We start from the raw sequence: 56,518 nt of genomic DNA, 5'->3' as shown, positions 1-56,518 counted from the left end.
CACGGCCCGCGTCCTTCAGCCAAGCGTGCTCGGGACCGACGCCCGGATAGTCGAGACCGGCCGAAATGGAGTGCGTCTCGATGATCTGGCCGTTTTCGTCTTGCAGCAGATAGGTACGGTTGCCGTGCAGCACGCCCGGGCTTCCACCCATCAACGACGCCGCATGACGTCCCGTGTCGATGCCGTCTCCGGCCGCTTCCACACCGATCAAACGCACGGCTTTGTCGTCGATATAGGGGTAAAAGATGCCCATCGCATTCGATCCGCCGCCAACGCACGCGATCACCGCGTCCGGTTGACGCCCGGTCATTTCGGGCATCTGCACGCGGCATTCGTCGCCGATGACGCGCTGGAAGTCGCGCACCATCATCGGATAGGGATGCGGACCCGCCACCGTGCCGATGATGTAAAACGTGTTCTCGACGTTGGTTACCCAATCGCGCATGGCTTCGTTGAGTGCGTCTTTCAGCGTCTTCGAACCCGATTCGACCGGCACAACGGTCGCGCCGAGCAGTTTCATCCGATAGACGTTCGCGGCTTGCCGGCGCACGTCCTCGGAACCCATGTAGACGACGCATTCCATACCAAAACGCGCGGCGATCGTCGCGGTGGCAACGCCGTGCTGCCCCGCGCCCGTCTCGGCGATCACGCGCGGCTTGCCCATCTTGCGCGCGAGCAGCGCCTGGCCGATCACGTTGTTCACCTTGTGCGCGCCGGTGTGGTTCAAGTCTTCGCGCTTGAGATAAAGCTGCGCGCCGCCGAGCATCTGGCTCCAGCGTTTCGCATGATAAATCGGCGACGGACGGCCGACGTAGTGCTTCAGTTCGTATTCGTATTCGGCGATGAATTCAGCGTCGTTGCGTGCGACGTCATAGGCGTCGCGCAGTTCGTCGAGGGCGTGGATCAGCGTTTCGGAGACGAACACGCCGCCATATTGGCCGAAATGGCCTCTTTCGTCGGGTAAGTTGTACATTGCGTCACTCTCTCGGTGTACGTGGCGAACATTGCGCCGCCACGTTCGATTCACCCGGCGTCTGCGGCGCGCACTGCGCGCACGAACGCCGCCATTCGGGCGTGATCCTTCACGCCCTTGGCGCCCGGCACTTCGATGCCGCTGGAGACATCGACTGCGTACGGGCGCACTCGCTGGATTGCGTCAAGGACGTTTTGAGCGTTCAACCCACCACTCAAAACGGCCCGATGCCCGAGATCTGTTGGGATAAGTGACCAATCGAATACCTTTCCACCGCCGCCATAGCCGTCGACGAGCGCGTCGAGCAGGAGACCATCGGCTGCTGAATAGTTGAGAGACGATTCTACCAAATCGGCCGCCGTCGTATCAGGGGCGACACGCACCGCGCGCCACCAGGGCAAACCCGTACTGGCGGCGAGTTCAGCGCATTCCTCGGGCGTTTCGTCGCCGTGGAACTGGAGCAGCGAAAGCCGTACGTGCGACGTCACTTCGCGTATCCAGTCGGGGCTCGCATTCACGAACAAGCCAACCGACGACACCAGCGGCGGCACATGACGGGTGAGTTCGACCGCTTGCGTCACGCTCACCGATCGCGGGCTCTTGTCATAGAACACGAAGCCGACCGCGTCCGCACCGAGCGCGACGGCATGCTGCACGTCCTCTACCTTCGAGAGTCCGCAAAGCTTGATGCGCGTGCGATGAAGTTTCTGATCGATCATGGCGAGTTCGCCCAGACGGCGCTCCACGGCATGCTGCCAAGGTGCGGCGCGGGCACGGCAAAGTTTTCAGGATAACCGACCTCGGCCAGATACAAGCCATCGGGCATGAAAGTCGGCGCGGCGACGCGGCGGTCACGGGCAACGAGCACTTCCGACATCCACGAAGCCGGATGCCGTCCGCGCCCGATCGCGACGAAGCAGCCCATCAGGTTGCGCACCATGTGATGCAGGAACGCGTTGGCGCGAAAGCGGAAGTGGATGAAGTCGCCCTGCTCGCGGATATCGATCTGATGGAGGTGCTTGACCGGCGTCTTCGACTGGCAATCGGCGGCGCGAAACGACGAAAAATCGTGCTCGCCGACGAGGCACGCGACCGCCTCGCGCATCGCGTGCGCGTCGAGCGGCGTGTGGACCCAGCCCGTGCGGCCGGAGAGCATCGGCGAGCGCACCGGGTTCACGTACAGCACGTAGTAATAGGTACGCTCGAAGGCGGCGAAGCGCGCGTGAAAATCGTCGGGCATCGGCTTCGCCCATCGCACCGCGACGGTCGGCGGCAGGAACGCGTTCGTGCCGCGCACCCACGAGAAATCGGTGCGATCGAGTTCGGTATCGAAATGCACGACCTGGCCGAGTCCGTGGACGCCCGTGTCCGTCCTGCCCGCGACGACGGTCTGCACACGCGTCTGCGCGAATTCGGCGAGCGCGCGTTCGAGTTCGTCCTGCACCGTCTTGCCGTGTGGCTGCGACTGCCAGCCGCAAAACGCCGATCCGTCGTACTGGATGCCTAACGCGACGCGCATGTCAGGAATGCGGCGCGAGCGTCGACAGGAGCGCAGCCGCCTGGTGGTACGTCGCGGGATCGTTGGAGTCGAGCACTTCCTGCAACAGCGTGCGAGCGCCGGACAAATCGCCCAGGTCGATGTATTCGGCTGCGAGTTCGAGCTTGTTGTGCGCGATCGTCGCGATCTGCTCGGCCGTGAAGGCGGGTAGCGGGTCGGTGTGGTTCGACGGCAGGTCGAGGCTGAATTCGAGGCTCATCGGGCCGAAACTCGGCGCGCCCAAGCCCGCCACGGAAGCTGGTCCAGATGTGCCCGCTTCGATTTCCGTTGCTGCGGAAGGCAGTTGAGCGGGCTCGGCGACCGATTCCGACTGGCGCCGAAGGACGCCGGGTTCCGCGACGGGCTGCGGCTTGACCGGTTCCGGGGTGATTGGCGGCTGGGTGTCGGCGTCGCGCGCGTGCGACGGGGTTGTGGGTTCGACCAGCGGCTGAGGCGTGACCGGGCTCGGCGCGCTCGATGCAGCCGGCATCCCCCGGCGCGGCGGCAAACCGAGGCCGAGGGAATCGAGCGCCTCGATCGCCTCGCGCGGGAACCTGGGCTTCGGCAAGCGGGAAGCGGGCGTCGGTTCGTCGTCGGTGTCGAAGGTGGGGGCGGCGGCGGGTTCGCGGGGCGCGGGCGATTGCGACGGGTGATCGAGTGCTTGGGCCGTATGGGTTCTTTGGGCTTCCACTGCGCGGGCTGAGTCTTGGGCGGTGGTTTCGTGCGCGGAAGCTTCGTCTGCTTCTGGCGCTGCTTTCTGCGTTGGGGCTTCTTGTGCCGCTGCTTCGTGCGCCGCCGCTTCTTGTGCCGCTGCTTCTTGTGCCGCTGCTTCCTGCGTCGCTGCTTCGTGCGCTGTTGCTTCGCGTGCTGCTGCTTCGTACGCCGCTTCGCGTGCCGCTGCTTCGTGCCCCGCTGCTTCGTGCGCCGCTGCTTCGTGCGCCGCCGCTTCGTGCGCTGCTGCTTCACGTGCCGCTTCTTCGTGCGCCGCTGCCCCGTTTGCCGGTGTCTCAAAAGCCGTTGCTTTGTGCTCCGCTGCCTGGGGCGTTTCCGCGTCGCGTGCTTCGGCCGCACGCGTGTCTTGCGCACGCGCTTCTTCCCACGCTTCCGCCGCTCGCGCTTCTTCCCGACTCGCCGTTTCACGCGCTTCGCTCTCGCGGACGTCGGCCTCACGCGCCTCGGCTTTCCGCTTATCGGCTTCGCGAGCGTCCGCCTCCGCTTCCATCGCGCCGACCGTACGCAATGGCGGCACGAAATCGCGATGCCCCGTCGACGGCGCTTCCGGCACGAACGCCGCCGGTTGCGGCACCGTTTCACGAATCTGAGCATCCGTCACCCGCGCGACGGTCGGCGACGCGGCGTGTCGCGCATCGTCGGCGGGCAGTCGTTCGTCGTCAGTCGGGGTGTCGAAGGATTGAGCCGCGTCGTAGTCCTCCATGCTCGCGGCCACCGCGTTCAACTCTCCTTCTCCGCGCTGCACCGAAGCGGAATCGAGATTCGCGACGCCCGGAGCAAGGGCCGACGGCGGCGTAGTCTCACGCGCGACGGTATCGGACGCGGGCGCACGACGCCGCCGTGACCGCAAGAACAGCACAAGCGCCACGATAAGCACGCCGATGCCCGCGACGATCATCGTCGAATTGCTGGTAGACGCCGCCGCAGGCGTAGCGGTGGAAGTCGCGGCACTGCCCGGCAATCCCGCCGATGCCCCAAGTTCAGTGGAAGCTTCGGATGCAGCCGACGTTGCCGGCGCGGTCGAAGCCTGAATCGCCCCGCCAACGACATGCGGTTCGCTCGCGCCTGTTGCCGGTTCAGTGCTTTGTGCGCCGGAAGGAACGCTCGCGGTCTCGCCGGGCGCGGCAGCTTCGTTCGTCGCGGGAGCGGGAGCAAGAGCGGGCGCCGGCGCGGAACCGGCAGTCACAGCAGCAGCCGACGCAGACGCCGCGCCCGAAGCCACACCGCCCAGATCGACCGCAGGCACCGTCAGCACCGAGCCGAGCTTGAGCCGGCTCGGATCGTGTCCCATGAACGCGCCGGGATTCGCGTCGAACAATGCGCGCGCCATCTTTTCGCGTGTCGCGCGGTCTTTCGATCCGGTGAGTTCGCTCGCGATGTCCCCGAGCGACTGTCCCGGCTTGACGGCGTACTGCGCTCCACCAGCCGACGAACCCGCCGCTGTCGCCGAAGCAGCCGAAGCATCGCTCGCCTGCGCCCGCGCGTCGCCTGGATTCGCCCCGAAGATCACGCACGCGGCACCGAGCGCGGCAAGCGCGACGCGCGGAATGCGCACCGAAGGGGCGAAAGCCCGATGGGGACGAAAGGTCATTGAGGCTCCAGGCACATCGATCAAGAAAGAAGGGAAAAGCGGCCGCACAAAACAAAAAGCGCCGCGGAAAACGCGACGCTTTTCATGACTCCGCGCGTCGTAGGCGCGTAGTTTACTTTACTTGTCGAGGAGAATGCGCAGCATGCGGCGCAGGGGTTCGGCGGCGCCCCACAGCAACTGGTCGCCGACCGTGAACGCCGACAGATATTCCCCGCCCATCGCGAGCTTGCGGAGCCGCCCGACCGGCACCGTCAGCGTGCCCGTCACAACAGCCGGCGACAAATCACGCATCGACGCTTCGCGCTCGTTCGGCACGACCTTCACCCAGTCATTAGCCGATGCCAGAATGCCGTGCACTTCATCGAGCGGCACGTCCTTCGCGAGCTTGATGGTCAGCGCCTGCGAGTGGCAGCGCATCGCGCCGATACGCACGCACAAGCCGTCGACCGGCACCGATCCCGGCTCGCCCATCGCCGGCTTGCCGAGGATCTTGTTGGTTTCAGCGCCGCCCTTCCACTCTTCCTTCGACATCCCGTTGCCGAGATCCTTGTCGATCCACGGAATCAGCGAGCCGGCGAGCGGCACGCCGAAGTTGTCGGTCGGCATCGCGTCGCTGTTCATCAGGGCGGACACGCGGCGGTCGATGTCGAGAATCGCCGACGACGGATTCGCCAATTCGTCCTTCACCGCGCCGTGGAGCGCGCCCATCTGGCTGAGCAATTCGCGCATGTTCTGCGCGCCCGCGCCGGAAGCGGCCTGATAGGTCATGGCCGTCGTCCACTCGACGAGGTTTTCGCGGAACAGGCCGCCAAGCGCCATCAGCATCAGGCTGACCGTGCAGTTCCCGCCGATGAAGTCGCGCCCGCCCTTGACGAGCGAATCCTTGATGACGTTCAGGTTGACCGGATCGAGGATGATGACCGCGTCGTCCTTCATGCGGAGCGCCGACGCCGCGTCGATCCAGTAGCCCTTCCAGCCCGCCGCGCGCAGCTTCGGGTAGACCTCGTTCGTGTAGTCGCCGCCCTGGCACGTAATGATGGCGTCGCACTTCTTCAGGTCGTCGATGCTTGTCGCATCCTTCAGCTTCGTCTCGTTTTTAGCGAACGACGGCGCATTGCCGCCCGCATTGCTTGTGCTGAAAAACACCGGTTCGATCAGATCGAAATCGCCTTCCTGCTGCATGCGTTGCATCAGGACGCTGCCGACCATGCCGCGCCAACCAACGAGACCTACGTTCATGACTAACCCTTGAAGTGGACGCTTCCCCGCATCTTTACCCGCTGTGACCGCGCGGGGAAGATGGGCGGACACGACGGACGATCAGCGAATCGTGATCGTTTTGTGGGAGATTTTCGTAATGCGCGTGGCCGTGCCGGACGTGCTGAACGTGCCGATGCGCGTAATCATGGCGAGACGAATCGCGCGGGCCGTTTCGCCGCGTGAAATCGAGTCCAGAGAGAAGTGAGAGATCTTCGCCATAACGATGGAGTCTACACGATAACGCATTGTTTTCGCCGCACACGCAGCGCGCATCACGGAATTCGACGCGGATCGTGCGTGATAAGCGGTGAAAAGAGATGATTTCACGCGATTCAGCGGGTGCCTTTGAAAAACCCGCCAAATCGCGCGTGCACGCATTTAGAGCGCCGCGAGAACCGCGTCGCCCATTTCCTTCGTGCCGACGGTCTTGCCGTCTTGCGTCGCGATGTCGCCGGTGCGGTAGCCCTGCTCCAGCACCTTCTTCACCGCGCTTTCGATGCGGTCCGCCTGCTCCGTCTTGCCGAGCGAATAGCGCAGCATCATCGCGGCCGACAGGATGGTCGCGAGCGGGTTCGCCACGCCCTTGCCCGCGATGTCCGGCGCCGAGCCGTGCGACGGCTCGTACAAGCCCTTGTTGTTCTTGTCGAGCGAGGCCGACGGCAGCATGCCGATCGAACCGGTCAGCATCGCGGCTTCGTCGGAGAGAATGTCGCCGAACATGTTGCCCGTGACGACCACGTCGAACGCCTTCGGCGCCTTCACGAGCTGCATCGCGGCGTTGTCGACGTACATGTGCGACAGCTCGACGTCCGCGTATTCCTTCGCCACGTCGATCATCACGTCGCGCCACAGTTGCGACGTTTCCAGCACGTTCGCCTTGTCGACGCTCGTCAGCTTCTTCTGGCGCTTCTGCGCGGCCTGAAACGCAACGTGCGCGATGCGGCGCACTTCGGGCTCCGAATAACGCATTGTGTCGAAGCCTTCCTTCGCGCCTTCGAACAGCCCGTCCGGCGACGAACGCACGCCGCGCGGCTGGCCGAAGTAGATGTCGCCGTTCAGTTCGCGGATGATCAGGATGTCGAGCCCGGCCACGATCTCGGCCTTCAACGACGACGCCGCCGTCAATTGCGGATAGCAGATCGCCGGACGGAAGTTCGCGAACAGTTGCAGGTGCTTGCGCAGGCCCAGAATGGCCTGCTCGGGGCGCAGCGCGCGCTCGAGCGAATCGTATTTCCAGTCGCCGACGGCGCCGAACAGAATGGCGTCCGCTTCCTTCGCGAGCGCGAGCGTCGAATCCGGCAGCGGATGGCCTTTCGCCTCGTAACCCGCGCCACCGACCGGCGCCTCTTCGAGCTCGAACTTTTCGCCGAGCGCGTTCAGCACCTTGACGGCTTCCTTCATGATTTCCGGACCGATGCCATCGCCGGGCAGCACTGCAATCTTCATGTCATGTCCCAATGAGTAGTGAGTCTTACCCGACGAGCCGGTTGTTCAGCCACGGCTGCTTCGCGAGGCGCTCGGCTTCGAACTGGCGAATCTTGTCCGCGTGACGCAGCGTGAGGCCGATGTCGTCGAAACCGTTCAGCAGGCAGAATTTGCGGAAACCCGGCACTTCGAACGGGTACTCCGTACCGTCGCCGGTGCGCACGACCTGGCGCTCCAGATCGACCGTCAACGAGTAGCCGACGAACGCGTACGTCTCGTTGAACAGCTTGTCGACTTGCTGCTCCGTCAGCACGATCGGCAGCAGGCCGTTCTTGAAGCAGTTGTTGTAGAAGATGTCGGCGAAACTCGGGGCGATGATCGCGCGGAAACCGTATTGGTCGAGCGCCCACGGCGCGTGCTCGCGCGAACTGCCACAGCCGAAATTCTTGCGCGTGAGCAGGATCGACGCGCCTTTGTAGCGGTCCTGGTTCAGCACGAAATCCGGGTTCAGCGGACGCTTGGAGTTTTCCTGACCCGGCTCGCCGCGGTCGAGGTAACGCCATTCGTCGAACGCATTCGGCCCGAAGCCCGTGCGCTTGATCGACTTCAGGAACTGCTTCGGAATGATCGCGTCCGTATCGACGTTTTCGCGATCCAGCGGCGCCACGAGGCCGCTGTGAACAATGAATTTTTCCATGACGCTCTACCGGTTTGGTGTTGGAAGTAGCCGCGAAGTGCTTACTTCGACGCCTTGTTGCTGATCGAATTGCCGAGATGCTGCATGTCCTCGCCGAAGCCGTGGACCGTATTGCACCCCGCCAGAACGAAGAGCGATGCCAATAACAATGCGATGCGCTTCATCTCTCGCTGTCCCCGCCGCGACGTCATGCGAGCCTGCGGATATCGACGAAATGCCCTTCGATCGCCGCAGCCGCCGCCATCGCCGGGCTTACGAGGTGCGTGCGTCCGCCCGCGCCCTGACGCCCTTCGAAATTGCGATTCGAAGTAGACGCGCAACGCTCGCCGGGCTCCAGCCGGTCGGCGTTCATCGCGAGACACATCGAGCAGCCCGGCTCGCGCCATTCGAAGCCGGCGTCGGTGAAGACCTTGTCGAGACCTTCGCGCTCGGCTTGCGCCTTCACCAGCCCCGAGCCGGGCACGACCATCGCGAGCCGGATGTTCGGCGCGACGCGGCGCCCCAGCGTCTTCACGACGTAGGCGGCCGCGCGCAAATCTTCGATACGTGCATTCGTGCACGAGCCGATGAAGATCTTGTCCGGCCTGATCGATTCGATCGGCGTGTTCGGCTGCAACGCCATGTATCGCAGCGCGCGTTCCAAGGCATCGCGCTTGACCGGGTCTTTTTCGCGCTCGGGATCGGGCACGCGGCCGTCGATGGAGGTGACCATTTCCGGCGACGTGCCCCACGACACTTGCGGCACGATTTCGGCGGCGTTGAGTTCGACCACGCGATCGAACGTCGCATCCGGGTCGGACGTGAACGTGCGCCAGTATTCGGCGGCCTGCTGGAATTCAGCGCCCTGCGGCGAATACGGACGATCCTTCAGGTAATTGATCGTGGTGTCGTCGACGGCGACCATGCCGGCGCGCGCGCCCGCTTCGATCGCCATGTTGCACACCGTCATGCGGCCTTCCATCGACAGCGCGCGGATTGTCGAGCCGCCGAATTCGATCGCGTAGCCCGTGCCGCCGGCCGTGCCGATCTTGCCGATGATGGCGAGCACGATGTCCTTCGCGGTGCAGCCGCGCGGCAACTGGCCTTCCACCTTCACCAGCATGTTCTTGCTCTTCTTCTGCAGCAGCGTTTGCGTGGCGAGCACGTGCTCGACCTCGGACGTGCCGATGCCGTGCGCGAGCGCGCCGAACGCGCCGTGCGTGGACGTGTGCGAGTCGCCGCAGACGATCGTCATGCCCGGCAGCGTCGCGCCCTGCTCCGGCCCGATGATGTGCACGATGCCCTGGCGCAGGTCGTTCATCTTGAACTGCGTGATGCCGAAAGAATCGCAGTTCGCGTCGAGCGTATCGACCTGCAGCTTCGAGATCGGGTCTGCGATGCCGTGCGAGCGGTCGGTGGTCGGCACGTTGTGATCGGACACCGCCAGGTTCGCGCTGATGCGCCACACCGGGCGCTCGGCCAGCTTCAGCCCTTCGAACGCCTGCGGGCTCGTCACTTCATGCAGCAGGTGACGATCGATATAGAGGATGGAGGTGCCATCTTCCTCGGTGTGGATCACGTGCGAATTCCACAGTTTGTCGTAGAGAGTCTGTGACATGGTGAGCGCTTGAGTAGTGACTGCGGGGACTGTTCTAGGTGTCAGCCGATTATGCCACGCAGCAGGCGCGCGTGATCCGCCCGGGAGGGTAAAAACCGATAAAAAACAGGGAGTTGGCTGGTAGTTGCGCTACCTGTATCGACGCTACCCGGATGCGTACTGGCAGAGGCGAAAGCGCGCCGGTCGGGACGGCGAACGTGTCGGACGGAGTCGAGGCATGAAAAAACCCCGGCGAGCCGGGGTTTTTAAATGACGCATCGAACGAAGACGCTCAGCGCTTTTCGATCGGCTTGACCTTGCGCGCGACCTCGCCGATGAACAACTGGCGCGGACGGCCGATCTTCTGTTCCGGATCGGCGATCATCTCGTTCCACTGCGCGATCCAGCCGACTGTGCGCGCCATCGCGAAGATGCACGTGAACATCGACGTCGGAATGCCCAGCGCGCGCTGCACGATACCCGAGTAGAAGTCGACGTTCGGGTACAGCTTGCGCGACACGAAGTATTCGTCTTCCAGCGCGATCTTTTCCAGTTCCATCGCGAGCTTGAAGAGCGGGTCGTCGTGCAGGCCGAGTTCTTCCAGCACTTCGTGACACGTTTCGCGCATCAGCTTCGCGCGCGGATCGTAGTTCTTGTAGACGCGGTGACCGAAGCCCATCAGCTTCACGCCCGAATTCTTGTCCTTCACCTGCCTGATGAACTCGGGGATGTTCTCGACCGAGCCGATCTCTTCCAGCATGTCGAGTGCGGCTTCGTTCGCGCCGCCGTGCGCCGGGCCCCACAGGCAGGCGATACCGGCCGCGATGCACGCAAACGGATTCGCACCCGACGAACCCGCCAGACGCACTGTCGACGTCGACGCGTTCTGCTCGTGGTCCGCATGCAGGATCAGGATGCGGTCGAGCGCGCGGACCAGTACGTCGTTCACCTCGTACTCTTCGCACGGGTTCGAGAACATCATGCGCATGAAGTTCGCGCTGTACGACAGGTCGTTCTTCGGATAGACGAACGGCTGGCCGATGCTGTACTTGTACGCCATCGCAACCAGCGTCGGCAGTTTGGCGATCATGCGGATCGCCGACACTTCGCGGTGGCGCGGGTCGCTGATGTCGAGCGAGTCGTGATAGAACGCCGACAGCGCGCCGACCGCCGCCGTGAGCACCGCCATCGGGTGCGCGTCACGACGGAAGCCGCGGAAGAAGAAATGCATCTGCTCGTGCACCATCGTGTGGCGCGTGACGAGGTGCACGAATTCCTTGTTCTGCGCTTCGGTCGGCAATTCGCCGTTCAGCAGCAAGTAGCAGGTTTCGAGGAAGTCGGCGTTGGTCGCGAGTTCTTCGATCGGGTAGCCGCGATAAAGCAATTCGCCCTTGTCGCCATCGATATAGGTGATGGCGGAATCGCACGCCGCCGTCGACATGAAGCCCGGGTCATACGTGAACTTGCCGGTCTGACCGTATAACTTGCGGATGTCGATTACGTCCGGTCCCATCGTGCCCTTGTAGACGGGCATTTCGACGCTGGGTGAGTTGTCACTGAAAGAAAGCGTTGCTTTGATCGTTGACTGCTGCATGTTGGTGAGTTCCATAAGACTTGGTGATTTGCTCGATGGTTTCGCTAGTTCTCAATCCGGGTTGGCGTTGCAGCGCGTCTGCAAGCCTGGCGGGAATCTCGCGACGCGGCGCCGCTCGCGTTCAGATGCGGAATTCGGCCTGCGTAATGACGATCAGCCTGCCCGACGCATCCTTTGCGCGGCGCGCCACGACTTTCTTGATCGCGGGTTGTCCGAAGGCGAAGGCTTCACGCCGGGAAACGACGTGATCGATGCCGGCGGCAGCGCCTAACGCATGTTCCGTCAGGATGCAACTGACCGTGACGCCATCAACGATCGCATCGAAGCATATCGGGCCTTCGTCTACATAAATGCTCTCAATGTGTGGAAACAGAATGTTCACTTCAACCTCGATAGATGAAGCAGCGCCGACAGGCGCTGCCAAGACTGTCTTTTGTATCGCCGGCACACGCGCACGTCGAATCACCCATGCAGACTACATTGAGGTTTCGAACAAGACCCCTCCCTCGACGGGAGGGACAGGGAAAACGAGGGGGCCGGCCGGCAGTGGGGTGTCGAGCGCGTGATTGCAAAGGGAAATGATCTGCAACGGCCACGCGCTGCGGCTGCTTGAAGGGGCGGGACCGCCGTTCAATAGCATTGGCGCTTCGCCAGCGGCAGCTTTCTTTGCCATGGCTCAGTGCGTGCAACCGTCCACGAGGCGGCGTGACTATGGTGTATGCGCTGTGTGATCTTCGAATGCGGAGACGACGCTGTTGATCATCGCTGCGATGCGCGCGGTATGCCGAAGATCCTGATGCGTGACGAGCCAGATTTCGTAGACCGCCCCACGTGCGGGTTCCGGCCATATCTGCACGAGGCCGTCGTGTTCGGCCAGATGTATCGGAAGCTCACCGATGCCGATGCCGGCCTTTACCGCGGTACGCAGCATGAGGCTGGAATTGAAGGTCGATACGATGCGCCCCGCGTGTGTCGGTTCGCCAGCAAGAGTCGGCGATCGATTGCCGGTCCAGTTTCCCTGATAGACGACAAGATCGTGACCCGCGAATGCGGAGCCGGCGGCAGGCTTGCCGTGCAGTTCGAGATAAGCCTTCGATGCAAAGAGCGCCATGGGCCAGCGAGCCAGACGCCGCGCGACAAGATCGGGATTATCCGGCCTGACCGACCGGACCGCGATGTCCGCTTCACGCTTTGCCAGATTGAGCATGCGCGTCGACGTGTCCAGCAGGATGCGCACGTCCGGGTGCGCGGCATGCAGGCGCTCGATGGCCGGCAGCAGGAATTCAAGCGCCAGCGAGTCGGTGCTGGTGACTCTCACGTCTCCCGCAAGCCGTGTATCCGTACCTTGAGTTCGTCTGACGAGTTCGTGCGCGGACTGTTCCATTTTCTCCGCCGATCGCAGCGCAGCCTCGCCTGCGGCGGTCAACGCGTACCCCTCGGAGGTGCGCAGGAAGAGCGTTGCGCGCAGGGCGTGCTCCAGTGCCGCAATCCGTCTGCCGACCGTCGCCTGATCGAGATTCAGCGTTCTCGCCGCCCCACGGAGCGTTTTTTCGCGCTCCACCGCGAGAAACACTCGCGCGTCATCCCAGTTCATCGTGCCGTCCTCCTGATGCAAATTTGCATCCCAGGGTGGGAATAATGCTGCGTTTATTCATCAATGTCGATGCCTATACTGAGCGCAAGAGTTCCTCGTTCAACGGTCCGCCCGGATCAGTCGAGCCTCATCCATAGAAGGAGTGGTATCCATGTCTGCTTCAACTTTTCGTGTGCCGTCGTCCATGACGGCCATTGAGATCAAACAGCCCGGCGGTCCGGAAGTCCTGGTGCCGACTACGCGCCCGGTGCCGATGCCCGCCGCCGACCAGGTTCTGATTCGCATCCATGCGGCTGCTGTGAACGGCCCGGATGTTTTCCAGCGCAAAGGGCTATATGATCCGCCCCCCGGCGCTTCCGACATTCCAGGGCTGGAAGTGGCGGGTCAAGTGGTGGCCGTTGGCGCAGACGTGACCCAATTCCGGATCGGCGAACTGGTGTGTGCATTGATTCCTGGTGGTGGCTACGCGGAATACGCAGCCGCGCACGCCTGCAACACGATGCATATTCCCAAAGGCCTGACGTTGGTAGAAGCGGGGGCCATGCCCGAAACGTTCATGACGGTATGGCTGAACCTGTTCCAGCGCGGCAAGCTGATTGCCGGCGAATCGGTGTTGATCCATGGCGGCGCGTCAGGTATCGGTACCACGGCGACCATGCTGGCGAAGGCATTCGGCGCCGCGAAAATCATCACGACAGTTGGCTCGCAGGCGCATCGGGAGGCCAGCCTGGCGCTGGGCGCAGACGTCGCGATCGACTACCGCGAGAACGATTTCGTCGCCGAAACGAAGCGGTCTACCGATGGAAGAGGCGTCGACGTGATCCTCGACATCATTGCCGGCGACTACGTAGCCAGAAACTACGACGCCGCAGCCATGGACGGACGGATCCTCCAGGTCGGCGTGATCAAGGGGCCGGCGAAGGATCTCGACATCGTGCCGATGTTGACGAAGCGTCTGACGCACATGGGCTCGACATTGCGATCGCGCACATCCGCGGACAAGGCGACCATCCTCAATGAACTGGAGCGGCTGGTCTGGCCGCATATCGAGAGCGGCAAGATCAAGCCGGTCGTCTACAAGACCTTTGCGCTTGCCGACGCTCGCGGCGCTCACGAACTGATCGATTCCGGCACGCACTTTGGAAAGATTGTCCTTACGACAGGTGCCGATCTCATTGGCTGAAGCGCTGAAGGCTGGATTGCCGGCAAGTTGCAGGTGGAAGGCCGCTTGCCGGTATCGCGGTGGTCGTCATCAAAAGCGCTATTTCCCGCTGGGCTTCGAACGAGCCTCACGCGTTAAAAAAGCCGGCCATTCATGTGCGACGTAGGGCCATAACACGCTGACACACTGGACTACCGTTCGATATCGATGCGCGTTCCCTCGCGCCGCCCGCCAAAACACTGGTTCCAACTGACGAAAGCGCTTTTGGCCGACGGCTGGCGTCTATGCTTGATTGGCGCATTCGCACATTATGAGCAAGGAGGCGCGTCATGAAACCCGCGCTATGTGTCGCCGTCGCCAGCATGATTTTCGGGGTCCAGCTGGCGCACGCCACCTGCCCCAACGACGCTGTCTTTCTCACTCTCGGTGATCAGATTCGCGGTTACTCCTTGCGCGCCAACGGAGCGACCGAGCCCTGCCAGGTGCTGCAAGGGCCGCTCACCACCCTCATGACCGCTGGGGCGATGGTGTTCGACAAGAACGATTCCTTTCATGTTGCCCAGTTTCTATCCAACAGTACGGTCGACATCTTTCCGCAGAACGCCGAGGGCAATCAGGCGCCCAGTCGCTCGTTCATGTTGACGATGACAAATGATCTGCTCAGCATCGCGGTGGATTCCCACTTGAACGACTTCGTCATGACCGTTCGCCCCTCGGAGGCGGGGGTGCTGGTCGCTCGCGCCAACAGCTCTGGGCCTTTACCCAATCCGATTCGCATTGCTGATCCGAATATCAACCAGTACGTGAGCGTTGCCATTGATAAGGACGACAATCTGCTGATTGCGGGTTATGACATACGGGGCGCGGTGATCATCGACACGCTGGGCACGAGCCGGAGCATTACCTCCCCGCCGCTTCTGCGCAGCCTCACGGGTAGCAAAACCGGCCTGTTGCCGGGGGGCGTAGGCTTCGCAAGGAACGACATGACGATCGCTGTCGATCCTCGTACGGACGAATTGTTCGTCTACAACGCGACCACGGACCTGACGCAGATCCAGGTGAGCGTTTTCGCCGCCAACGCGAACGGCGACGCGCCGCCGGTACGGACAATCAGCGGTCCAGCCACGGGCATCACTGGCCCGAGCTTGCAGGGAGACAAGATCGCCATTTCCGCGGACGGGCGGCTCCTCGTTGCCGAGCCGAACCTGCACATTCTCGCGTTCGCGCCGGGAGCAAGGGGCAATGTGGCGCCGTCTCAAGTCATCGCTGATTCCACTGCCGGTCCAGCCACACAGGGAGGGATCGCGGTCCGGTCGGCAGAAGGCGGGCAACATGATGAAAACGAATGCGCAAGGAAACGGACGAAGGGTGGCGAATGGACGAAAGCGTGGACGAATTGATTCCGCAAGCGGTTAAGACGGCGCCTGCCATCGATGATCGCTTCGGCGGAAGCGCTTAAAGCAGCAGTCCCTGTTCGAGCGCATACCGCGTCAGTTCCGCGTTGCTCTTGAGTTGCAACTTCTGGCAAATGCGTGACCGGTACGTGGTTACCGTGTTGGGACTCAAGTGAAGCGTCTTTGCAATCGCAGCGAGGCTATCGCCGGACACGAGAAGCTTCAGGACTTCGAGCTCACGGTCAGACAGGGCTTCGTGCGACGTCGCGGGACTGCCGCCGACGTTGCACGCAAACTGCTCGGCAAGCGCGGGGCTGATGTACTTGCCGCCAGCCACCGCCTTGCGGATCGCGCCCACGAGCGTCCCGGTGGGGCTGTTCTTGGTCAGGTAGCCGGCTGCGCCGTGTTTGAGCGCACGCACGGCATAGATTTCTTCCGAATACATGCTGAGCATGAGCACCGGCAGATCGGGCTTCTTGGCGCGCATCAGTTTCAGCAGATCGAGTCCGCTGCGGTCCGGCAGCGCGATGTCGACCAGGGCGACGTTGAAGTCCTGTCGCTGAATGAGATCGAGCGCCTCTTGCGCCGTCTCCGCCTCGCCTGTGACCTCGATGTCGCTCGCCGTGCCGAGCATGAGTCGCACACCGTTGCGCACGACAGTGTGATCGTCCACCAGGAGGACGCTGATCGAGTCATTCGTCATTGACGTGTTCCAGAGGCAAGCGCAAAACGACGGCCGTACCGCACCCGGTGATACCCGTGATCTTGATCTCGCCGCCGACATGGCGTGCGCGCTCCTGCATGCCCGCGATGCCCCACGAGACGCCGTTGAAAACGTCCGCGGCTTCCAGACCCTTGCCGTCGTCGGCGACCTCGACGATGAGCGCCTCTTCGTCGAGCAGCACACGCACGGTGATCTGCGATGCCCCTGCGTGCCGGATCGCATTCGTCAACGCTTCCTGAACGATCCGGAACAACACGATGCTCGTTTCGCCTGGCAGCGTCATCGCGGCGACTGGCGGGTCGATCGTCACCAGGCAACTCAGGCCGGTTTGCTTTTCGATCTGCCCCGCGTACCACTCCAGCGCGATCCAGATGCCGAGTTCATCCAGCACGCTGGGACGCAGGTCCGTGATGACTCTGCGCACCGTCTCGATGGCGGTATCGGCGAGAACCGAGGCGTCCGCAAGTTGCGGGTCGACGGGGCGTCCTTCCGTGGTGGCGCGGTCGATGGCAACCGAGACGTATGCCTTGATGCCGGTGAGCACGCTTCCGAGTTCGTCGTGGATTTCGCGCGCGATGCGCTTGCGTTCATCCTCGCGAATCCGCTCCTGATGCGCGGCGAGCTTGCTGAGCGCAATCTCCGTCTGCTTGCGTCTTGCGACCTCGTATTCGAGCGCCTTCGCTTTTTGCTGCAACAGCGCGGTCGCGCGATGGAACGGGTCGGAGTCCGGCGCGACGTTTTCATAGGCTTCGGACGCGCATACATGCGAGTGAGCGGCGGAGATGCGATGAAATGCCCGCGATTCTTCCTCGCCCTGAAAGAGATCCATCGGATAGGCGCACAGCAGTGAGAAGTCGTGGTCCCGCGCCAGATCGTTCCAGAGTTCCTCGAGACGGACCGCGGCTTGCGCCTTGCCGGCCGCGCAGAGCAGCGCCACCATCTCGCCGAAGGCGCGAACGCGCAACGCGCCGTTGCGGGACGCCCGGCGGATCACCGATCCGATGACGTCGGCGAATCGTTCGGCATCGGGCCAGCCGTCGACCATGAAGCTGGCGAGCGTCTTTTCTGCGTCGAGCGAAATGAACCGGACCTCGGAGTCGGACACGACCGAGTCGGTGTTTACCCGACTCGCGATGGCCGCCCGATGGGCCTCGCTGGCGATCACGATCGCGCTTTCACCGGCGCTCAGCGCCGCGTTGACGAAGCGGGAGACCTTTTCGTAAAGAAACGACTCGCTTTCATAAAACTGGACAGCATGTTTGCACATCGGATGCTCCGCGCTGTTCGGTCGCCTTGATTCTAGCAAGGCTGAGGATACTTCTTTCGTGCGCCTTCGGGCGCCGCGCCCAACGTGGGTTAGCGGAGGGCAGCGGCCTCTCCGGCCTCATACGGGATGTTTCACGGGCGCTGCTTCAATCGCCGATGTATGGAATCCCCTACAAGATTCGTCTGCAATTCTTGATGGTGGTGCGCGTACGCTCTGTCAAGATAGACCGGGCGACGAGGATTTGCCTGCCCCGCGCCACAGCATTCTCACAGAGCAGTTTACTGATGCGAGCGTACCCCTATCCCGAGTGCGGCAAAAACCCATAACGACGAGACGAAATGCTGACTCCCCATGAATTCGCGACGTTGATGCTGGTCAGGGAAGGGCCGGATCAGATCGACCCCGGTCGGGCCGAACTCGACACGCTGATCGAGCGGCACTTCGTCGCGATGGCACGGCTCGAATCCGGCCGTCAACAACCACAGCTCACCGACGACGGCGAGACCGTACTCAGGGCGGTAGCGGGCGCCGACGGTGCATGCGCGCCGGGCGTCCGTTCGTTCGGCGCGAAACGCCGGGCTTGATCCTGCGACTGGCTCGCGGCGGAGTCGCCGGGTCGATACGCCACGTAGCGTCGCCTTACGGTCAACCGCTCATGCCGTCTTCGCGGCTCCGCGGATGCTGCAAGTTGTAGCCTTTCGGGCGCTCGCGGATCGATGCGTGCCAGCGTATCGATAACTCATCGATCCGATCTCGTGCATCTCGTCATCTCGTGCAGCAAGGCGCCGCAGGAGGTTGTTCCTGCGCCGGATCAAGTTTCCAGGAGTTCCATGATGAACACGTTACGCCCCGAACAAATTTCCGCCGCGCAGAAGGCCGGTGTCGACAGCTTTTTCAACCTGACGAACATGCTTTTCAAAGGGCTCGAAAAAGTGATCGAACTGAACTTGCAGACGGCAAGGGCGGCGCTCGCCGAGACTTCGGCGAACACCGCCAGGATCATGCTGGCAAAGGACCCCAACGAATGGTGCGCGGTTCAGGCCACTTTCGCCGGGCCCTACGCCGAGCAGGTCCAGTCATACGGCCGACACCTTCTGGAGATCGCATCGTCCGCTCAGGCGGAATTTCTGCAGCTCGCACAGGCCCGTTACGAAGAGCATAACCGGCGGGTACAGAAGCTCGTCGACGACGTGACCAAATCCGCACCAGCAGGCTCCGAGGCGATGATCGCTGCCTGGAAGTCGGCGATCACCTCTTCGGCCACCCTGTCCGAATCGCTGCAACGGACCGCGCAGCAGACCGCCGGAATCGCGGAAAGCAGCCTGAAGGTTTTGACTGAGGCGGGCTCGAAAGTCGCCGCGCCTCGAACGAACCGGCAAGTGCCCGGGGCAACGACGCACTAAGGCGCGAAGGAGCAAGCAGGCGGCGCGTGATGCGGCCAGCCCGACCAGGTCGCCGCGCTCGTCGTCTATCTCTGTTCGCCCGTGGCGGGCTTCGTCACCGGCGCGAACATTGCGATCAATGGTGGCCAGCACCTGCAGTGAGGGGGCGCGGGCCTGCATCGGGGAGACCTGGATGAACGAATCGCTGGTCGCAACGATTGTTGGATCTTCCGCGCTGCTGATTGCGGCGATGCTGGTCGCGAGCCACTACCGGCTCGAGCGTCGCCGGCAGCGCATGATGCGGCACCTCGACGAACCCCGTTGGTGGGACGGCAGCCGCTCCCGGCGTTAATGCAAAAGCGTAAACTGGTCTACGTCAGCTGCAACCCGAGCGAGTCGCTGTGCGCGCGACTCGAGGAGCGGGGCTGGCGGGTCGAAATCGCGTCCGGCGTGAGCGAGGTCCGCCGCTCGCTTCGCCAGGACCTGACGACGGGCGCCCTGCTCGATGTGTCGAGCGGCTTCGTCACCCGGGAACTCGCGGCGCTGGAAGCGTCGCTCATGCTTGCGCATGTCGGTTGGGTGGCAATGACCACCCAGGCCCATCACGAGAACGTCGCGGTGCGCCGGATCATCCGCGAGTACTGCTTCGACTACGTCACCGTTCCGACCAGCGACGCGCGGATCGTCGATTCAGTGGGTCACGCGTACGGCATGGCCGCACTGAACGGCCTGTCCGACGACGCGCGTGAAGGCTGGCCGGAAAGCGGAATGCTCGGCTCGTGCGATGCCATGCGCGCGCTTTTTCTCGCGATCCGCAAGGTCGCCATGAACGATGCGCCCGTTTTCATTGCCGGGGAATCGGGCACTGGCAAGGAACTCACTGCGTTCGCGATTCATTCCCGTTCCCGTCGCCGTGACAAGCCGTTCGTCGCGGTCAATTGCGCTGCGATTCCCGCGGAACTATTTCAGTCCGAGTTATTCGGTTATGAGAAGGGCGCGTTCACCGGCGCGAACCAACTCAAGATCGGCAAGATCGAATCCGCTGACGGCGGGACGCTCTTTCTCGATGAAATTGGCGACCTGCCGCTGGAAAGCCAGGCAAACCTGTTGCGCTTCTTGCAGGAAGGCCACATCGAGCGATTGGGCGGGCACAGGCCCACGAAGGTCGACGTGCGGATCATCTCCGCCACGCACGTCGACCTCAATGCGGCGATGCGAGAGGGACGGTTCCGGCCGGATCTCTACTATCGGCTATGCGTCCTGCAACTCGACGAGCCACCGCTCAGAGCCCGAGGCAAGGACATCGAGGTCCTGTCGAAGTGCATGTTCGATCGATTCAGGAGCGAAGCCGAGCGAAGACTGCGCGGCTTTTCGCCCGACGCGGTCGCTGCAATGTACAACTATGGCTGGCCGGGAAACGTACGCGAACTCATGAATCGCATTCGACGTGCGATCGTGCTGTCGGAGGGCGTCGAGATCACAGCGGATGATCTTGAAATCGGCGGCTTTGCGGAACTTGCACCGATGACGATGGCGCAAGCGCGGGCGATCGCGGAGCGCCATGCGATCGAGCTAGCCATGCTGCGCAATCGAGAGAGGTTGAACGAAGCGGCCAACGACCTGGGTATTTCACGCGGGACGTTGTCGCGCCTGCTACGAGTGCACGGCATGCTGCATGCGGACATCGGCGTGGGGGTCGAGGAGCCGTCAGAGCAGGTATCGAACGTCTCCGCCGCTCGTTGAATCATGCCGGCAGTGCACCTCAAGGTGCGCAGTCTTAGAGCGTAGTGGCGGCATCCCTTAGACGCCATCGGCGCACTCCGTATCACGTCAGGTCGGGGAAGTGACCCAACCGTCGGGCAGAAGGCGCGGGAATCAAGGGACTGAAAACCTGCGCCGGGGGTCGGGCTCAGCGTCGCTCATGGCAAGCGCCTGGGCGAGCGTGAGCCCTTCTGGGATTCGACTAACGGAAGCCGTAGACGCGGACCTTTTTCCCCTCAAAGCTTTCTTGCACACCTTGCTCGCAAGACGGCGGACACGTTACTTTGCCGTCCGCGCTCTGGCCTGCCGCGGTGACCGCCCTGTAGACAACGGATTCGACGAGCGTCCCGTCGGCAGCGACGACGATGTTCAGATCAGTCTCGACGCCGGCCGGCACGGCGCCGCCGGCGGTATAGACGATTGTCATGGTGCCGGTGCAGTCGGAGTTCACCGTATAGGCGCCGATCTGGTTCGGATTGAATGTAACCTGCTTCCCTTTCGGCACCCCGCCGATAACCCCGAAGTCGGTGCGTGTGAAATGACCAACACCGTCGAACGTCACCAGGGCGACGTCATCGAGGATCGACGGGGCGGCGAACGGATGCAGCACATTATCTGCATCCAGCAATCCAAGAATCTCTCCGTGACCGATAAACCCAAACGATCCCTCAGCGTTTCGTTCGAGCATTGGCCGCCGGCCTGCGCGGCACCACTGAGCGAGAGAAGTGCAACGGCTGTTGCCGACGCAATGCTTAAATGCTTGATCTTCACGGTCGTCTCCTTGCCAGCGAATCGGGCACTTGAGATCACGGCGCGCAGGGCCCTATTGCCTGGCTGGATTAGGCGCCCAATTCAAAGTGAAATTAAAAAAGACCGCAGTGAATCCTGGCTGCCGCCGTTTGCGGAGCAAGCGATGAAAGAACGAGTAGCCGCCAGTGCGGCCGGGTGTTCTGGAGTGCGAGGCGAGAAAGCCGAGGTGCGGGCCAAGTCATGAATGGCGAAACGCTTCGCCAAGCAGGTATTTTTTGCCTGGCGTCGGCAGACACGCGCAGAAGAGTTGCACGAAAGTCCGCGCAATGGTGACTTCGTGAGTCAGCCATGCATGAAGGGCGCATGGCAAAAAATAGTGTAATCCACGGGTCAGTTAAAGACAATTGGCTTTTCCAACCGCAGTCTCGGAGGATAGAGATCGTGCTGTTGCTCAGCGAATTGCGAATCAGGCGAAGGTCTCGTCGAGCGCCGCCTTGATATCCGCGATCGGATCGGCCGGCTCTTCTAGACAGATCGACAGACGCAGGTGACCGCATTTGCGGAACACGTCCGGATAACACTCCGATCCGCCGTGTCCCGCCTTGCCGACGTGTAAGATCAGGGACTCGTCGTGGCCGAGCGATACCGCCGACGTGATGAGACGCAGGCTAGCCACGAAGCGATTTTGTATCTCTGGTTCGCCCTCGACGGCCAAAGCCATGAAGGCGCCATACCCCATTCCGCCGAATTGCCGCGACGCAAGCTCATGCTGAGGGATGGGACGGGAGCCCCGGAAATGCCACGAAGGCGACTCTTGGCTCCTCGTCGAGGAATTCGGAGACCTTTGAGGCAAGCATATCCAGCACCGCATATCCGCCGAAGACGAACCGCACTTCCCGCCGCGAGTCCTTAATCAGAACCTATGCCGGAGACCGACTCGCAGTCCGATCTGCTTGTCGGTCGATGACGCAGTGAAGCCGCTGATGTTGGCCACTGCCGCTTGCCCCAGCGAGTCGCGTCCGGTCGCACGTTGAAGCACGGCCAGCACGTATGCGTCGGTTCGCTTGGAGAGGAAATAGTCCACGCCGGTGTCGAGTTGCAGATACTTCGCGCCGCCATCGCCCTTTACCGAACTTCGCTGCGTGTAGTCGAATGCCACGCCGGTCAGCAGGCTTGGCGTGATGTACGAGCGTACGCCCAGCTCGACGCTATTGAACGTGGCATTGCCCGAATACGCGAGCGGGTTCGGTCCTGAGGCCGATCCCATCGACTGAAAACGCGTGTTCGTCGCCACCGCGCTCACAATCGTCGGCCCGATGGAATACGAGCCGCCCAGGCCGATGATCTGGAGCGTGTTTGCTGAAGCGTACCCTGCATAGGCGGGCAAAACCTCGGGCGTCGTGGGGGAGCCGGGAGAACCGATGTTGTTGGCTGTCGCCAAGCCTTTGTTGGGCGTATTGCCATAAAAAGAGACGTTGGGGTTTCTTGCGTTGAGATAGCCCGCTCCGAAGTTGAACGACGTCCCCGCGTATGACACGCCAAGCGACCAGACCTGATTTTGCGTCGCGTTGCCCGCTACGCCTCCGAGGCTATACAAGGCCTCCGCTTTCACGGCCTTGAAAGGCGACGTCGCGATTTTGATGGAGTTGTTGATCCGGCTCGTATTGCTCAGATTGTCGACATCGCCGACATGCGACGACATGTAACCGCCCCAGTTGCCCGACGCGGCAAACTGCTGGACCGAATCAACCAGCGGGTCGTATTGTCGACCGACCGTCAGTGTGGCTAAACCGGACGAGGAAATCCCGACGTAGGCCTGGCGACCAAACTCCGCGCCTCCTTGCGCCAAGGTGCCGGTGTTCGCCATGAAGCCGTTTTCAAGTACGAACAGGGCCTGCATGCCGCCACCGAGGTCTTCGGTTCCGCGCAGGCCCCAGCGGCTGCCGGACAAGCCGGTCGCATGTCCGTCGCTCATTGCGACCTGGCTCTTTCCGTTCAGCTGGCTTCCGACTCTGCCTGTCTGGGCGCTGTTCAGATAGGTGACGCCGAGGTCGATGAGTCCATACAGCGTGACACTGCTTTGAGCATGTGCCGACGACATGCAAGCAACGCCGACACTTAGCGATAAACATTTTTTCAACACTTTAGTCTCCTTCCTTTTTAACGTGAACTCTTGAGTGGGGACGCACGGCTTCCGTGAGCCTCTTGAAGCCGGCTCACCAGTGATCTCTTTCGTCGTGTTTGACCGCGGCGGATGCTCGTCGAGCATCAATCGCATCGTTCATCGTGGCGGGTTCTCGCTCGCGTGACGATGCGACCCGCTCAACCCGCTCGTCGGGCCTTTGCCAACGACTTCGTCAGCGAATTCGCTTCTTGATGCTTGCTGGGCATCGGCATCGGACCCACTCTTACGCAGGCTCGACTTCCGCGACGGGAGTCGCAATGCGCAGCGGTCCGGTCGGGCGCGATTCGATCAGGCACACAGCCAGCATTGCGATAACGCCAGGAATGGCGATAGCGATGAAGTTCTGCTGCAGGGGCAATGCCTTGCTCACGAGAAAGCCGATCACGATGGGTGCGAGAATCGCCCCGCTGCGGCCGACGCCGGAAGCCCAGCCAATGCCGGTGGACCGCACGGCCGTTGGATAGTACTGTCCGGCAAAGGCATACGTAACGATCTGGGTACCGATGGTGGATGCGCCAGCGAGACCGACCAGGAAGAACAACACTCCGGGCGGGACCTTGACGCCGAGCAGGCTGATGGACACTGCCGCAAGGGCATACATGACGATCAGGACGTATTTGATGTTGAAGCGGTCAGCCAGCCAGCCGCCGCCAATTGCCCCGATCATCGCTCCGAAATTGAGGACAAGAACGAAGGTGAGCGCGGAGCCGAGGCTGTGTCCGGCGCTCGACATGAGCTTCGTCAGCCATGAGCTCAATGCGTAGACCATGAACAGGCACATGAAGAAGGCCACCCACAGCATCACGGTGCTCAACCCTCGACCATCGGCAAACAGTTGCTTGATCGGTGAGCCGGTCGCTGTCCCATTCTCGGCAAGCGAGAAGGTGTCCGCTTGCTGCGGCACATAAGCGGGATCGACGCGCGGAAGAATGTCCTTCAAACGGTCCGAGCGCCCGGTCCGGACGAGGAACGCCAACGACTCGGGCATGTACTTCCAGATAAACGGTGCGAGAAGCGCGGGCAGACTCGCGGCGAGAAAGACCGATTGCCATCCATAGTGCTCGATCATTGCTTTCCCAATCAGTGCCGCAAGCATGCCGCCAACCGAGTATCCGCTGAACATCAGCGTCACCATGGTGCTGCGGATCTTTCGAGGGGAATACTCGCTCATCTGTGCCACTACGTTCGGCATGACACCGCCAATTCCCAACCCCGCCAGAAAGCGCGCAATACCGAACGTCAGGGGATTGCTTGTCAATCCGGCCGCAGCCGTGAAAACGCTGAAAAGCAGGAGACATATCACGATCGCGGGTACACGGCCTATCTTGTCCGCGATCGTTCCAAGGAAAACCGCGCCCAGCATCATGCCGAGCAAGGCGGAACTCACCATGAACCCTGCGCTGGTTGCCTGAATGCCCATGTCGCGCATGATCGATGGGAGCGCAATGCCGACGACGGCGAGATCGTAGCCATCGAAAATAATGATCAGCGCGCACCAGAGAAGCAGCAACAGGTGGAATTTCCTGAATCGGGCGTCGTCGCATAAGCCTTGGACGTTTATTTGACGCATGGTTTCTCCTTTATCGTGGGACATGTGCTTTGACTCGCAATATGAGTTTGATATTGAGATTGCTTTGTTTGCCTGGCATCCGTTTCTGCGTCACGAAGGGAAGACGCGAATTCACGCCCGGCTTCAATGAGCCATTCAAGGCGTAATCAGCGTTGAATATTCCAAGCGCGTGAAAGCAAAAATGCCTTTGCAAAGACGGGCAGGGAATCGCAGCGATCACGCAAGCGTGGCCGACCGATCCCAAACCGGTTATATCGTCGAAGCCCGAGAAACCGCTCGACGAGTTGCGGTTAGCGCAGAGGCGCCCGACTCTGATGGCTTGACCCTACGACCAGCGGAAGTGTTGCGTACACGATGTCTCCCTTCGCCTCAAGGCGCGGTGTTGTCTTGATCTGGTGGTGCCCCAGAATAGGTGAGCCGATGATTGAACGTCCAATACCGATTTGGTTTCGGGCTATACCTGGCAGGTCGCACGCTATGGCGAAAACCCTTAGAAGCATCGATGCAACTGGCTCTCGTTCGGGCGTAGCGCAACACCACGACCCGCTGCGGGACGGCGTTGCTGCCAGGGGATTGGCTGATACCGAGGGTCGTCGCTCAAGCAATAGAGAAGCGACGTGTCGCGAGAAAAAATCGAGTTAGTGCCGCGCTGAGCGTCGAGGGAATCGCCCGCTGGCAGACGAAAGCCTTCGTGTCGTTTCGATGAGAGCGCTTATGGATTAGCGTCGGACGAGGCTGCGCACCGGACGGAAGCAGGGCAGCGTCATCGATCGATAGCCATGCCTCTGAAGGTTTTGTCACCGGTCAACTTATACCTGTCGGCGCCTTCCTTGCAGACCTTGTTGTCGTCTCCATCGTCACTTAGCAGATAAAGCTGTCTGGTGCCGGCAATCTCGAACAATCCCTCCGCGTGGAAGTTTGACGGTTCGATGTCTTTCCAGTGCACTGGAGGCGCGGCCGACGCGCGGTTCCACTTGTAAATCGCGAATCGCGATGACGGATCGCCACGCGTGCCCCTGTTGTACGGGCCCGCGACAATGAAATATTCGCCGCCGATCCGCTCGATGCTCCGAATGCCCCGGTGGCCGAGATCCAGAGAGGCCAGATCGCCGAACACAGGCTTAGCGCCGCGCTCGACCACTGCGGCCGGATTCTTGAGTTCGAGCACGAGTGCTTCATGCTTTTTGTCCGTAAGCGGGTTCCTGAAGCCGATGAGCAACCCGCCATCCTCCGTGGCGGCAAGCCCTTCGATGTTGAATCCACCGAACTCCTCGGGACCCGTCTTCGTTGCGTCCGTCAGCACCTTGAAGCGTTTGTCCGACGCAAGCGCGTCCAGCAGTCCGCTATAGGGCTTCGATTTGAGCGGCACCACTGTGGGCACGGCGCCCGACGTATCGATGCGCGTCGCGAACAGGCGCCGCCGCTTTGGTCGTGGCTCGCCATTGTCTTTGCTGGCATGCGAAGCGATCCAATAGATCCTGTCGCCGATCCTTGCGGCGCCCTCGAGGTCCGTTTGCTTCGTCCCGTCGCCTTTGACCAGATACGTCCCCAGCCCGACCTCGCCAACACGGTCGGGCGTTCCATATCGATAGATGACGAGCGTGTTGATATCGTCATCGGCGACGACGAAGTAGTTGGACCCGAGGTCGATTCCCGCCGATGCATTGCACATTCCCCTGTATGTCGTGACAGGTTCCGCACGTGCGGATGATGCAAGCGCTTCGATTGCACACGCCGCGAAAATCGCCAGCAGCCGTGCATGCCGCCCGAATGCGGAACGTGCGCTTGAGATCGATGTTTCCGTGCCGTTCATGTCGCTCGTCCGATTCGTTGTTGAACCGCGGCCAGCCACGCGCGCGTCCGGATTTCCTGATGCAGATGAAAAGTGTTCCTCGCCTGCGTGATGACTCCGATGGCGCGCCTGTCGGCATCGGCATATTTTAGCGAGTGACGCTTCGCCGGCATCGCATGGCAGGAGCGCTGCGCTTTTCCGGCGACGTTATGTTGTCAAGGTCCGGGCAGGAACTGGATGTCTCCATACCAGGCGCGTGTCGTGGTCTCGGTGTTGTCGGTGTCGGTCAGCAGGCCGTAGCCGGTAATCCGCCCTGGCGGTTCGTGAAAGGCTTTCTCGTAGTCTTGCGCGATATTGCGGCGCAGGCTCTGCCATTGACCCGCATCGCCAGGCTGACCGGAGACGACGATCATCTGCACGCGCCCAGTATGGGGATTGGCGATGACGCTGCCCGGCGCAGCCGTGGTCGACCAGATATACATCAGCGTGGCATAGGGCAGGTCTTGACCACCCAGGCGCTTCGCCACTTGCATGCTGGCCCGATCGAATAGCGACAGCTTCTTTGTGTCGCCATCAAAGCAGAACACCAGTCGCGCTGGCGCATCTTCCTTCGATCCGACGTGGTTGTCGGCGCCCTCGATCGGCTTGTCGGCTTTCCAGCGCCACGCTACGACGGGTGTCTGAGCCAGATCGATATCGCCCTCGTGCATCAGAGCGGAAGCGGAACGGTTCGCGTCCGCTTGCAGGACGGTTGTGTGGCCGTCGTGAACAAGGGTGTATTGCGTCATCGGCTTTCCGTTCACGACCGGCAGGTTCTTCCAGCCGGCGGGCAGCGTTGCGCCCGGCGCTGCCGCGGAAAAGGTGACACCAGGGTTTGCGCTCTGGGCAAGGAGGCCGGGCGGCGACAGCAGGAGCGCGACGCACGCGGCGATCCCGAGGGGCCAGACTGTTCGTTTCCGCGTTCGCGAGGTCGGAGGAAGATGCATGGCTGGTCGGACTCGGCTGTTGGCCAGCACCCATTGTAGCCGGCTACGCGGTGGTCATCGCCGCAAACCCGTCGCATACGGGCATTTCGATGAGCAGACGGGTTCGGGCCGGGAGTTCGCTCGCGAAGATGGCAAGTGCGGATACTCGCCTCGATCCCTGGGAGCGCTTCGAGAACGATATCGAACTACGTCGATTCGGCTCGCAGGAGATCGTCCACAAGACGGCGCCCGGCACTGTAGCCGCCCATGATCGCGGCACCTTCAGTCGAAAACGAATGCCCGCCAGACTCACCAAGCCGCAAGGGTGTGAAGTGCGCGAGCGTCGCACCCGTTTTGACGATTCGGACAATCGCGATGTACCCGTAACTGGACATCGACGCACCCTTCTGCCAGTGAAAGCCAGCTTCGACCCCAACTTCCACTTCGAAACCGTGATACGGGTAGGTGCGTTTCATTTGATGCCTCGCGATCGCTTGCCTCGCCGGCAATTGTCGAGGCAGCCCCGTGACATTCCTATGAACGAAGTCGGAACATCAAGCACGGGGAAAATTATCTTCTCCCATTCTAAAACGATATATACAGTTTTTCCGGGAAAACTGCTGGAACGCGGCATCGCGGCCCGCCTCGGGGGGCGGCGCAGGTCGCCGAACGCCGCGGTGGCGTTGTATGGCGCTTCCTATGGCTATGTGCTCGAAACGGGGCGCATGGTCGCAGAAGGCAGCAGCGCCGAACTGCGCCGCGAGGATGCACTTCAGAAGGCGCGTGCTCGGGCGGCAATCAGCGGAAGGTCGTGCAAACGCGGGTCAGTGCTGCGTGTCGGGGCGAGATTCAAATACGGCTCGGCCACGAGTCTCGTTGCACGCTACGAGCCTTTTTGCACGGACTTCGATCTGCGCGTTTGCATCGCCGAGTCCGCGAACAGATCGATCACCACGCCGCGTAGCCAGCGATTGCCTTCGTCCTGCTGGACTCGCGCGTGCCAGAGCAGATGGATCGGCGCGGCGGGCAGCGTCGAGGGCAATGCGCGCAGGCTGAGTGAGAACGGCGCAGCCAGTTGCAGGGCCAGTCGCTCAGGCACCGTGGCAATCAGATCGGTGCGTTGCAGGATGTAGCCGACACTCATGAAGTGCGGCACCGTCAGTCGCACCCGGCGCTGCACGCCGCGCCGTTTCAGCCAGTCGTCCACCTGACCGTGCCCGGTGCCGGCGGACACCACGACCAGATGCTCGGCTTCACGCCAGGCGGCGAGCGTGAGCGGCGTATCTTCGAGCGCATGGCCGCGCCTGAACAGGCAGACATACCGTTGAGAGAACAGGCGGCGCTGATAGAAGCCGCCCTTGAGCTGCGGCAGCAGGCCGATGGCGAGATCGACCCGGCCGTCGGCCATCTCGTCGCTCAGATTGACGCTCGTGTCGCGAACGGTATTCAGCGCGATGCCCGGCGCCTCGCGCGACAGTCGTTCGACCAGCGCGGGCAGAAAGACAACCTCGCCGATATCGGTCATGCCGATCGTCATCGTGCGCGTGGCACGCAGCGGATCGAAACCGGTCTCGGGATTGAGTGCGGCGTGCAGGGTCGCGAGCGCCTGAGAAACCGGCTCTGCCAGACGCAACGCGAACGGCGTGGGCACGACGCCGCCCGGCCCGCGCACGAACAGCGGATCGCCGAGCCGTCGACGCAGTTTGGCAAGTGCGTTACTGACGCCGGGCTGACTCATGTTCATCTGCTCGGCCACGGTCGATACGCGCCGCTCCTGCATCAACCGTTGGAAGAGCAACAGCAGATTGAGATCAACTTCACTTAGTTCCATGGCGTGGGTATCCCGGTCTCATTGATTCTAGTGATGAACCAGATTCGCCCCATCTTATTGCGAAATGAACGACGAGTGCCGAGAATTCATACACGGCGCACGCACCGGACTTCAGCACAGTACGCACGCGGTGCCGACTCAAACTCACAGCCTGAATATCGGAGACACCCCATGGAACAGCTTGATCTGAAGATCGCAATCGTCGGTGCTGGCATCGGCGGCCTCACGCTCGCGCTCGCACTGCGAGAACGTGGCATCGACGCGCAACTCTACGAGCAAACCGACGAGCTTCGCGAGGTCGGAGCGGCCGTCGCGCTATCGGCGAATGCGACGCGGTTTTACGAGCGCATGGGGCTGCGTGCCGCCTTCGACGCGGTGTGCGCTGAAATACCCGCGCTGATCTATCGGGACGGGCGCAGCGGCGCAGTGATCGGGGAGCATCGTGGCGAACCGAGCTATCGTGAGCAGTTCGGCGGTTCGTACTGGGGCATCCATCGCGCGGACCTGCAGGCCGTATTGTCGAAAGCGGTCGGCCTCGATCGCATCCATCTCAGCCATCGGTTGACCGATCTCGTGCAGCATCCCGATCGTGTGAGTCTGAGTTTCGCCAACGGTCGGCACGTCGACGCCGATCTGGTGATCGGCGCGGACGGGGCGCGCTCGATCACGCGGCGCTGGATGCTCGGCTACGACGATGCCCTGTATTCGGGCTGCTCGGGTTTTCGTGGCGTGGTGCCGGCCGACCGCATGGATCTGCTGCCCGATCCCGAGGCCATACAGTTCTGGGTCGGTCCACAGGGCCATCTGCTTCACTATCCGATCGGCGACCAAGGCGACCAGAACTTTCTGCTGGTCGAGCGCCATCCCTCGCCGTGGTCGTCGCGCGACTGGGTCACGCCGTCGAGCGAGGGTGAGCAACTGCGCCTGTTCAGGGACTGGCATCCGGCGGTGGTGCAGATGATCACGGCGGTGCCGATCAGCCAGCGCTGGGGCCTGTTCCATCGTCCCCCGCTCGGGCGCTGGAGCAAGGGGCGCGTGACGCTCATCGGCGATGCCGCGCACGCCCTCGTGCCGCACCATGGCCAGGGCGCCAATCAGTCGATCGAAGATGCCGTGGTGCTCGCCGCGCAGTTGGCCAAGGCCGGCCCGGGCCGCTGGCGCGAGGCGCAGGAGGCCTACGAGCGGCTGCGCCGGGGCCGCACGCGCAAGGTGCAATACGCATCGATAACGACGGCGGACGTGTTGCATCTGCCCGACGGGCCCGAGGCGCAGGCGCGCAACGCCCGCCTTGGCGCACGCGACAGCCTGCTGCATCATCTGGACTGGATTCACGATTTCGACGCCCTTGAACAAGAGCCGACCGAGCGCCAGGGCGGCACCTGGCTTTAAGCCGCACTTCTCTCGCAATGCGGACGGTTCGCTTTACCGCCGCCGCTGAAGGCCTGCATTCCGCGGGCCTTCAATCGCGAGTGGTCTGGCCGGTGAAAAGGCCAATTGCCATTGATGTCTGTCTGTTCCGCAAGTGTTCTTCGAGACGAGCAGCGGCTTGCTGTTCTCGCTTCATGAGGCGCCCGGCGTGTCGAAGCAGCCGGCGGCTCCGAGGGACGCAGCTTTGTCGCTACGACTACGGACGAGCGGTTAGCAGAGTTCCTCGGAGATCGATGCTTCTCGTGATTCAAGCATCGTGCTTCATGCAACCTTTCCAGGCGCGCGGAGGTACGTCCCCAGAAAGTCGACGAAGGTTCTGAGCTTCATTGAAAGCTGGTTACGCTCCAGGTAAATCGCATGAATGTTGGCGTCCGGCAGCGCCCATTCCGCAAGCAGAGGTATGAGCTCTGCTTGCGCGAGATGCCCCTCGATCTCCCATTGCGATCGCACGACGATGCCGCGACCTTCCAGTGCCCACCGAAGCACCACGCTGCCATCGTTGCACGACAATGCGCCGTCGACCTTAACGGTCTCCGTGCGCTTGCCGCGCGCAAAATGCCATGTGCCATAAGCCGACTCGTTCTCGCGCAGCACGATGCATGCATGGCGCGTCAGATCGTGCGGTACTGATGGCTTGCCATGCCGCGCCAGGTACTCAGGCGACGCGCAAACTATCCTCCGGTTCTCGAGCAACAAGCGCGCGTTGACACGCGCGTCAGGCACCTCGCCGAAGCGGATGCCTATATCGAAGCCTTCTTCCTGCAGGCTCATGGGCCGGTCGGTCAGTTGCAACAGGATCTTGATCGCGGGATAGCGCGCGATGAACTCGGACACCGCCGGCGCGACACGCGCCCGCCCGAAGCCGAACGACGCGTTGACGCGCAAGAGGCCGGCCGGCTCGCCGCGGCTCTGCGTGACGAGTTGCTCCAGTTCCGACAGTTCGTCGAGAATGCGCGAGCCGTTCGACAAGTACACTTCACCCTCCGGCGTCAGGCTCAGGCGCCGCGTCGTGCGATTCATCAAGCGCACGCCAAGACGCCGTTCCAGTTGTGCGAGCCGCTTGCTGACGGCGGGCGGCGTCACGCCCAGCTCGCGCGCGGCCGCAGCCAGATTGCGATGCCGCGCCACGAGCGAGAAGAGGTTCAGGTCGGAGAAGCCATCCATTTCAATGCTCCAGAGTTTCGAACAGATTCGTTCCTCACGGTTACGGCCGGAATGCTTTCAAGGAAACCCGTTCTGTGAAGTCATCAATTAGACTCCGTTAAACGTTGGGAGACAATCATGTTCGAAGGCTTCAACGATGCATCGACAATCGTCGACGGCATCCGGATTCATGCGATCAAAGGTGGACGCGGTCCCGCGCTACTGCTTTTGCACGGCCATCCGCAGACTCACGCGATCTGGCACAAGGTCGCGCCAATGCTCGCGGAACACTTCACGGTGATCGCCGCCGACTTGCGCGGCTATGGCGACAGCGGCAAGCCGCCGGGTGTCGCCGGCCACGCGAACTACGCGAAGCGCCGGATGGCGCTCGACCAGATCGAACTCATGCGCGGTCTCGGCCACGCATCGTTCGCGGTGATCGGACACGACCGAGGCGGGCGTGTCGCGGCGCGGATGGCGCTCGATCATCCCGCCTCCGTGACGCGGCTCATCACACTCGATGTCGCGCCGACGCTCGCGATGTACGAGCAGACCTCATTCGACTTCGCGCGTGCCTACTGGCACTGGTTCATGCTGGTGCGCCCCGCGCCGTTCCCGGAGACGCTGATCCGCGCGGACCCGGATCTCTATCTCAAGCAGACCATCGGGGCGCGCAGCGCGGGCCTCGCGCCCTTCACCGCAGCGGCCTACGCGGAATATCTGCGCTGCCTGTCCGATCCCGCTACTGCGCACGGCATCTGCGAGGACTACCGCGCGAGCGTGACGATCGACCTCGAACACGACCGCGCGACGCTCGATTCACGGCAGCACATCGCCTGTCCGTTCATGGCGTTGTGGGGCGCGCAAGGCGTCGTCGAGCAGTGCTTCGATCCGCTTGCCGAATGGCGGGCGTATGCGCCGCAAGTGCGCGGCGAAGCACTGCCTTGCGGTCACTACATTCCCGAAGAAGCGCCTGAGCGACTGCTCGAACACGTGTTGCCCTTTCTCACCGAGTAATCCCATGTCCGACCGAACCCTCTACCACAAGCTCGTCGATTCGCATCTCGTGTCGCGCATCGACGAACACAACGTGCTGCTCTACGTCGATCTGCATCTGATGAACGAGTACACCAGTCCGCAGGCTTTCAGCTCACTCGAAGCGCGCGGCCTTGCGGTGCGGCGTCCGCGACAGCAGCTCGCCGTCGTGAGCCACATCATCCCCACGCACGCGGAGTCGCCGCGCGTGATACGCGATGCGGCGTCGCTGTTGCAGGCGCAGAACCTTGCGCGCAACTGCGAGCGAGCCGGCATCCGGCTCCTCGCCGCGAACGATCCGCTGCAAGGCATCGAGCACATCGTCGCTCCGGAACTCGGGCTGATTCGTCCCGGCATGGTCGTGCTGTGCGGCGACAGCCATACGACTACCTACGGCGCGCTCGGCGCACTGGGCTTTGGCATCGGCACGTCGGAAGTCGAGCACGTGCTGGCGACGCAGACGCTGGCTTATCGGATCGCGCGGACGATGCGCATCACGATCGATGGCGCGCTGCCGTACGGCACGTCCTCGAAAGACGTGGTCATCTGGCTCGTCAGCCGGATCGGCGCACAAGGTGCGCGCGGCTATGCCGTCGAGTTCGATGGGTCGACCATCGCATCGCTTTCGGCCGAAGCGCGCATGACCTTGTGCAACATGACCGTGGAAGCCGGCGCGCGCGCCGCGCTGATTGCCCCGGACCAGACCACTTTTGACTACGTGCGCGCCCACGCGCCATCGCTCGACGATGCGGCGTGGCAAGCCGCGCTCGAAGACTGGCGCGGCCTGTATTCCGATGGCGGCGCGCGCTTCGACACCGAGTACCGCTTCGACGCGCAGCAGATTTCGCCCTTCGTCACCTGGGGCACAAGCCCGGATCAGGCGGTCGCCATCGATCAGCCGATTCCCGATGAAGCCGCGCAGGCGACACCCGAAGCCGCCACGTCGCTGCGCCGGGCGCTCGACTACATGGGACTCACGGCCGGTCAACGGCTCGCGGGCACGCGCATCGACCGCGTGTTCATCGGCTCGTGCACCAACGGGCGCATCGAAGACTTGCGCACGGTCGCGGGGATCGTGCGCGGCAAGCGCGTCGCAGAAGGCGTGCGCGCCATGGTCGTGCCGGGATCGGGCAGCGTGCGCCGGGCGGCCGAACAGGAAGGCATCGCAAGGGCGCTGATCGACGCGGGCTTCGAGTGGCGCGAGCCGGGCTGCTCGATGTGCCTCGCGATGAACGACGACGTGCTCGAAGCTGGCGAACGCTGCGCTTCGACGACCAACCGCAATTTCGAGGGCCGCCAGGGACGCGGCGGCCGCACGCATCTGATGAGCCCTGCGATGGCGGCCGCGGCCGCGCTCACCGGCTGCATCACCGATGTCCGCACACTGGAGGAACACGCATCATGACGCGACTCACGACCATCGAAGGCAGCGCGGCGCCGTTGCCCATCGATAACCTCGACACCGACCAGATCATGCCGAAGCAGTTCCTGCGCATCATCGACAGGGCGGGTCTCGCCGACGGTCTGCTGTACGACCTGCGTTTCGACGAGCACGGTGCGCCACGCGCGGGCTGCGTGCTCAACCAGAGCGCTTATGCGAACGCGCGCATCCTGATCGGCGGCGCGAACTTCGGCTGCGGATCGAGTCGCGAACATGCGGTGTGGGGTCTCCAGCAATACGGTTTTCAGGCGGTGATTGCGCCGAGCTTCGCGGAGATCTTCTATTCGAACGCGATGAACAACCGTCTGCTGCTGGTTCAACTGGAGCGCGGTGTCGTCGATGCGCTGACGCGGGAGGCGATCGAAACGCCCGGCGCATCGATTTCGATCGATCTCGAACGTCAAATCGTGACGTCCGGGTCCGGCGAACAATACACGTATCCGATCGGCGCTCGCCATAAGCGCATGGTGATCGACGGCATGGACACCGTCGATCTGACGCTCGACTCCCTCGCCGCAATCGAAGCGTTCGAATGCGCGCACTTCGCGCGGCACGCCTGGGCCCAGGTGATGTAACCGCTCATCCGTCGCGCGCCGCGACGGTATCCACGATTCCACTCTGCCGATTCCCTTCCGATCGAAGAAGGGAAGGGCATCCCTTTGCCTCGAAAAGGAGGAGACATGAAACGCAAGCCGTTCTACGCCATTCTGTACGTTCAGGTGCTGGCAGCCATCGCCGCTGGCGTGCTGCTCGGACATTTCGCACCGCAAGCCGCGACCGCGCTGAAACCGCTCGGCGATCTGTTCATCAAGCTCGTGCGCATGATTATCGGGCCGGTGATTTTCTGCACGGTCGTCACCGGCATCGCGGGCATGCAGGACATGAAGAAGGTTGGACGTGTCGGCGGCAAGGCGTTGCTTTACTTCGAGGCCGCATCGACGCTCGCACTGGCGATCGGCTTGCTTGCCGCACATGTGCTCACGCCCGGCAAGGGCTTCGACGTCGATCCGGCGACACTCGACGCACACGCCGTATCGGGCTATGCGATGCAGGCTGCACAAGGTGACGGCATCGCCGGATTCATCGCGCACGTGATACCCGAGACGTTTCTCGGTGCATTGGTGCAGGGCGACATTCTCCCCGTGTTGCTGATCGCGATGCTGTTTGGCACGGCATTGGCGCTGATGGGCGAGCCTGCCGCGCCCGTCACGCGTCTGGTCGAGACATTGTCGAAGGCGTTTTTTCGCATCGTCGGGATGATCACGAGTCTCGCGCCGATTGGCGCGTTCGGAGCGATGGCCTTCACGATAGGGCGCTACGGCATCGTCTCGCTGCTGCCGATGCTGAAGCTGATCGGCGCGTTCTATCTCACTGCATTCCTGTTCGTCGCCATCGTGCTCGGCATCGTCGCGCGCTTGTGCGGATTCAGTCTCTGGCGCTTTCTCGCGTATATCCGCGACGAACTGCTGATCGTGCTCGGCACCTCGACGTCCGAGGCCGCATTGCCGCAACTGATGGACAAGCTCGAACGGTTGGGTTGTCCGCGCGGTGTCGTGGGCCTCGTCGTGCCGACCGGGTATTCGTTCAATCTGGACGGCACCAACATCTACATGACGCTCGCCGTGCTGTTTCTCGCGCAGGCGACCAATACGCACTTGTCCTTCGCGCAGGAAGTCACGCTTTTGCTCGTCACGATGCTGACGTCGAAGGGATCGACGGGCGTGACCGGCGCGGGCTTCATCACGCTCGCCGCGAGCCTTTCCGTCGTGCCGACCGTTCCCGTCAGCGCGATGGTGTTGATTCTGGGCATCGATCGTTTCATGTCCGAATGCCGGGCGTTGACGAACATCGTCGGTAATGGCGTGGCGACGATCGTCGTGTCGGCGTGGGAAGGTGAACTCGATCGCGGGAAGCTTGCGGCGGCGTTGGGCGCGTCTGACGCTCAAGTCTCCGTCGACTCGGGAAGCCCGTCGGCCGGACGTTCGGGCGTTGGACCCGCTCCGTAACCGGTTATCCGATTATCAAAGACGAACGTTCGTTCATCGACAGCAAGTGTGTCACCCGCACCGGGTACCCATGAGCTTTGAGTCGTCCCCCGGCCATTTCGACCTAGACTTGAATTGATTCGCTCGCCAGTTCGGCGTCCGGAATCGCCACTGACGCGTGCAAACGCGCGTCCGAACGACGGAGATCAATGCCATGGCCGAGAGCTGGAAGGTTGCCGGTACGTATTTCGAAAGCTGCAACTGCTACGCCCCGTGCAGTTGCGTTTGTCTCAGTCCGCCGTCGGATGGCGACTGCGCGGTGCTGATCGGTTGGCACGTCGATCAAGGCGAGTTCGTCGACGTGACACTGGACGGACTCAACATCGCTATGTTTGCGTATTCGCCGGGTCACATGCTGCAAACCAAGTGGAAAGTGGCGCTTTATCTCGACGAACGCGGGACGCCAGAGCAGCAAGAGGCGTTGGGTAAGATCTTCTCCGGTCAAGCCGGGGGGCCGCTTTCCGCGCTGGGCCCGTTGATTGGCGAAGTCATGGGCGTCAAACCGGCCGCGATCGACTACCACCTCGACGGGAAGCGTCGCAGCCTTCGCATACCCGATGTGGCGGACATGGAAATCGAAGCGTTGTCTGGTCAGGATGGAGGCGACGTCACCATCAGCAATCACCCGTTTACCCCTGTCCCGGGGTTTGCGACGGTGATCGGGAAATCGACGCGCTTTAGCTTCACCGACCACGGTTTCTCCAGGGAAATCTCCGACCGAAACGGCTTCTATTCTCCGTTCGCCTACCATGGCTGAGCGAGGTTTTCGCGGAGGGTTCGTGGCGCGACGGCTGCCGGTGCGGGACCGCGTGATCGTACTGTCGGGACTCGCGGCCGCCGCGGCGCTCGCGTGGGCTTACCTGCTGTACATGAGCTGGGGCATGGAGCACATGGACGCGGGGGCCGCCATGGCCATCATGCCGCGCATGACGGATTGGGGCGCCGTCGATCTGCTGCTGGTGCTGTCGATGTGGGCCATCATGATGGCCGCCATGATGCTGCCGTCGATCGTACCGATGGTTCTGAGCTTCGCGTTCCTGAGCCGCCAGCGACGTGCGCAACGGCTGCCTTATGCACACACGGGCGTATTTGTTCTCGGCTACCTGGCTGTGTGGTCCAGCTTCAGCCTGTTGGCCACGCTCGCGCAGTGGGGCTTGCTCGAAGCCCGTCTCGTTACACCGATGATGGTGAGCGCCACCCCGCTGCTTGGAGGCGCTCTCCTGGTCGCTGCCGGAGTCTTCCAACTGACACCTTTAAAGCAGGCGTGCCTTGGCAAGTGTGCTTCCCCACTCGGTTTTCTTCTGAACGAATGGCGCGACGGCACACTCGGTGCCTGGATCATGGGGTTCCGCCACGGGGCCTACTGCGTCGGCTGTTGCGGGGCACTCATGGCGTTGCTCTTCGTGTTTGGCGTCATGAACGTGCTTTGGGTTGCCGCTCTGTCGATCTGCGTGATGCTGGAAAAAATGCTGCCGCAAGCGCGATGGCTTCCTCTTGCGGAGGGGTTGCTGCTGGTTGGCTGGGGTGTCGCAGTTGCAACAACCGGGTGATAGCCGGATGGTTGTTCGTGCGCGGCGGTTGCTTCGCGCTCCGGGCGAGCCCGCTGAAACACGACGCTGCCCGGATGTCGCTGCCGCAATGCCCCTGACTTCAGCCATGTGAGCGCGATCGGCCAGAGGCTGTCTTCGAAACGGCTGTGAAAAAACGCGAAATGCCCGATCGCCGGCTGACCGATCTGTCTCGGCGCGATGCGCAAATGCGTGAGCGCGCTGCCCGTGAAATAGCGGAGCAGCCGTTCGATCGCGGGCACGGTGCCGAACTCGTCGTCGGTCACGCTGATCGCGAGAAGCGGCGCGCGCACCGCCGAGAACTGTGCGACGAGTTGCGCGCGTTCCGCGTCGCCGAGGGCGAACGCCCCGCGCCTGAAGGTGTCTTCGAAACGCGCCTTGCTGCGGCTCCACGAGAACGCCACGCCCTTGGGCGTGTCCTCCATCCAGCCGAGGCGCCTGGCCGGCACATAGCCGGCGAGGATTGCGAGAATCGGCATCAGCACATGCCAGCGCCACAGCATCGTCAACTTGCGGCCCGACGCATAATCGCGCCAATGCGCGTACTGCGCGCCCACCGTGACGATGCGCCGGATCATCGCGTTCGACGGCGCGAGCCCGATGACAACGCCGCCGATGCTGTGCGCGACGACGTCGACCGGTTGGCCCGGAAATTCGAGCGCCACGTATTGCAGCACCGCTTCGAAATCGAGTCGCCCCCAATCGAGCCACGATGCGCGAAACCCGCGCAGCGCCCGGGGCCGCGATTCGCCGATGCCGCGGTAGTCGTAGACAATCGCGTCGCAGCCGTGTCGGAAGAGGAATGCCGCGAACCGGAAGTAGTAACGGCAACGCACTGACGTCGCTGCGTTGACGATCACTACCGGCCGCGCGCTTGCGTCGGACTTGTGCAGGCCGCACCAGTCGCCCGCACGAGGTTTGCCATGACGCCAGACGAAGCCGCGAATCGGGCAGCCGTCCGCCGCGACTAGCGCGAATGCCTCGGGTGCGAGTGTGGTGGTATTCGTGTCCTGCATCGTAGCTCCAGACGAGACGATCCTCGATTGCCCATGTGCCCCGTGCGTCGCCGCATACCGCAGCCAGACGCCACATGAAGTCGCGTCGATCGCCCGAGTCCGCATACATCGATATTCCACTTGACTCGCCCGGCCGGCTCAACCAACCTTCTTGCATCTTTCGCATGAGGAGCATGCATGCCAGTGCCGCTTGTCCGGCTCGCGCCGCTTGACCTGATTCGCGGCTTTGTCGCCGTTGGCCGCCGCATGAGCATCACGCTCGCCGCACAGGACCTGTGCCTCACGCAGTCGGCGCTAAGCCGCCAGGTTCGCGCGCTCGAGGATTGGCTCGGCTTCGTACTCTTTCAGCGCGGCTACCGGTCGATTTCCTTCACGCCCGAAGGCGAACGCCTCTTTCGCACCGCCGATGCTGCCGTCCAGCAATTGCAGGAAGTCTTCGAAGTCCTGGGCCACGCGCAGGAGGGGCTGCCCGTGACGATCACGGCCAGCATCGGTGTGACGGGCCTCTGGCTGCTGCCGCGGATCAACGGATTTCAACGCCGCTATCCGAACGTCGACCTGCGCATGGCGGCGATCGACAAAAACGTCGACTTGCGCGCCGAGGGGATCGATCTCGGCATCCGCTACTGCACGGCCACGAACGCGCCCCCGGGCGCCGTACGCCTCTTCGAAGAGGCCGTCGTGCCCGTCGCGCATCCCTCGCTCGGACTCGTGCGACTCGACGAGGCCGCCGTGCTCGGGCGTCATGCGCTGCTCGAATTCGAGGGGCCGCGCAGGCCGCTCTTGCGCTGGTCCGATCAGCTCGCCGCAATGGGCCTCGCCCACGCGCAGCCGAAGAGGATGCTGCGTTTCAACCAATATGACCAGGTCATTGCCGCGGCGCTCGCAGGCCAGGGCATCGCGCTTGGCCGCATTGCGCTGATCGAGCCTCTCCTTGCAGACAAACGGCTCGTCGCGCTAGGCGAGGGCGTGGCCGTCCGCACGAGCACCTACGGGTACTGGCTCTATCAAGCCGAGACGCAGCCGCGCCGGGACGTGCTCGACGTCGTCGAGTGGATCAGGTCGGAAGCGCGCGCCGTGGAGGCGATGGTCAACGGGGTGCTGGCAGCGCAGGCCGGTACGTGACACCGTCACTCGCATGCACGCGGTGCATGCGAACGCGTCCAAAGTATTGATTGAAGCGCGCCGGGCGCTGGCATTTAATGGCCAGCATGGTGTGCAGGCGCGCGGCATCCGCAAACGTCACATGGAGCGGCACCGCGCGCGGCACGTGCAGCGAGGGCGCAACGAGCGGCAGGCGCACCACCCACACTACGCGGAGGAGCGAAGTGAGCGGACAACAGGACATCTGGCGCAAGCGCTGGCAACCGGTGATTGCAGGCGGGCTTCTTATGGGCGCCGCGTTGGGCGTGCGGCACGTGCAGGGGCTCTTCCTGACACCGGTCACGATCGACCATGGCTGGTCGCGCGAGACGTTCGGTCTTGCACTCGCGCTGCAAAATCTGCTCTGGGGCGTGGCGCAGCCGTTCACGGGGATGATCGCCGACCGCTTCGGTTCCGCACGGGTCATGCTCGCCGGCATGCTCGTCTATGCGCTCGGTCTCCTCGTCATGGCCTTTGCGGGCACGCCCGGCGTCTATACCCTCGGCACGGGCGTGCTAGTGGGCGTCGGACTCTCGGGTTCCGCATTCGGCGCTGTGTACGGCGCGCTCTCCCGGCTCTTTCCCGCCGAGCATCGCAGTTGGGCGCTCGGCGTCGCGGGCGCGATAGGCGGACTTGGTCAGTTCTGCACCGTGCCGATCGTGCAAAGCCTGATAGACGGTCTCGGCTGGGTCTCGACGCTCGTGGTGCTTGCCTCGGTGATGGTCCTGCTTGCGCCGCTCTCGGCCTTGTTGCGCGATCGCCCCGTGAGCCATGTCCCCGGCGAGGCAACCGTACAGTCGATGGGCGCGGCGATTCGCGAAGCGCTCTCGCATCGGGGATTCTGGCTGTTGAACTTCGGCTTTTTCGCCTGCGGCTTCCAGCTCGCGTTCATTGCCTCGCACATGCCCGCCTATCTGCTGGACAAAGGCTTGAGCCCACGGGATGCGAGCACGGCGCTCGCGCTGATCGCGCTCGCCAACGTGATCGGCACCTATGCGTGCGGATACGCAGGCGACTTCATGCGCCGAAAGTACGTGCTCTCAGCGATCTACTTCATCCGGTCCGCGGCGATGGCGGCTTTCGTTCTCGCGCCGCTCACGCCAGCGAGCGTCTGCGCATTCTCGTTCCTGATGGGCCTGATCTGGCTCGGCACGGTGCCGCTGACGAACGGTCTCGTATCACAGGTCTTCGGTGTGCGCTATATCGCGACGCTGTTCGGCTTCGTGTTCTTCGGGCATCAACTGGGGAGCTTTCTCGGCGTCTGGCTCGGTGGCATCGTGTACGACGCGACCCATGCCTACGACCTGCTTTGGTACGGCGCCATCGCGCTCGGCGTCATCGCGGGCCTCCTGCACTTGCCGATCAATGACGAACGCGTCGAGCGCCTCAGCGGAACGCTTGCGCAGCGGGCATGAGAGGCATGAGAGCCTTGATGAGCACGCCGAGGCCGCTGCGGCGCGTTCTAGTGGCAACCGTGGCCGCGCTCATTGGACTTTCGATCGTGGCCGTGTGCTTCGCGGGCTACCTTACACCCGCTGCGGTCTTCTCTCTTCTATCAGGAAGCGTGTTTTGCGAATGAGACGACAGACGGCAGCCAGAGTTGGGCGTCGCCCACGAGGCCAGGACGACATGGCCTTGCTGAGAGAACGCCCCAAGCGCCGACGCCACAATCAAGCGGGGAATAGTGAAGTCGGGGTTGACCAATCGTCATTCTCTGACTATTGTCAGAGACATGAACCCGTCCGACATCGATCAGATTCGTAGATTCAACCGCACCGTTGCCGAGCGCATCGGCGCGCTCAACGATCGCTTTCTCGGGCGGGGACGCCCAATGAGCGAATCCCGCATTCTTTGGGAGGTTGGAACAGAGGGCGTAGATCTTCGGACGCTTCGCGCACGCCTGAATCTCGACTCGGGCTATCTGAGCCGTACGCTTGCCTCCCTCGAGCGTCAGGGGCTGGCGAATATCGAGTCTCGTCCCGACGATCGCAGGGTGCGTCGCGTGCACCTTACCAAAGCTGGCCTGGATGAACGCACTGAGTTGGAACGTCTTTCTGACGGGCTCGCGCTTGAGATCTTGGAGCCTTTGAGCCAGCGTCAGCGGGAGCAACTGGTCACGGCGATGACCGAGGTGGAACGTCTGCTGCAGCCATCGTTCGTACGGTATGCGATAGAAGATCCGGCGAGCGATGACGCGCGCTGGTGCATCGAACAGTACTTCGCGGAGTTGGGCAAACGCTTTGAGTCGGGTTTCGATCCGTCGATCAGCGTACCTGCAGATGCGCGGGAGATGACTGCTCCAAATGGAGCATTCATCGTCGGAAGACTTCATGGCGAGGCGATAGGATGCGTCGCGCTAAAGTTTCACGAAAAGCTGCCGGCTGAGTTGAAGAGAATGTGGGTGAGCGTGTCGGCTCGCGGAATGGGCGTCGGCCGGCGCCTGCTGGTGGAGGCAGAGCAGCATGCGCGACAGGCTGGAGTAAGCGTCATCCGCCTGGAAACGAATCAGGCGCTGAGTGAAGCAGTTCGGCTCTATCGGCAAGCTGGGTACGCAGAAGTGGCACCCTTCAGCGCGGAGCCTTATGCGGACCACTGGTTCGAGAAGGAACTGAACGCCAGTTCGCGCTAGGGCGCAAGCGTCACTCGCGAACGGCTGCGAGCGCTTCGTCAGCGTCGCGCTCCATTGACACGATTGATCAGCCCGCGAGTTCCGGCTTAAGTGTTGGAGTCTGGCGGCGCGTCGCACTTTCAAACCAAATCGGAAGAGATGCCATCGTGGAGTGGGGCAAGCGTGCCGGCCATGGAAACAGCACGTCGATTTGATTCATTGACACCCTGCACTCAACTCTGATCGTTCTGCCAGCCGCAATGATGCTTTGCGGCGCGGGATATATGCGCGTGTTCATTACGGCTATAGCATGCTTGTGCGGCTCGGATCGCTATTGATCCAGAGCCGCCCGGTTTTGGAACACCTCGTTTATGGCGGAAGCAAAGGGAAGCGGAGATGCTTGTACATCGGCGTTGGGACTCACTTGGCCGTGCTGATCTGGGTTGGCTGACCGCAAAGCATCATTTTGCGGTCAGCGCTAAGGACGATCCTTCACATGAAGCATTGGGCCCACTGATCGTCTGGAACGACGATCAGATCGCTGTCGGCAGCGGCTTCCCGATGCACGGACACCGCGACATGGAAATTGTCACTTACGTCCGTCAAGGTGTGTTGGGGCACCGGGATACGCTGGGATCTGAAGGAACGATTCACGCGGGCGATGTTCAGGTGATGAGCGCCGGTGCGGGCATACGCCACATGGAGTTCAACAGGGGCGATGTCCCGCTCAAGATCTATCAAATATGGTTGTTGCCTCGCATCTTCGGTGGCGAGCCGCGCTGGGATACAAAACCGTTTCCCAAGGGCGATCGCTCCGGGCGCTTCGTGGTGCTTGCCAGCGGATTCGACACTGACGAAGGGGCACTTCCCATCCATGCCAATGCCCGCCTGCTTGGAGCAACTCTGAAGTCGGGAGAGCGCATTCAGCACGAGTTGGGCCGATCGCGACAAGCCTACCTTGTGGTCGCTTCGGGACGAATCGAAGTCAACGTCGAATCAATGGGGCCACTGGACGGCGTCGCGATCACGAAGGTGGCGACTGCTCGAATAAGTGCATTCGAAGACTCTGAGCTTGTGATGGTGGACACCGGCTAAGTTCCATTTTCGCAGTCCACCTGGCTTCTCCAAGTCATCAAATCTCGAGAACGCGGAAACATCATGTCTGACAATACGATCGAATCACCCCCTTCGGAATGCTACAACGTGGAATCGCTCGTCGCGACTGGCGAGGACCGCTTCTTGAGTCCACTTCGCGCCGCGCGAACGATCGTCGCCCGCACACCTGGCAGGCAGCATGGCCCGGTTAATCGCTTGTTCAGTCCGGGAGACCTTGGCGGACTGCTCAAGCCCTTCGTCTTTCTCGACTATTTCGACGTTTCGCCCGATTCCGAAACGCGATTTTCAATGCATCCGCATTCCGGTATCGCGACGACCACGATCCTGCTGGAAGGCGAAGTTGGCTATGAAGACACGACCGGCGCATCCGGCGTCTTGTCAACGGGAAGCGTCGAGTGGATGAGCGCAGGGGGCGGGGTGTGGCATGACGGCAACCCGCAGAACCACACGCGAGTGCGCGGCTATCAGTTATGGACGGCGTTGCCCGCTGAGCTGGAACTGGGCGAACCCAACAGCCAGTATCTGTCCGCCCGCGTGATTCCCAAGGCCGGCCCAGCCAGAATCATTTTGGGCGATTACGAGAATCTCCAGAGCCCGGTGTCGGCGCCTTCAGGTATCAACTACCTGCACGTACGGCTTGCGGCGGGCGAGCGTTGGCGGTATACGCCGCCAGCCGGCCATGTTGTCGCGTGGCTTGGCATTCAGCGCGGCGCACTTCATGTCGCTGACCACCGGATTTGCGCCGAGCTTGTCGTATTCAGCGAATCGGAGGACGTTCTGGATTTCGTCGCCCTGGAAGAGACAGAGTTTGTCCTCGGTTCCGCGATCCCGCACCCGCACGATCTGGTGCTGGGTTACTACTCCGTGCACACCTCGGAAGAGGCTCTGCGTGCCGGAGAAAAAAGAATCGTGGAAATAGGAGCACAGCTTCGACGCGGTGGTCGTATCGGGTAATGCTTGTTGCAGGAAGCATCGGCAACGCATGGGCCGCTAAGTCAGCGACCACGGGGCGAGCGCCGCGCGCCATTGACCCGAGTCTTCGACGACGCATTGTCGGGTTCTTCAAGTTCCAGTTCTTCCATTCTTCCATCAACGCCAGTGTCCGCAGGCAGAACTCATTGCCCGCAGCTTGTTCCGCGTCTGTAAGTGTGCCTGCGATGGCACACTCGACGACTCTCCCTGCAAGCTCGACTATCGCCTTCTCAAGGTCAGATCAACGATGAATCGCCGCCGCGACCTGGATCAGGCGGACGGTCCACCATGCCGAGGCGCGCTTGTGGCAAGCCACATCAGGCCAGTCTGACGCTTTGCATAGGAGATGAAGCGTCTTCCGATTTCCCCGCGCCTTCGCCTTGACCACTCGTGGCGAGTGCCATCGCGGCGAGGTATCCGAACGTCAATGCTGGTCCGAGCGTAATGCCGGCGCCAATGTAATGACCCCCTACCGGCGAGTTCATGTCGTTGCCGCAGGCGTACAGGCCTGGAATCGGTTGATTATGGTCGTCGAGAACTTCTCCATGCGATCCGGTCACGAGTCCACGGCTCGTTCCGAAGTCGCCCGGCATCAGCTTGACCGCGTAGAAGGGACCATTCTCGATTGGCCCAAGACAAGGATTAGGCGAGTGCGTCGGGTCGCCCTTGTAGATGTTGTACGCAGACGATCCCTTCCCGAAGTCCTCGTCGATACCGGTTTTCGCGAACCGGTTGTTGCGCTCGACACTGCGTTTCATGCCGTTCGGGTCGACGCCGATTTTGCTGGCAAGTTCTACGAGCGTGCGACCACTGAACAGGTAGCCGGCCTTTTCATAGCGGCGCAATGAAAAGCTGCCGGGAAGTATGACCCCGATCCCGTACTTCTTTACCGTCGCGGCGTCTGCGACGAGGTACGCAGGGATCGCGCCTGCGTCGAACATGCCAAGGGTGAAGGCGTGGTACGACGCAGCCTCGTTCGTGAACCGCTTTCCGTCCTTGCCTATCGCAATGAAGCCGGGTTTGGGGCGGTCGAGCATGAAGTGGCCCCACGGTTCCATTGCGCCCGCCTTGTTCGACCATACCGACATGGGGACATAGAATCCCGTGTCCTGTGAATTGTGGTCAAGGCGACCGCCAGCCGATTGACCGAGGTGGATGCCTTCGCCGACGTTGCTCGGGAGGCCGAGTCCGAGTTCTACCGTTGGTTTGCGGGAGTGCTCCTGGCGCATGACCTCGTTGCCGGGGTAGCCACCGGTTGCAATGACTACGCCCCGGCGAGAGCGAACGCGGATGGTCCGACCGTCCCTGACCACTTCCGCACCCGCGACTTTGCCATCATCCATGATCAATCTGGTAGCGGACGCGCGGAACCAGACGTCGATTTTCTGATCCAGTATTGTCTTGTACAGACGGCCAATAAGTGCATTTCCACCGACGAGCCGCGTACCTCGATGATGGTTCAGCCGATCCACGCCATAGCGCGAAAAGCGCTTTAGCACGTGGAAAAACGATCGTGCTGAGCGCGTAAAGGAAAGGAAGTGAAGCAGGTCGACGAGATCGAGCATCATCCCGCCGAATGGCGCGAAGGCAGGAAGCGGAGCGCGCAAATCCTTGAAGTGCGGGCCTAGTTTTCGACCGTCGAATTCCAGAGGCGCATGAGCTCGGCCAAACATCCCGCCCTCCAGTTCAGGGCTATAGTCCGGATATTCGACTGCCATGACCTCGAGTTCGGAGTGCTGCAACAGATAGTCGAGCGCGACGCGGCCTTGGGAAATATAGGCTTCCTGCAATGAGCGCTCGACACTGTTTCCGACCGTCGCCGCGAAGTATTTCCGCGCCTTGTCGAATGAATCCTTGAAGCCAGCGGCCTGCATCGGGCCGCTGTCAACAAACCACATCATTCCGACCGACCACGCGGAAGTGCCGCCGACCTGGTCAGTCTTCTCAAGAACGATCGGCACAAGTCCCTCATTCTTTGCCACGATAGCTGCCGCCATGCCCGCCGCGCCCGCCCCCATGACGATGACGTCAACCTCGCGGTCCCAGTTCTCCGTTGTAGCCGTATCCATGGCGCGTGTCCTGTTTTAAGAGTCTCTATCAGATCGGTTTTGAAAATCGGTGTGCTAACTCGATAGCCGTTCGCCGAACCCGGTTTCGGTTGGCGTGATTGCTGCGCGTTGATATAGGGGTAGTACGTGGTGCGCCGGAGGCAACTCAGTCCTCGCGACATCATTTTATGTACAATCGATTTATATCGAATGATATGTACAAGAGCGATATGTGTCAAGAACCTTGAGGGAGCGGTGGTGCTGCGTGAACAAGCCCACTTTGATTGTTGACGCCACAGCAACGGAGAGTTGGCGAAACTAGTACTTACCCTGGTGGCGTTTACCCTTTACGCTAGGTTAACCGTGACAGGTAAGTCCTCTTGTCGCGCCACTAACTAAAATTGTTGAGGTACATCATGAAGTCGTTCACCAGGGCGATCCTGATTGCTGCCCTTATCGCAGCGCCGGTTGCATCGTTTGCACAGTCGAGTCAGTCGGTAAGCCGGGCGCAGGTGCGCGCCGAACTGGCGCAGCTCGAAAAAGCCGGCTACGACCCGCACGACTGGATTCACTACCCCGAGAACATCCAGGCCGCTCAAGCGAAAGTCGCGGCCCAGAACGCCAACCAGGCCGCTGTTTCGGGATACGGCGGCGCGGCTGACGAAACGTCGCGTGCGGGCACGGCAGGTGGTCTGTAATATCGGGCGCTAGGGCGCCCCATTTTCGAAAATCGCGCAATTTGCGGCTGAGGCTTCCCCGTCTTCATTGGGTGGGAAGCCTCAGCCGTTTGTCTTTTGTGCGCCTGGCAGATATTCCTGATGTGGGCCGCGGTCCCCCGGCCGCCGTCGAGGCGCGCTGGACCTGCTTTGACGTCCAGGAAAACAGGGACCGCGGCCCCACGCCAACCTTTGTCAGTGCCGTCGCAATAACGACTTTAGATTAACGACGCAAGCGCACTCGCGCTTTCGACAGGCGTTGACTTCCCCATTTTTCTCGACCAACCCCATAGCCGCGCCTCGATATACATGTATAAATAGCGTGCGTGTGTTCCTTCCCGGATGTCAGGAAACATTTCGCGCAATGATTCCCACCCCTTTCCCGGCGCACTTTCAGGCGACAAAAACTCATCCGCCATGCTCACTGTCCACCATCTCAACAATTCCCGCTCGCAACGTGTGCTCTGGATGCTGGAAGAACTCGGCGTCGACTATGAATTGAAGCGCTATCAGCGCGACCCGAACACGATGCTCGCGCCCGCCGAACTGCGCGCCGTGCATCCGCTCGGCAAGTCGCCCGTCATTACCGACGACGGCATGACGATCGCCGAATCCGGCGCGATCATCGAGTATCTCGTCGAGCGCTACGGACAGGGACGCTTCTCGCCACCGCATGGCGTCTCGCCCGAGCGCGTGCGCTACAGCTACTGGATGCACTACGCGGAAGGCTCGGCGATGCCGCCGCTGTTGCTCAAGCTCGTCGCGCGGCGCATCGGAAGTGCGCGGATGCCGTTCTTCGTGAGGCCGGTCGCGCGCCGCATCGCTGCGACGATGCAAAGCAGCTTCATCGATCCGCAGCTCAAGCTGCATTTCGGCTACATCGAGCGCGAGCTTTCGAAGTCGGAGTGGTTCGTGGGCGACCAGTTCACCGCCGCGGACGTGCAGATGAGCTTTCCGCTCGAAGCTGCGAGCAAGCGGGCCGGCGCGAAGGAACTGCCGCATGTCCGCGCGTTTCTGGAGCGCATTCATGCGCGACCCGCGTACCAGCGCGCGCTCGAGCGAGGCGGCAAGTACGACTATGCGGATTGAGATTGCTGGCGGGGAAGGGGTACAGGCGTAACAGGCCAATGGCTTGGTTTTTTGGCGAAGACCCATCGCGCGAGGGACGTCGCGAACGCGTCGCCGGATGCGTCAGCCTGGCCCGACCGCTCGCGCGATCAAGAGCAGCCCCACGCCAACGACGACGGCTCCGATGACTCGCGCGATGCGCCCACCATCCGGTGCGAGACGTTCGAACGCGATAGCCGCCGTTACCGCAGCCATCGCGCGCAGGTCCATGACCCCGGTGACGAGAAAGGCCGCCGTCAGCCCCGCGCAGCAGTAGCCGCAGTGAACGCCGAGACGAAGGCCGTGTCGCCACGCGGTGACGGCGTCCGCCCGCAGCGCGCGGCCGCGCTCCGGTGACTGCCGGCAGCACGCGAGATGTTGCGCCTTCCACGCTGTGAACTGGAGCGCGCCGCCGATCAGGACAACGATACCCGCTGCGATCGGAATGGCGCGCGCGAACGCCGGCCACTGCATCTCGGCCGTTGCCAGCGCGACGCCCAGCGGATACGCGGCCATTCCAGGCACGGTCCACACGGCGAAGTACGCGATGCCCACCACTGCGGTCAGCCGGCTCAAGCGAGCCTCGCCCGTCCCGCCGACAGCCTGCCGATAACGCCACAGCATCGGCACGAGCGAAGGCATCATCATCGCCACCATCATCACGACCCACATGCCGACAAACGACGCCCAGGCGCGGAACCAGGTCGGTCCGCACATCCGTATCCACATCATCGACATGGTCCAGCCGCCGGGCATCGGCATCTCGCCCATCGCCTGCATGGACGCGCACCAGACGATCGTCAGCGCCACGGCGCCGGTGAAGAGCACCACCGAGACGCCGAGGAAGACCCGCCGGGAAGCCCGTCCGGAAGCCATGCTTGCGGATCCTCCCGTCTCCTGGTTGCGCCAATGACATCCGCGGTGTGGCTCAGTGCTGGTCGTATTCGTCATGCTTGTCTCCGTCAGGCTCCTGCGCCGCTCGTTCCTGTTCCGATGCAACGTCGTGATAGATTAGGACCGGACATCGGATGCTGGGAGTGACAAGTGTGGCGGGATTCGATTCGGCCATGGACTCGCTGATCACGGCTGCAGCGCTCGCGCTCGCTGCGGGAGACCCGCTCGGCGCGCTCAACCATGTCGCCTTGCGCGACGACGCGCCTGCACTCGCGCTTCGCGGCATCGCGATGGCGCAACTGGGTGATCTCGTTAGAGCGAAGGCGCTCGTGCGCAGTGCGGCACGCGCCTTTGGTCCGAAAGAGGCCGTGGCGCGCGCGCGATGTGTGGTCGCTGAGGCCGAGATCGCGCTCGTCTCGCGCGACCTCGGCTGGCCTGCGACGGCGCTCGCCGCCGCGCGGGCGACGCTCGAAGCGCACGGCGACCGGATGAATGCCGCCCATGCCCGGCATCTGGAGATCCGGCGCCTGCTGCTGATCGGTCGGATCGACGAGGCCGAGCGTGCGCTCGCCGAACTCGACCCCGCACCTTTCCCGCCAGCGTCGAGGGCGGCCCATGAACTGGTCGTCGCGGGGATCGCGATACGACGCCTGCGCGCGCAACCGGCGCGTGCCGCGCTCACGCGGGCCGGACGCGCCGCGCGCCATGCCGGCATCCCCGCACTGATGGCGGAAGTCGAAAACGCATCCGTCGTTTTGGACATGCCCGCGGCGCGCCTGATTGCGCGAGGCGAGGAGCGTCTTTTGCTGCTCGACGAGGTCGAAACGTTGCTGGAGTCGAAGGCGTTCGTCGTCGACGCGTGCCGTCATGTCGTGCGTGACGCGCGCACGGCGGTATCGCTCGCGACGCGCCCGGTTCTGTTCGCGCTTGCTCGCGCGCTGGGTGAAGCGTGGCCATCGGACGTGCCGAGGAACACGCTCGTCGCACGCGCCTTCCGGGCGAAGCACGCCGACGAATCGCATCGCGCGCGCTTGCGTGTCGAAATCGGCCGGCTGCGCACGATGCTCAAGCCGGTGGCCGGCGTGAGCGCGACCAAGCGTGGTTTTGCGCTCGTGCCGCACGATGCACGCGAGGTGGTCGTGCTGGCGCGGCCTGTCGACGAGGAACATGCGGCAGTGCTCGCCATTCTCGACGACGGCGAATCGTGGTCCAGTTCGGCCCTGGCGCTTGCGCTCGGCGCCAGCCAGCGCACCGTGCAGCGCGCACTCGATTCGCTTGCGGGGGCCGGCCGGGCGCAGTCGTTTGGCCGCGGGCGCGCCCGCCGCTGGATGACCGCGCCCGTGCCGGGATTCACGACGACCTTGTTACTCCCCGCGCCACTGCGGGAGGACTAGGATTGCGCTACGAGCGACCAGGATGGAACCATGAATCGATCAGCGGCCGAAATCGTCAGTGAATATGGACCCTTTCCGGGCGTCGACCACGTGGCTGGCGTCACCTATGACGGCGAGGTTGTGTGGTTCGCTTCCGGAGACAAGCTGAACGCCCTCGATCCGGCAAGCGGAAAGACGCTGCGCTCGATCGATGTCGCCGCGGATGCGGGCACGGCCTTCGACGGCCAGCACCTGTTTCAGATCGCCGGGGATCGCATCCAGAAGATCGATCCGACAAGCGGTCGCGTGCTCGCGACGATACCCGCGCCAGGTGGCGGCGTCTCGGGGCTTACGTGGGCCGAAGGAACGCTTTGGGTCGGGCACTATCGGGACCGGAAGATTCATCAGGTCGATCCGGGGACCGGGGCGATTCTGCGCACGGTCGAGTCGAGCCGGTTTGTGACCGGGGTCACGTGGGTCGACGGTGAACTCTGGCACGGCACCTGGGAGGATGACGCCAGCGATTTGCGGCGGGTCGATCCGCGGACGGGAGAGGTGCTGGAGCAGATCGATATGCCGGCGGGAGTCGGCGTGTCGGGGCTGGAGTCCGATGGCGGCGACCGGTTTTACTGCGGAGGCGGAAACAGTGGGAAGGTGAGAGCCGTGAGGCGGCCTGCGCGAGGCTCCGACGGCGGGAGTGGGGCGGAGGACAGTGGCGACGTTGAGACCGTTTGAAGCCCGAACCCGATGCGCCAGCGACCCCTCTTGCGACTTCTCACTTGCCCTATCTGATTCATTTATCGGTCATTCTATCGGTGCGCTCTCCAAGGCCACTCCTGACACGCTGACGATACCGCGATTCAGCCTTATCCAGCGGGCCCTCAAGCGAATTCAGATCGTCCCGTCCGATACTCGAAAATAGCGAAAACGCGAACATTTCCGCTATCCCATCTGGTTAACCCTCCCTTTGTCTCACATGCTCCCTTGAATACCTTCTGTCCCATGCGACGGACAGGTAACTCAAGGAGCGGATCAATGGGCAGCAATCTCAGCACGAGCGGCAGCAAGTTCAACCACGGCGTGACGTCGACGGAATCGACCAGGCCAAACCTTCACGCGATCGTTCGCGCCGGCGTCGCCGGTGGCCTGGCGGGAGCCATGATCATCTGGATCTACGAAGCCCTCATCTGGGTCGGCGCACAACATCTGATGCCCCTCGCCGGCATCCCGCGCAATGCCACAGGGCTGGTTTTCGGCAAGGCTTTCCAGGAATCGATCGGGGTGTGGGCGTATGTGATCGGCACCGGCATCCACTTTGTCTTCGCGATCGGCTGGGGTGTCCTGTTCGCCATGATCTGGCCTTCCTTCCGCCGGCGCGGCTACGAAGCGACCTTCGTGGCCCTGTTCTACGCGATGTTCGCGTGGATCGTGATGCACGTGGCGATCATGATCGCCTCCACGAATCACCCGAACTACTACGACCCGATCGTGATCATCGGCGGGTTCATGTCTCATTTCTGCTTCACGGTTCCGCTTGTCCTGATCGTGAAGAAAATGCTGGCGCCGGCCACGCCCCGTATGTACGCCCGATAAACAATTCAGATGGCTTTGGATGGCGCTTCATGAGGGCCTATCCAGCCATCCGGTAAGACAATCCTGGTTTCCGCGCGGACGTCTTTCAGGCGGAGTGAACGGCTTCGGCGCAGAGCCAGCGCGGCGCGCGGATTGCGAGGCTCTCACGTCATGGGAAACGCAGCGCCGCTGCACCCGTCAGGCGCAAGACGCTTGTGTCGCGGATCAAAAAATCTTTGAAGGAGTACAGGCATGGCACGGATCATCGGAGGCATCGCCGCCTCGCACACGCCCACCATCGGCTTTGCGTTCGACAAGAACAAGCGCGACGACCCCGTCTGGGCACCCATCTTCGAGAACTTCGCCCCGGTGGCCGACTGGCTCGCCGAGAAGAAGCCGGACGTGATCCTGACGATCTACAACGATCACGTCACCTCGTTCTTCTTCGACCACTATTCGGCGTTCACGCTGGGGGTCGGGCCGGAGTGGCACGTCGCGGACGAGGGCGGTGGCGCCCGCGATCTGCCGCCGATCAAGGGGCATCCGGCACTGGCCGCGCACATCGGCACGTCGTTGATGACCGATGAGTTCGACATGTCCTTCTTCCAGAACAAGGCGCTCGACCACGGCTGCTTTTCGCCGTTGTCGATGCTGTGCCCGCACAAGCCGGAGTGGCCCGTCAAACTCGTGCCGCTGCAAATGGGCGTGCTGCAATTGCCGGTCCCGAGTGCGCGACGCTTCTACAAGCTCGGCCAGGCACTGAGGCGCGCAATCGAAAGCTATCCGGAGGACCTCAAGGTCGCGATCCTCGCGACCGGCGGCCTGTCGCATCAGGTGCATGGCGAGCGCGCCGGCTTCAACAACACGGAATGGGATCACCGTTTTCTCGATCTCTTCGAGCGCGATCCCGAGCAACTCGCCGACATGACGATCGCCGAATACGCGGAACTGGGCGGCTACGAAGGCGCGGAAGTCGTGATGTGGCTCACGATGCGCGGCGCGCTGTCGAACCACGTCGTGTGCAAGCACCGCAGCTACTACCTGCCGTCGATGGCAGGCATCGCGACCGCCATCTACGAAGGCGAAGAGGCTGAGACGAAGCCTTCGATCGTCGAGCGTCACCGGCAGCGGATGGCGGTTCAACTGACGGATGTCGAGAAGCTCGACGGCACGTATCCCTTCTCGATCGAACTCGCCGTGCGGGCCTATCGGATCAACGACTACCTGCACCGCATGGTCGAGCCGGCGCATCGGGAAGCCTTCATGGCCGATCCCGAGGCGAGCTTCGAGGCGGCCGGACTGACCGACGAAGAACGCGACCTGATTCGCCGGCGCGACTGGCGCGGCCTGCTGCACTACGGCGTCATCTTCTTCATGCTCGAGAAGCTCGGCGCGGTGACGGGCGTGTCGAACCTGCATATCTACGCCGCCATGCGCGGGCAGTCGCTGGAAGACTTCCAGCGCACGCGCAATGCGCCCGGTGCGCTGTATTCGGTTGCGGGCAAGGGCGCCGGAAAGCTCAACTGGGACAGTGCGGAAAAAGGCAAGCGCTGACAACCGGCCGGCCGCTGCGGTCGACGCTCGCCAGACGCTTCGCGCGGCGGGAACGACGACGGCGGTCACGCAAGAACACGGAAGCAGGAGACAGGAGAAAACGGATGAACAGAGGTAGATCGATCGATATCAAGGCCTTCATTGACGAGCGGCCCATCGCGCCATACCAGTGGCTGCTGGTGGCGCTGTGTTTCCTCGTGGTCACCGCCGACGGCATGGACGTGGCGATCATGGGGTTCGTGGCGCCCTCGATCATCCACGACTGGGCGATCTCGCGCCCCGCGTTCGGTCTGGTGATGAGCGCGGCGCCGATTGGTCTCGTGATCGGCGCGCTCGCGGCCGGTCCGGCTTCGGATCGTATCGGGCGCAAGTGGGTGCTGATTACGTCGGTGTTCCTCTTCGGTGTGTTCACGATCGCAACCGCGTTCACTCACTCGCCGACGGCGATGGCCGTGTTGCGGCTGATGACCGGCATCGGCCTCGGCGCCGCGATGCCCAACACGACGACGCTGCTCTCGGAGTACGCGCCTCAGCGCAAGCGTTCGTTGATGATCACGATCATGTTCACTGGCTTCAACCTCGGTTCGGCGCTGATCGGCTTTGCTGCCGGCTGGCTGATTCCCGAGCATGGCTGGCGTTCGGTGCTGATCTTCGGCGGCGCGTTGCCGCTCGCACTGATCCCGCTGCAAATCTGGCTGCTGCCGGAGTCGGCGCGGCTGCTCGCGGTGCGTGGCGCACCGTCCGCGCGGATCGGCGCGGTGCTCGGCCGCGTGTGCGGTGCGCGTTTCGCCGGCGACGAGGTCTTCGTCTCCAACGAACCGCCATTGCCGACGCGCAAGCCCATCGGCGTGCTGTTCTCGCAAGGCTACGGCCTGATGACCGCGGCGCTCTGGGTCACGTACTTCATGGGGCTGCTCGTCATTTATCTGCTGACCGGCTGGCTGCCCACTTTGATGAAGGACGCCGGGCTGACGGTCACCTCGGCGGCCAACGTGACGGCCATGTTCCAGATCGGCGGAACGATCGGCGCGATTCTCGTCGGCTGGGCGATGGACAAGGTCCGGCCGGCACCCGTCATCAGTGCGGCTTATCTCGGCGGTGGGCTGTGCGTGCTCGCCCTGGGATGGATCGGCGCGCTGTCTTCATCGCTGACGCTGCTGGTGTTCTGCGCGGGCTTTTGCATGAGCGGCGCGCAGACCGGGTTGAATGCCTTTGCACCGGGCCGCTATCCGACAGTGGCCCGCGCAACCGGCGTGAGCTGGATGCTCGGCATGGGCCGCTTCGGCAGCATCTTCGGCTCGGCTATCGGCGGGGCGCTGCTCGGGCTCGGATGGCAGTTTGGCGCGATCCTCGCGATGCTGGCTGTCCCCGCGACGCTCGCCGCTTTTGCAATCCTGCTTGCCCAGCGCGTGCGGACCGGCGAGCCGGCGCCGCAGCCGACGGCGGCACACTAGGGAAGTCGGCGCGCATGGCACTCGCCCCATCGCGCCGATAATCGAACGAGTACTTGGGAGCGACGATGATCATTGATATTCACGGCCACTACACCACCGCGCCGAAGGCGCTGGAAACATGGCGCAACCGTCAGATTGCAGGCATCAAAAGCCCGTCCGAGATGCCGAAGGTGTCCGACCTGCACATCAGCGACGACGAGCTGCGCGAGTCGATCGAAAGCAATCAGTTGAAGCTCATGCGCGAGCGCGGCCTTGACCTCACCCTCTTCAGTCCGCGCGCAAGCTTCATGGCGCATCACATCGGCGACTTCCAGGTCTCCAGCACCTGGGCGGCGATCTGCAACGAGCTGTGCTTCCGCGTGAGCGAACTGTTCCCCGACCACTTCATTCCGGCCGCGATGCTGCCGCAAAGCCCGGGCGTGGATATCGCCACCTGCATCCCCGAGCTCGTCAAGTGCGTGGAGGAGTACGGCAACGTCGCGATCAACCTGAACCCGGACCCGTCGGGCGGCCACTGGACCAG

General features: G+C 62.6%; 53 protein-coding genes and 2 pseudogenes (1 of these 55 cut by a window edge). 28 read left to right on the top strand and 27 right to left on the bottom strand.

Features of this window, described 5'->3' with window-relative positions:
* The 13 genes from trpB to AWB68_RS16785 form a co-directional block, all read right to left on the bottom strand.
* Positions 1-973 carry the 5' portion of a tryptophan synthase subunit beta gene (gene trpB, locus AWB68_RS16845; protein ID WP_087645483.1) on the bottom strand. 221 nt of this gene lie to the left of the window's left edge, so the window shows 973 of its 1,194 coding nt (coding positions 1-973); its start codon is at positions 971-973; its stop codon lies off the left edge, out of view.
* Between the two features lie 50 nt (positions 974-1,023).
* The gene (locus AWB68_RS16840; RefSeq protein WP_087645499.1) at positions 1,024-1,692 is read right to left on the bottom strand and encodes a phosphoribosylanthranilate isomerase; all 669 of its coding nucleotides are present in this window, start codon (positions 1,690-1,692) and stop codon (positions 1,024-1,026) included.
* Positions 1,689-2,492, bottom strand: coding sequence for a tRNA pseudouridine(38-40) synthase TruA (gene truA / locus AWB68_RS16835; RefSeq protein WP_087645482.1), 804 nt, complete (start codon positions 2,490-2,492; stop codon positions 1,689-1,691). Before truA ends, AWB68_RS16840 begins: the two co-directional genes overlap by 4 nt.
* Before the next feature lies 1 nt (position 2,493).
* The gene (locus AWB68_RS16830) at positions 2,494-4,833 is read right to left on the bottom strand and encodes a FimV/HubP family polar landmark protein (protein WP_087645481.1); all 2,340 of its coding nucleotides are present in this window, start codon (positions 4,831-4,833) and stop codon (positions 2,494-2,496) included.
* Between the two features lie 117 nt (positions 4,834-4,950).
* The gene (gene asd / locus AWB68_RS16825; RefSeq protein WP_087645480.1) at positions 4,951-6,072 is read right to left on the bottom strand and encodes an aspartate-semialdehyde dehydrogenase; all 1,122 of its coding nucleotides are present in this window, start codon (positions 6,070-6,072) and stop codon (positions 4,951-4,953) included.
* Positions 6,073-6,153: 81 nt separating this feature from the next.
* Positions 6,154-6,471 (bottom strand): hypothetical protein, encoded by a 318-nt coding sequence (locus AWB68_RS16820; RefSeq protein ID WP_087645479.1) that lies wholly within the window; start codon positions 6,469-6,471, stop codon positions 6,154-6,156.
* Positions 6,472-7,539 carry a 3-isopropylmalate dehydrogenase gene (gene leuB / locus AWB68_RS16815; RefSeq protein ID WP_087645478.1) on the bottom strand — a complete coding sequence of 356 codons (1,068 nt, stop codon included), beginning with the start codon at positions 7,537-7,539 and terminating at the stop codon, positions 6,472-6,474. It abuts the gene before it with no gap.
* Between the two features lie 25 nt (positions 7,540-7,564).
* A complete protein-coding gene (leuD, locus tag AWB68_RS16810; protein ID WP_087645477.1) occupies positions 7,565-8,215 on the bottom strand; it encodes a 3-isopropylmalate dehydratase small subunit in 651 nt (216 codons plus the stop codon).
* 41 nt (positions 8,216-8,256) lie between these two features.
* On the bottom strand, positions 8,257-8,379 hold the full coding sequence (locus AWB68_RS16805; protein WP_125482954.1) for an entericidin A/B family lipoprotein: 123 nt from the start codon (positions 8,377-8,379) through the stop codon (positions 8,257-8,259).
* 23 nt (positions 8,380-8,402) lie between these two features.
* The gene (gene leuC / locus AWB68_RS16800) at positions 8,403-9,812 is read right to left on the bottom strand and encodes a 3-isopropylmalate dehydratase large subunit (RefSeq protein WP_087645475.1); all 1,410 of its coding nucleotides are present in this window, start codon (positions 9,810-9,812) and stop codon (positions 8,403-8,405) included.
* A gap of 271 nt (positions 9,813-10,083) precedes the next feature.
* Positions 10,084-11,385 (bottom strand): citrate synthase, encoded by a 1,302-nt coding sequence (locus AWB68_RS16795; protein WP_087645498.1) that lies wholly within the window; start codon positions 11,383-11,385, stop codon positions 10,084-10,086.
* 121 nt (positions 11,386-11,506) lie between these two features.
* Positions 11,507-11,809, bottom strand: coding sequence for a hypothetical protein (locus AWB68_RS16790; RefSeq protein ID WP_235028374.1), 303 nt, complete (start codon positions 11,807-11,809; stop codon positions 11,507-11,509).
* 285 nt (positions 11,810-12,094) lie between these two features.
* Complete coding sequence (locus tag AWB68_RS16785; RefSeq protein ID WP_087645473.1) at positions 12,095-12,979, bottom strand: LysR family transcriptional regulator; 885 nt, start codon at positions 12,977-12,979, stop codon at positions 12,095-12,097.
* A gap of 151 nt (positions 12,980-13,130) precedes the next feature.
* Here AWB68_RS16785 and AWB68_RS16780 point away from each other — a divergent pair, with 151 nt between their 5' ends.
* Positions 13,131-14,162, top strand: a complete 1,032-nt coding sequence (locus AWB68_RS16780) for an NAD(P)H-quinone oxidoreductase (RefSeq protein WP_200828717.1) — start codon at positions 13,131-13,133, stop codon at positions 14,160-14,162.
* Between the two features lie 308 nt (positions 14,163-14,470).
* Positions 14,471-15,541 (top strand): hypothetical protein, encoded by a 1,071-nt coding sequence (locus AWB68_RS16775; RefSeq protein ID WP_087645472.1) that lies wholly within the window; start codon positions 14,471-14,473, stop codon positions 15,539-15,541.
* Positions 15,542-15,596: 55 nt separating this feature from the next.
* Here AWB68_RS16775 and AWB68_RS16770 read toward each other — a convergent pair whose 3' ends face one another.
* Both AWB68_RS16770 and AWB68_RS16765 read right to left on the bottom strand, forming a co-directional pair.
* Complete coding sequence (locus AWB68_RS16770; RefSeq protein ID WP_087645471.1) at positions 15,597-16,238, bottom strand: response regulator; 642 nt, start codon at positions 16,236-16,238, stop codon at positions 15,597-15,599.
* Entirely contained in the window at positions 16,228-17,526 is a 1,299-nt protein-coding gene (locus AWB68_RS16765) for an MEDS domain-containing protein (RefSeq protein WP_087645470.1), read from the bottom strand. The genes AWB68_RS16770 and AWB68_RS16765 overlap by 11 nt, the downstream gene beginning before the upstream one ends.
* 338 nt (positions 17,527-17,864) lie before the next feature.
* Here AWB68_RS16765 and AWB68_RS16760 point away from each other — a divergent pair, with 338 nt between their 5' ends.
* The 5 genes and pseudogenes from AWB68_RS16760 (at position 17,865) to AWB68_RS16745 (ending at position 20,651) form a co-directional block, all read left to right on the top strand.
* Positions 17,865-18,110: a hypothetical protein gene (locus tag AWB68_RS16760; protein ID WP_087645469.1), complete on the top strand. Its 246-nt coding sequence runs from the start codon at positions 17,865-17,867 to the stop codon at positions 18,108-18,110.
* Positions 18,111-18,359: 249 nt separating this feature from the next.
* Positions 18,360-18,929 (top strand): phasin family protein, encoded by a 570-nt coding sequence (locus AWB68_RS16755; RefSeq protein ID WP_087645468.1) that lies wholly within the window; start codon positions 18,360-18,362, stop codon positions 18,927-18,929.
* 33 nt (positions 18,930-18,962) lie between these two features.
* A pseudogene (locus AWB68_RS16750) lies at positions 18,963-19,070 on the top strand (SDR family oxidoreductase); the annotation flags it as partial.
* A gap of 31 nt (positions 19,071-19,101) precedes the next feature.
* Positions 19,102-19,260: a hypothetical protein gene (locus AWB68_RS48875; protein ID WP_200828716.1), complete on the top strand. Its 159-nt coding sequence runs from the start codon at positions 19,102-19,104 to the stop codon at positions 19,258-19,260.
* The gene (locus AWB68_RS16745) at positions 19,260-20,651 is read left to right on the top strand and encodes a sigma-54 dependent transcriptional regulator (protein WP_087645467.1); all 1,392 of its coding nucleotides are present in this window, start codon (positions 19,260-19,262) and stop codon (positions 20,649-20,651) included. The genes AWB68_RS48875 and AWB68_RS16745 overlap by 1 nt, the downstream gene beginning before the upstream one ends.
* Before the next feature lie 220 nt (positions 20,652-20,871).
* Here the strand turns inward: AWB68_RS16745 and AWB68_RS16740 are convergent, their stop codons facing one another.
* Positions 20,872-21,297, bottom strand: coding sequence for a hypothetical protein (locus AWB68_RS16740; RefSeq protein WP_235028373.1), 426 nt, complete (start codon positions 21,295-21,297; stop codon positions 20,872-20,874).
* On the opposite strand from AWB68_RS16740, the gene AWB68_RS49505 reads away from it, so the two are divergent.
* A complete protein-coding gene (locus AWB68_RS49505; RefSeq protein WP_235028372.1) occupies positions 21,271-21,663 on the top strand; it encodes a hypothetical protein in 393 nt (130 codons plus the stop codon). The genes AWB68_RS16740 and AWB68_RS49505 overlap by 27 nt on opposite strands.
* Before the next feature lie 222 nt (positions 21,664-21,885).
* Here AWB68_RS49505 and AWB68_RS16735 read toward each other — a convergent pair whose 3' ends face one another.
* The 7 genes from AWB68_RS16735 to AWB68_RS16705 form a co-directional block, all read right to left on the bottom strand.
* Positions 21,886-22,158 (bottom strand): PLP-dependent transferase, encoded by a 273-nt coding sequence (locus AWB68_RS16735; RefSeq protein ID WP_235028371.1) that lies wholly within the window; start codon positions 22,156-22,158, stop codon positions 21,886-21,888.
* Between the two features lie 174 nt (positions 22,159-22,332).
* On the bottom strand, positions 22,333-23,559 hold the full coding sequence (locus tag AWB68_RS16730; RefSeq protein WP_510183571.1) for a porin: 1,227 nt from the start codon (positions 23,557-23,559) through the stop codon (positions 22,333-22,335).
* A gap of 268 nt (positions 23,560-23,827) precedes the next feature.
* A complete protein-coding gene (locus tag AWB68_RS16725) occupies positions 23,828-25,174 on the bottom strand; it encodes an MFS transporter (protein WP_087645465.1) in 1,347 nt (448 codons plus the stop codon).
* Positions 25,175-25,937: 763 nt separating this feature from the next.
* On the bottom strand, positions 25,938-26,846 hold the full coding sequence (locus AWB68_RS16720) for a DUF3616 domain-containing protein (RefSeq protein ID WP_160110026.1): 909 nt from the start codon (positions 26,844-26,846) through the stop codon (positions 25,938-25,940).
* A 335-nt stretch (positions 26,847-27,181) separates the two neighbouring features.
* On the bottom strand, positions 27,182-27,952 hold the full coding sequence (locus AWB68_RS16715) for a DUF3047 domain-containing protein (protein ID WP_087645463.1): 771 nt from the start codon (positions 27,950-27,952) through the stop codon (positions 27,182-27,184).
* A 185-nt stretch (positions 27,953-28,137) separates the two neighbouring features.
* Positions 28,138-28,407 carry a hypothetical protein gene (locus AWB68_RS16710; RefSeq protein ID WP_087645462.1) on the bottom strand — a complete coding sequence of 90 codons (270 nt, stop codon included), beginning with the start codon at positions 28,405-28,407 and terminating at the stop codon, positions 28,138-28,140.
* 407 nt (positions 28,408-28,814) lie between these two features.
* Positions 28,815-29,762: a LysR family transcriptional regulator gene (locus tag AWB68_RS16705; RefSeq protein WP_087645461.1), complete on the bottom strand. Its 948-nt coding sequence runs from the start codon at positions 29,760-29,762 to the stop codon at positions 28,815-28,817.
* 171 nt (positions 29,763-29,933) lie between these two features.
* Here AWB68_RS16705 and AWB68_RS16700 point away from each other — a divergent pair, with 171 nt between their 5' ends.
* The gene (locus AWB68_RS16700) at positions 29,934-31,151 is read left to right on the top strand and encodes an FAD-dependent monooxygenase (protein ID WP_087645460.1); all 1,218 of its coding nucleotides are present in this window, start codon (positions 29,934-29,936) and stop codon (positions 31,149-31,151) included.
* A 300-nt stretch (positions 31,152-31,451) separates the two neighbouring features.
* Here the strand turns inward: AWB68_RS16700 and AWB68_RS16695 are convergent, their stop codons facing one another.
* Positions 31,452-32,354, bottom strand: a complete 903-nt coding sequence (locus tag AWB68_RS16695) for a LysR family transcriptional regulator (RefSeq protein WP_087645459.1) — start codon at positions 32,352-32,354, stop codon at positions 31,452-31,454.
* A gap of 117 nt (positions 32,355-32,471) precedes the next feature.
* Here AWB68_RS16695 and AWB68_RS16690 point away from each other — a divergent pair, with 117 nt between their 5' ends.
* The 6 genes and pseudogenes from AWB68_RS16690 to AWB68_RS51100 form a co-directional block, all read left to right on the top strand.
* The gene (locus AWB68_RS16690) at positions 32,472-33,350 is read left to right on the top strand and encodes an alpha/beta fold hydrolase (protein WP_087645458.1); all 879 of its coding nucleotides are present in this window, start codon (positions 32,472-32,474) and stop codon (positions 33,348-33,350) included.
* A 4-nt stretch (positions 33,351-33,354) separates the two neighbouring features.
* Positions 33,355-34,773, top strand: coding sequence for a 3-isopropylmalate dehydratase large subunit (gene leuC, locus AWB68_RS16685; RefSeq protein ID WP_087645457.1), 1,419 nt, complete (start codon positions 33,355-33,357; stop codon positions 34,771-34,773).
* Positions 34,770-35,384 carry a 3-isopropylmalate dehydratase small subunit gene (leuD, locus tag AWB68_RS16680; protein ID WP_087645456.1) on the top strand — a complete coding sequence of 205 codons (615 nt, stop codon included), beginning with the start codon at positions 34,770-34,772 and terminating at the stop codon, positions 35,382-35,384. Before leuC (AWB68_RS16685) ends, leuD (AWB68_RS16680) begins: the two co-directional genes overlap by 4 nt.
* Positions 35,385-35,489: 105 nt before the next feature.
* Entirely contained in the window at positions 35,490-36,815 is a 1,326-nt protein-coding gene (locus AWB68_RS16675; protein WP_087645455.1) for a dicarboxylate/amino acid:cation symporter, read from the top strand.
* A gap of 193 nt (positions 36,816-37,008) precedes the next feature.
* On the top strand, positions 37,009-37,611 hold the full coding sequence (locus tag AWB68_RS16670) for a DUF1326 domain-containing protein (protein WP_087645454.1): 603 nt from the start codon (positions 37,009-37,011) through the stop codon (positions 37,609-37,611).
* A pseudogene (locus tag AWB68_RS51100) lies at positions 37,604-38,329 on the top strand (DUF2182 domain-containing protein); the annotation flags it as partial. The gene AWB68_RS16670 and the pseudogene AWB68_RS51100, both read left to right, overlap by 8 nt.
* Here the strand turns inward: AWB68_RS51100 and AWB68_RS16660 are convergent.
* Positions 38,215-39,438, bottom strand: coding sequence for an alpha/beta hydrolase family protein (locus AWB68_RS16660; protein ID WP_235028370.1), 1,224 nt, complete (start codon positions 39,436-39,438; stop codon positions 38,215-38,217). The pseudogene AWB68_RS51100 and the gene AWB68_RS16660 sit on opposite strands and share 115 nt — an antisense overlap.
* 177 nt (positions 39,439-39,615) lie before the next feature.
* Between AWB68_RS16660 and AWB68_RS16655 the strand changes: the two genes are divergently transcribed.
* The 5 genes from AWB68_RS16655 to AWB68_RS16635 all read left to right on the top strand — a co-directional run bounded on the left by AWB68_RS16655 (position 39,616) and on the right by AWB68_RS16635 (position 45,259).
* A complete protein-coding gene (locus AWB68_RS16655) occupies positions 39,616-40,563 on the top strand; it encodes a LysR substrate-binding domain-containing protein (protein WP_087645453.1) in 948 nt (315 codons plus the stop codon).
* Between the two features lie 86 nt (positions 40,564-40,649).
* On the top strand, positions 40,650-41,996 hold the full coding sequence (locus tag AWB68_RS16650) for an MFS transporter (RefSeq protein ID WP_374729579.1): 1,347 nt from the start codon (positions 40,650-40,652) through the stop codon (positions 41,994-41,996).
* 317 nt (positions 41,997-42,313) lie between these two features.
* The gene (locus AWB68_RS16645) at positions 42,314-43,210 is read left to right on the top strand and encodes a helix-turn-helix domain-containing GNAT family N-acetyltransferase (RefSeq protein ID WP_087645452.1); all 897 of its coding nucleotides are present in this window, start codon (positions 42,314-42,316) and stop codon (positions 43,208-43,210) included.
* A 375-nt stretch (positions 43,211-43,585) separates the two neighbouring features.
* Positions 43,586-44,284 carry a pirin family protein gene (locus tag AWB68_RS16640; protein ID WP_087645451.1) on the top strand — a complete coding sequence of 233 codons (699 nt, stop codon included), beginning with the start codon at positions 43,586-43,588 and terminating at the stop codon, positions 44,282-44,284.
* Positions 44,285-44,347: 63 nt separating this feature from the next.
* The gene (locus AWB68_RS16635; RefSeq protein ID WP_087645450.1) at positions 44,348-45,259 is read left to right on the top strand and encodes a pirin family protein; all 912 of its coding nucleotides are present in this window, start codon (positions 44,348-44,350) and stop codon (positions 45,257-45,259) included.
* A 335-nt stretch (positions 45,260-45,594) separates the two neighbouring features.
* Here AWB68_RS16635 and AWB68_RS16630 read toward each other — a convergent pair whose 3' ends face one another.
* Positions 45,595-47,346 carry an FAD-binding protein gene (locus AWB68_RS16630; RefSeq protein ID WP_087645449.1) on the bottom strand — a complete coding sequence of 584 codons (1,752 nt, stop codon included), beginning with the start codon at positions 47,344-47,346 and terminating at the stop codon, positions 45,595-45,597.
* Between the two features lie 395 nt (positions 47,347-47,741).
* On the opposite strand from AWB68_RS16630, the gene AWB68_RS16625 reads away from it, so the two are divergent.
* Both AWB68_RS16625 and AWB68_RS16620 read left to right on the top strand, forming a co-directional pair.
* On the top strand, positions 47,742-48,023 hold the full coding sequence (locus AWB68_RS16625) for a DUF4148 domain-containing protein (RefSeq protein WP_087645448.1): 282 nt from the start codon (positions 47,742-47,744) through the stop codon (positions 48,021-48,023).
* A 435-nt stretch (positions 48,024-48,458) separates the two neighbouring features.
* Positions 48,459-49,130 (top strand): glutathione S-transferase family protein, encoded by a 672-nt coding sequence (locus AWB68_RS16620; RefSeq protein ID WP_087645447.1) that lies wholly within the window; start codon positions 48,459-48,461, stop codon positions 49,128-49,130.
* A 102-nt stretch (positions 49,131-49,232) separates the two neighbouring features.
* Here the strand turns inward: AWB68_RS16620 and AWB68_RS16615 are convergent, their stop codons facing one another.
* Positions 49,233-50,024 carry a DUF2182 domain-containing protein gene (locus AWB68_RS16615; protein ID WP_087645446.1) on the bottom strand — a complete coding sequence of 264 codons (792 nt, stop codon included), beginning with the start codon at positions 50,022-50,024 and terminating at the stop codon, positions 49,233-49,235.
* A 191-nt stretch (positions 50,025-50,215) separates the two neighbouring features.
* On the opposite strand from AWB68_RS16615, the gene AWB68_RS16610 reads away from it, so the two are divergent.
* The 6 genes from AWB68_RS16610 to AWB68_RS16585 form a co-directional block, all read left to right on the top strand.
* Positions 50,216-51,436: a helix-turn-helix domain-containing protein gene (locus AWB68_RS16610; protein ID WP_087645445.1), complete on the top strand. Its 1,221-nt coding sequence runs from the start codon at positions 50,216-50,218 to the stop codon at positions 51,434-51,436.
* 30 nt (positions 51,437-51,466) lie between these two features.
* A complete protein-coding gene (locus tag AWB68_RS16605; RefSeq protein WP_087645444.1) occupies positions 51,467-52,150 on the top strand; it encodes a Vgb family protein in 684 nt (227 codons plus the stop codon).
* A gap of 300 nt (positions 52,151-52,450) precedes the next feature.
* A complete protein-coding gene (locus AWB68_RS16600; RefSeq protein WP_125482953.1) occupies positions 52,451-53,008 on the top strand; it encodes a hypothetical protein in 558 nt (185 codons plus the stop codon).
* Positions 53,009-53,239: 231 nt separating this feature from the next.
* Positions 53,240-54,541: a gallate dioxygenase gene (locus AWB68_RS16595; protein ID WP_087645443.1), complete on the top strand. Its 1,302-nt coding sequence runs from the start codon at positions 53,240-53,242 to the stop codon at positions 54,539-54,541.
* A gap of 104 nt (positions 54,542-54,645) precedes the next feature.
* Complete coding sequence (locus AWB68_RS16590) at positions 54,646-55,995, top strand: MFS transporter (protein WP_087645442.1); 1,350 nt, start codon at positions 54,646-54,648, stop codon at positions 55,993-55,995.
* Between the two features lie 65 nt (positions 55,996-56,060).
* The coding region (locus tag AWB68_RS16585) for an amidohydrolase family protein (protein WP_160110025.1) at positions 56,061-56,518 on the top strand (458 nt) is incomplete at its 3' end.

It is taken from the genome of Caballeronia choica (genome assembly GCF_001544535.1).
Taxonomy (GTDB): domain Bacteria; phylum Pseudomonadota; class Gammaproteobacteria; order Burkholderiales; family Burkholderiaceae; genus Caballeronia; species Caballeronia choica.
This window is presented reverse-complemented; position numbering and strand designations above follow the sequence as displayed.

Bases quoted from the DNA above. Each gene is read 5' to 3' on its own strand.
- AWB68_RS16675 (WP_087645455.1), top strand. From the start codon at position 35,490: ATGAAACGCAAGCCGTTCTACGCCATTCTGTACGTTCAGGTGCTGGCA.
- asd (WP_087645480.1), bottom strand. From the start codon at position 6,072: ATGAACGTAGGTCTCGTTGGTTGGCGCGGCATGGTCGGCAGCGTCCTG.
- AWB68_RS16755 (WP_087645468.1), top strand. From the start codon at position 18,360: ATGAACACGTTACGCCCCGAACAAATTTCCGCCGCGCAGAAGGCCGGT.
- AWB68_RS49505 (WP_235028372.1), top strand. From the start codon at position 21,271: ATGCAGCACATTATCTGCATCCAGCAATCCAAGAATCTCTCCGTGACC.
- AWB68_RS16595 (WP_087645443.1), top strand. From the start codon at position 53,240: ATGGCACGGATCATCGGAGGCATCGCCGCCTCGCACACGCCCACCATC.
- AWB68_RS16770 (WP_087645471.1), bottom strand. From the start codon at position 16,238: ATGACGAATGACTCGATCAGCGTCCTCCTGGTGGACGATCACACTGTC.
- leuD (WP_087645456.1), top strand. From the start codon at position 34,770: ATGACGCGACTCACGACCATCGAAGGCAGCGCGGCGCCGTTGCCCATC.
- AWB68_RS16670 (WP_087645454.1), top strand. From the start codon at position 37,009: ATGGCCGAGAGCTGGAAGGTTGCCGGTACGTATTTCGAAAGCTGCAAC.
- AWB68_RS16625 (WP_087645448.1), top strand. From the start codon at position 47,742: ATGAAGTCGTTCACCAGGGCGATCCTGATTGCTGCCCTTATCGCAGCG.
- AWB68_RS16620 (WP_087645447.1), top strand. From the start codon at position 48,459: ATGCTCACTGTCCACCATCTCAACAATTCCCGCTCGCAACGTGTGCTC.
- AWB68_RS16700 (WP_087645460.1), top strand. From the start codon at position 29,934: ATGGAACAGCTTGATCTGAAGATCGCAATCGTCGGTGCTGGCATCGGC.
- AWB68_RS16640 (WP_087645451.1), top strand. From the start codon at position 43,586: ATGCTTGTACATCGGCGTTGGGACTCACTTGGCCGTGCTGATCTGGGT.
- AWB68_RS16735 (WP_235028371.1), bottom strand. From the start codon at position 22,158: ATGGGGTATGGCGCCTTCATGGCTTTGGCCGTCGAGGGCGAACCAGAG.
- AWB68_RS16660 (WP_235028370.1), bottom strand. From the start codon at position 39,438: ATGCAGGACACGAATACCACCACACTCGCACCCGAGGCATTCGCGCTA.
- leuC (WP_087645457.1), top strand. From the start codon at position 33,355: ATGTCCGACCGAACCCTCTACCACAAGCTCGTCGATTCGCATCTCGTG.
- AWB68_RS16780 (WP_200828717.1), top strand. From the start codon at position 13,131: ATGTCTGCTTCAACTTTTCGTGTGCCGTCGTCCATGACGGCCATTGAG.
- AWB68_RS16690 (WP_087645458.1), top strand. From the start codon at position 32,472: ATGTTCGAAGGCTTCAACGATGCATCGACAATCGTCGACGGCATCCGG.
- AWB68_RS16615 (WP_087645446.1), bottom strand. From the start codon at position 50,024: ATGGCTTCCGGACGGGCTTCCCGGCGGGTCTTCCTCGGCGTCTCGGTG.
- AWB68_RS16590 (WP_087645442.1), top strand. From the start codon at position 54,646: ATGAACAGAGGTAGATCGATCGATATCAAGGCCTTCATTGACGAGCGG.
- leuC (WP_087645475.1), bottom strand. From the start codon at position 9,812: ATGTCACAGACTCTCTACGACAAACTGTGGAATTCGCACGTGATCCAC.
- AWB68_RS16655 (WP_087645453.1), top strand. From the start codon at position 39,616: ATGCCAGTGCCGCTTGTCCGGCTCGCGCCGCTTGACCTGATTCGCGGC.
- AWB68_RS16830 (WP_087645481.1), bottom strand. From the start codon at position 4,833: ATGACCTTTCGTCCCCATCGGGCTTTCGCCCCTTCGGTGCGCATTCCG.
- AWB68_RS16775 (WP_087645472.1), top strand. From the start codon at position 14,471: ATGAAACCCGCGCTATGTGTCGCCGTCGCCAGCATGATTTTCGGGGTC.
- AWB68_RS16630 (WP_087645449.1), bottom strand. From the start codon at position 47,346: ATGGATACGGCTACAACGGAGAACTGGGACCGCGAGGTTGACGTCATC.
- AWB68_RS16805 (WP_125482954.1), bottom strand. From the start codon at position 8,379: ATGAAGCGCATCGCATTGTTATTGGCATCGCTCTTCGTTCTGGCGGGG.
- leuD (WP_087645477.1), bottom strand. From the start codon at position 8,215: ATGGAAAAATTCATTGTTCACAGCGGCCTCGTGGCGCCGCTGGATCGC.
- AWB68_RS16785 (WP_087645473.1), bottom strand. From the start codon at position 12,979: ATGAACTGGGATGACGCGCGAGTGTTTCTCGCGGTGGAGCGCGAAAAA.
- AWB68_RS16820 (WP_087645479.1), bottom strand. From the start codon at position 6,471: ATGCGTGCACGCGCGATTTGGCGGGTTTTTCAAAGGCACCCGCTGAAT.
- AWB68_RS16705 (WP_087645461.1), bottom strand. From the start codon at position 29,762: ATGGAACTAAGTGAAGTTGATCTCAATCTGCTGTTGCTCTTCCAACGG.
- AWB68_RS48875 (WP_200828716.1), top strand. From the start codon at position 19,102: ATGAACGAATCGCTGGTCGCAACGATTGTTGGATCTTCCGCGCTGCTG.
- AWB68_RS16600 (WP_125482953.1), top strand. From the start codon at position 52,451: ATGGGCAGCAATCTCAGCACGAGCGGCAGCAAGTTCAACCACGGCGTG.
- AWB68_RS16840 (WP_087645499.1), bottom strand. From the start codon at position 1,692: ATGATCGATCAGAAACTTCATCGCACGCGCATCAAGCTTTGCGGACTC.
- AWB68_RS16725 (WP_087645465.1), bottom strand. From the start codon at position 25,174: ATGCGTCAAATAAACGTCCAAGGCTTATGCGACGACGCCCGATTCAGG.
- AWB68_RS16710 (WP_087645462.1), bottom strand. From the start codon at position 28,407: ATGAAACGCACCTACCCGTATCACGGTTTCGAAGTGGAAGTTGGGGTC.
- AWB68_RS16720 (WP_160110026.1), bottom strand. From the start codon at position 26,846: ATGTGCAATGCATCGGCGGGAATCGACCTCGGGTCCAACTACTTCGTC.
- AWB68_RS16760 (WP_087645469.1), top strand. From the start codon at position 17,865: ATGCTGACTCCCCATGAATTCGCGACGTTGATGCTGGTCAGGGAAGGG.
- AWB68_RS16765 (WP_087645470.1), bottom strand. From the start codon at position 17,526: ATGTGCAAACATGCTGTCCAGTTTTATGAAAGCGAGTCGTTTCTTTAC.
- leuB (WP_087645478.1), bottom strand. From the start codon at position 7,539: ATGAAGATTGCAGTGCTGCCCGGCGATGGCATCGGTCCGGAAATCATG.
- AWB68_RS16695 (WP_087645459.1), bottom strand. From the start codon at position 32,354: ATGGATGGCTTCTCCGACCTGAACCTCTTCTCGCTCGTGGCGCGGCAT.
- AWB68_RS16795 (WP_087645498.1), bottom strand. From the start codon at position 11,385: ATGCAGCAGTCAACGATCAAAGCAACGCTTTCTTTCAGTGACAACTCA.
- truA (WP_087645482.1), bottom strand. From the start codon at position 2,492: ATGCGCGTCGCGTTAGGCATCCAGTACGACGGATCGGCGTTTTGCGGC.
- AWB68_RS16610 (WP_087645445.1), top strand. From the start codon at position 50,216: ATGGACTCGCTGATCACGGCTGCAGCGCTCGCGCTCGCTGCGGGAGAC.
- AWB68_RS16745 (WP_087645467.1), top strand. From the start codon at position 19,260: ATGCAAAAGCGTAAACTGGTCTACGTCAGCTGCAACCCGAGCGAGTCG.
- AWB68_RS16650 (WP_374729579.1), top strand. From the start codon at position 40,650: ATGGTGTGCAGGCGCGCGGCATCCGCAAACGTCACATGGAGCGGCACC.
- AWB68_RS16715 (WP_087645463.1), bottom strand. From the start codon at position 27,952: ATGCATCTTCCTCCGACCTCGCGAACGCGGAAACGAACAGTCTGGCCC.
- AWB68_RS16635 (WP_087645450.1), top strand. From the start codon at position 44,348: ATGTCTGACAATACGATCGAATCACCCCCTTCGGAATGCTACAACGTG.
- AWB68_RS16605 (WP_087645444.1), top strand. From the start codon at position 51,467: ATGAATCGATCAGCGGCCGAAATCGTCAGTGAATATGGACCCTTTCCG.
- AWB68_RS16645 (WP_087645452.1), top strand. From the start codon at position 42,314: ATGAACCCGTCCGACATCGATCAGATTCGTAGATTCAACCGCACCGTT.